The organism is Vibrio sp. R12-SG2-ISO1 (assembly GCF_059834045.1).
In genome coordinates, this window is record NZ_JCBDGO010000025.1 from 1 (window position 1) to 57671 (window position 57671).

30 protein-coding genes (1 of these 30 running past the window's edge) are annotated in these 57671 nt (G+C 47.9%); 16 read left to right on the forward strand and 14 right to left on the reverse strand.

Features of this window, described 5'->3' with window-relative positions:
* The first annotated feature begins 16 nt into the window (after nt 1–16).
* A complete protein-coding gene (locus tag AC6R10_RS17010; RefSeq protein WP_500673011.1) occupies nt 17–19504 on the forward strand; it encodes a cadherin-like domain-containing protein in 19488 nt (6495 codons plus the stop codon).
* A gap of 56 nt (nt 19505–19560) precedes the next feature.
* Here AC6R10_RS17010 and AC6R10_RS17015 read toward each other — a convergent pair whose 3' ends face one another.
* On the reverse strand, nt 19561–20754 hold the full coding sequence (locus tag AC6R10_RS17015) for a class I SAM-dependent methyltransferase (protein ID WP_500657321.1): 1194 nt from the start codon (nt 20752–20754) through the stop codon (nt 19561–19563).
* A 168-nt stretch (nt 20755–20922) separates the two neighbouring features.
* Between AC6R10_RS17015 and yccX the strand changes: the two genes are divergently transcribed.
* Nucleotides 20923–21195 carry an acylphosphatase gene (gene yccX / locus AC6R10_RS17020; RefSeq protein WP_500673012.1) on the forward strand — a complete coding sequence of 91 codons (273 nt, stop codon included), beginning with the start codon at nt 20923–20925 and terminating at the stop codon, nt 21193–21195.
* A gap of 31 nt (nt 21196–21226) precedes the next feature.
* On the opposite strand, the gene AC6R10_RS17025 is transcribed toward yccX, so the two are convergent.
* From AC6R10_RS17025 to AC6R10_RS17050, 6 genes are all read right to left on the reverse strand, one after another.
* Nucleotides 21227–21556 (reverse strand): TusE/DsrC/DsvC family sulfur relay protein, encoded by a 330-nt coding sequence (locus AC6R10_RS17025; RefSeq protein WP_500628153.1) that lies wholly within the window; start codon nt 21554–21556, stop codon nt 21227–21229.
* Nucleotides 21557–21698: 142 nt separating this feature from the next.
* Entirely contained in the window at nt 21699–22361 is a 663-nt protein-coding gene (locus AC6R10_RS17030) for a Bax inhibitor-1/YccA family protein (protein ID WP_334555402.1), read from the reverse strand.
* 204 nt (nt 22362–22565) lie between these two features.
* Nucleotides 22566–23315 (reverse strand): amino acid ABC transporter ATP-binding protein, encoded by a 750-nt coding sequence (locus AC6R10_RS17035; RefSeq protein WP_500626443.1) that lies wholly within the window; start codon nt 23313–23315, stop codon nt 22566–22568.
* A gap of 22 nt (nt 23316–23337) precedes the next feature.
* The gene (locus AC6R10_RS17040; protein WP_334555400.1) at nt 23338–24435 is read right to left on the reverse strand and encodes an amino acid ABC transporter permease; all 1098 of its coding nucleotides are present in this window, start codon (nt 24433–24435) and stop codon (nt 23338–23340) included.
* Between the two features lies 1 nt (nt 24436).
* Nucleotides 24437–25642, reverse strand: coding sequence for an amino acid ABC transporter permease (locus AC6R10_RS17045; protein WP_500673013.1), 1206 nt, complete (start codon nt 25640–25642; stop codon nt 24437–24439).
* Nucleotides 25643–25720: 78 nt separating this feature from the next.
* Nucleotides 25721–26749, reverse strand: coding sequence for an amino acid ABC transporter substrate-binding protein (locus tag AC6R10_RS17050; RefSeq protein WP_334555398.1), 1029 nt, complete (start codon nt 26747–26749; stop codon nt 25721–25723).
* Nucleotides 26750–27204: 455 nt separating this feature from the next.
* On the opposite strand from AC6R10_RS17050, the gene AC6R10_RS17055 reads away from it, so the two are divergent.
* Nucleotides 27205–28152 (forward strand): precorrin-2 dehydrogenase/sirohydrochlorin ferrochelatase family protein, encoded by a 948-nt coding sequence (locus tag AC6R10_RS17055; protein ID WP_500673014.1) that lies wholly within the window; start codon nt 27205–27207, stop codon nt 28150–28152.
* Between the two features lie 96 nt (nt 28153–28248).
* Here AC6R10_RS17055 and AC6R10_RS17060 read toward each other — a convergent pair whose 3' ends face one another.
* Both AC6R10_RS17060 and AC6R10_RS17065 read right to left on the reverse strand, forming a co-directional pair.
* Complete coding sequence (locus AC6R10_RS17060; protein ID WP_500673015.1) at nt 28249–28734, reverse strand: YajQ family cyclic di-GMP-binding protein; 486 nt, start codon at nt 28732–28734, stop codon at nt 28249–28251.
* Between the two features lie 24 nt (nt 28735–28758).
* On the reverse strand, nt 28759–29811 hold the full coding sequence (locus tag AC6R10_RS17065) for a 3-deoxy-7-phosphoheptulonate synthase (protein WP_500673016.1): 1053 nt from the start codon (nt 29809–29811) through the stop codon (nt 28759–28761).
* Nucleotides 29812–30022: 211 nt separating this feature from the next.
* On the opposite strand from AC6R10_RS17065, the gene AC6R10_RS17070 reads away from it, so the two are divergent.
* Nucleotides 30023–30910 (forward strand): putative PEP-binding protein, encoded by an 888-nt coding sequence (locus tag AC6R10_RS17070; protein WP_500673017.1) that lies wholly within the window; start codon nt 30023–30025, stop codon nt 30908–30910.
* A 113-nt stretch (nt 30911–31023) separates the two neighbouring features.
* Nucleotides 31024–31503 (forward strand): PaaI family thioesterase, encoded by a 480-nt coding sequence (locus AC6R10_RS17075; RefSeq protein ID WP_500673018.1) that lies wholly within the window; start codon nt 31024–31026, stop codon nt 31501–31503.
* Here the strand turns inward: AC6R10_RS17075 and AC6R10_RS17080 are convergent.
* A complete protein-coding gene (locus AC6R10_RS17080; RefSeq protein WP_500673034.1) occupies nt 31472–32857 on the reverse strand; it encodes a hypothetical protein in 1386 nt (461 codons plus the stop codon). The two genes, AC6R10_RS17075 and AC6R10_RS17080, sit on opposite strands and share 32 nt — an antisense overlap.
* 87 nt (nt 32858–32944) lie before the next feature.
* Here AC6R10_RS17080 and AC6R10_RS17085 point away from each other — a divergent pair, with 87 nt between their 5' ends.
* Nucleotides 32945–33781 carry a CvfB family protein gene (locus AC6R10_RS17085; RefSeq protein ID WP_334555391.1) on the forward strand — a complete coding sequence of 279 codons (837 nt, stop codon included), beginning with the start codon at nt 32945–32947 and terminating at the stop codon, nt 33779–33781.
* 173 nt (nt 33782–33954) lie between these two features.
* On the opposite strand, the gene rsmF is transcribed toward AC6R10_RS17085, so the two are convergent.
* The 4 genes from rsmF to AC6R10_RS17105 all read right to left on the reverse strand — a co-directional run bounded on the left by rsmF (nt 33955) and on the right by AC6R10_RS17105 (nt 41204).
* Entirely contained in the window at nt 33955–35373 is a 1419-nt protein-coding gene (gene rsmF, locus AC6R10_RS17090) for a 16S rRNA (cytosine(1407)-C(5))-methyltransferase RsmF (RefSeq protein WP_500673019.1), read from the reverse strand.
* Between the two features lie 91 nt (nt 35374–35464).
* A complete protein-coding gene (locus AC6R10_RS17095) occupies nt 35465–38113 on the reverse strand; it encodes a PqiB family protein (protein WP_500673020.1) in 2649 nt (882 codons plus the stop codon).
* The gene (locus tag AC6R10_RS17100; RefSeq protein ID WP_500673021.1) at nt 38106–39365 is read right to left on the reverse strand and encodes a PqiA/YebS family transporter subunit; all 1260 of its coding nucleotides are present in this window, start codon (nt 39363–39365) and stop codon (nt 38106–38108) included. The genes AC6R10_RS17095 and AC6R10_RS17100 overlap by 8 nt, the downstream gene beginning before the upstream one ends.
* Nucleotides 39366–39407: 42 nt before the next feature.
* Nucleotides 39408–41204, reverse strand: coding sequence for an ABC transporter ATP-binding protein (locus tag AC6R10_RS17105; RefSeq protein ID WP_500673022.1), 1797 nt, complete (start codon nt 41202–41204; stop codon nt 39408–39410).
* Between the two features lie 88 nt (nt 41205–41292).
* On the opposite strand from AC6R10_RS17105, the gene AC6R10_RS17110 reads away from it, so the two are divergent.
* The 10 genes from AC6R10_RS17110 to rlmKL form a co-directional block, all read left to right on the forward strand.
* Nucleotides 41293–41766 (forward strand): GAF domain-containing protein, encoded by a 474-nt coding sequence (locus AC6R10_RS17110; RefSeq protein ID WP_500673023.1) that lies wholly within the window; start codon nt 41293–41295, stop codon nt 41764–41766.
* Between the two features lie 98 nt (nt 41767–41864).
* Nucleotides 41865–42494 (forward strand): RNA chaperone ProQ, encoded by a 630-nt coding sequence (proQ, locus tag AC6R10_RS17115; RefSeq protein ID WP_334555385.1) that lies wholly within the window; start codon nt 41865–41867, stop codon nt 42492–42494.
* Between the two features lie 17 nt (nt 42495–42511).
* The gene (prc, locus tag AC6R10_RS17120) at nt 42512–44512 is read left to right on the forward strand and encodes a carboxy terminal-processing peptidase (RefSeq protein ID WP_500673024.1); all 2001 of its coding nucleotides are present in this window, start codon (nt 42512–42514) and stop codon (nt 44510–44512) included.
* A 161-nt stretch (nt 44513–44673) separates the two neighbouring features.
* On the forward strand, nt 44674–45348 hold the full coding sequence (locus AC6R10_RS17125) for a hypothetical protein (RefSeq protein ID WP_420378241.1): 675 nt from the start codon (nt 44674–44676) through the stop codon (nt 45346–45348).
* Between the two features lie 180 nt (nt 45349–45528).
* Complete coding sequence (gene pepN / locus AC6R10_RS17130; protein ID WP_500673025.1) at nt 45529–48138, forward strand: aminopeptidase N; 2610 nt, start codon at nt 45529–45531, stop codon at nt 48136–48138.
* A 70-nt stretch (nt 48139–48208) separates the two neighbouring features.
* A complete protein-coding gene (locus tag AC6R10_RS17135; protein WP_334555382.1) occupies nt 48209–48427 on the forward strand; it encodes a DUF2835 domain-containing protein in 219 nt (72 codons plus the stop codon).
* Between the two features lie 206 nt (nt 48428–48633).
* Nucleotides 48634–53475: an NAD-glutamate dehydrogenase gene (locus AC6R10_RS17140; RefSeq protein WP_500673026.1), complete on the forward strand. Its 4842-nt coding sequence runs from the start codon at nt 48634–48636 to the stop codon at nt 53473–53475.
* 86 nt (nt 53476–53561) lie between these two features.
* Nucleotides 53562–54572, forward strand: coding sequence for a quinone-dependent dihydroorotate dehydrogenase (pyrD, locus tag AC6R10_RS17145; protein ID WP_500673027.1), 1011 nt, complete (start codon nt 53562–53564; stop codon nt 54570–54572).
* 190 nt (nt 54573–54762) lie between these two features.
* A complete protein-coding gene (locus AC6R10_RS17150) occupies nt 54763–55308 on the forward strand; it encodes a cell division protein ZapC (protein ID WP_500673028.1) in 546 nt (181 codons plus the stop codon).
* Nucleotides 55309–55805: 497 nt separating this feature from the next.
* A protein-coding gene (gene rlmKL, locus AC6R10_RS17155) for a bifunctional 23S rRNA (guanine(2069)-N(7))-methyltransferase RlmK/23S rRNA (guanine(2445)-N(2))-methyltransferase RlmL (RefSeq protein ID WP_500673029.1) crosses the window boundary here: on the forward strand, nt 55806–57671 show its 5' portion. Its footprint extends 270 nt past the window's final position; only the first 1866 of its 2136 coding nucleotides appear in the window; the start codon lies at nt 55806–55808; its stop codon lies beyond the right edge, outside the window.

The window sequence follows — 57671 nt, forward strand, 5'->3', positions numbered from 1 at the left end:
GTTGACGGTTGCTGATTTGTCGGCAAGCGAAGATGGCGCCAGTGTAACTGGAACGCCAAGCTTTGAGGATTTGGATGTCAATGACACGCACACATTCACGGTGTCGGACATGGCAGCGGGTCAGGGTACAGTGTCGATTAATGAAACGACAGGCCAGTACACGTACAGCCCAGGCACTGACTTCCAGTCTCTAGCCGAGGGTGAAACGACCCAAGTCAGTTTCGATGTGACCGTGACCGATAACCATGGCGGCTCAGATACTAAGACCGTTACAGTCACCATCACGGGGACCAATGACGATCCTGTGTTGACGGTTGCTGATTTGTCGGCAAGCGAAGATGGCGCCAGTGTAACTGGAACGCCAAGCTTTGAGGATTTGGATGTCAATGACACGCACACATTCACGGTGTCGGACATGGCAGCGGGTCAGGGTACAGTGTCGATTAATGAAACGACAGGCCAGTACACGTACAGCCCAGGCACTGACTTCCAGTCTCTAGCCGAGGGTGAAACGACTCAAGTCAGTTTCGATGTGACCGTGACCGATAACCATGGCGGCTCAGATACTAAGACCGTTACAGTCACCATCACGGGGACCAATGACGATCCTGTGTTGACGGTTGCTGATTTGTCGGCAAGCGAAGATGGCGCCAGTGTAACTGGAACGCCAAGCTTTGAGGATTTGGATGTCAATGACACGCACACATTCACGGTGTCGGACATGGCAGCGGGTCAGGGTACAGTGTCGATTAATGAAACGACAGGCCAGTACACGTACAGCCCAGGCACTGACTTCCAGTCTCTAGCCGAGGGTGAAACGACCCAAGTCAGTTTCGATGTGACCGTGACCGATAACCATGGCGGCTCAGATACTAAGACCGTTACAGTCACCATCACGGGGACCAATGACGATCCTGTGTTGACGGTTGCTGATTTGTCGGCAAGCGAAGATGGCGCCAGTGTAACTGGAACGCCAAGCTTTGAGGATTTGGATGTCAATGACACGCACACATTCACGGTGTCGGACATGGCAGCGGGTCAGGGTACAGTGTCGATTAATGAAACGACAGGCCAGTACACGTACAGCCCAGGCACTGACTTCCAGTCTCTAGCCGAGGGTGAAACGACCCAAGTCAGTTTCGATGTGACCGTGACCGATAACCATGGCGGCTCAGATACTAAGACCGTTACAGTCACCATCACGGGGACCAATGACGATCCTGTGTTGACGGTTGCTGATTTGTCGGCAAGCGAAGATGGCGCCAGTGTAACTGGAACGCCAAGCTTTGAGGATTTGGATGTCAATGACACGCACACATTCACGGTGTCGGACATGGCAGCGGGTCAGGGTACAGTGTCGATTAATGAAACGACAGGCCAGTACACGTACAACCCAGGCACTGACTTCCAGTCTCTAGCCGAGGGTGAAACGACTCAAGTCAGTTTCGATGTGACCGTGACCGATAACCATGGCGGCTCAGATACTAAGACCGTTACAGTCACCATCACGGGGACCAATGACGATCCTGTGTTGACGGTTGCTGATTTGTCGGCAAGCGAAGATGGCGCCAGTGTAACTGGAACGCCAAGCTTTGAGGATTTGGATGTCAATGACACGCACACATTCACGGTGTCGGACATGGCAGCGGGTCAGGGTACAGTGTCGATTAATGAAACGACAGGCCAGTACACGTACAACCCAGGCACTGACTTCCAGTCTCTAGCCGAGGGTGAAACGACTCAAGTCAGTTTCGATGTGACCGTGACCGATAACCATGGCGGCTCAGATACTAAGACCGTTACAGTCACCATCACGGGGACCAATGACGATCCTGTGTTGACGGTTGCTGATTTGTCGGCAAGCGAAGATGGCGCCAGTGTAACTGGAACGCCAAGCTTTGAGGATTTGGATGTCAATGACACGCACACATTCACGGTGTCGGACATGGCAGCGGGTCAGGGTACAGTGTCGATTAATGAAACGACAGGCCAGTACACGTACAACCCAGGCACTGACTTCCAGTCTCTAGCCGAGGGTGAAACGACCCAAGTCAGTTTCGATGTGACCGTGACCGATAACCATGGCGGCTCAGATACTAAGACCGTTACAGTCACCATCACGGGGACCAATGACGATCCTGTGTTGACGGTTGCTGATTTGTCGGCAAGCGAAGATGGCGCCAGTGTAACTGGAACGCCAAGCTTTGAGGATTTGGATGTCAATGACACGCACACATTCACGGTGTCGGACATGGCAGCGGGTCAGGGTACAGTGTCGATTAATGAAACGACAGGCCAGTACACGTACAACCCAGGCACTGACTTCCAGTCTCTAGCCGAGGGTGAAACGACTCAAGTCAGTTTCGATGTGACCGTGACCGATAACCATGGCGGCTCAGATACTAAGACCGTTACAGTCACCATCACGGGGACCAATGACGATCCTGTGTTGACGGTTGCTGATTTGTCGGCAAGCGAAGATGGCGCCAGTGTAACTGGAACGCCAAGCTTTGAGGATTTGGATGTCAATGACACGCACACATTCACGGTGTCGGACATGGCAGCGGGTCAGGGTACAGTGTCGATTAATGAAACGACAGGCCAGTACACGTACAACCCAGGCACTGACTTCCAGTCTCTAGCCGAGGGTGAAACGACTCAAGTCAGTTTCGATGTGACCGTGACCGATAACCATGGCGGCTCAGATACTAAGACCGTTACAGTCACCATCACGGGGACCAATGACGATCCTGTGTTGACGGTTGCTGATTTGTCGGCAAGCGAAGATGGCGCCAGTGTAACTGGAACGCCAAGCTTTGAGGATTTGGATGTCAATGACACGCACACATTCACGGTGTCGGACATGGCAGCGGGTCAGGGTACAGTGTCGATTAATGAAACGACAGGCCAGTACACGTACAGCCCAGGCACTGACTTCCAGTCTCTAGCCGAGGGTGAAACGACTCAAGTCAGTTTCGATGTGACCGTGACCGATAACCATGGCGGCTCAGATACTAAGACCGTTACAGTCACCATCACGGGGACCAATGACGATCCTGTGTTGACGGTTGCTGATTTGTCGGCAAGCGAAGATGGCGCCAGTGTAACTGGAACGCCAAGCTTTGAGGATTTGGATGTCAATGACACGCACACATTCACGGTGTCGGACATGGCAGCGGGTCAGGGTACAGTGTCGATTAATGAAACGACAGGCCAGTACACGTACAGCCCAGGCACTGACTTCCAGTCTCTAGCCGAGGGTGAAACGACCCAAGTCAGTTTCGATGTGACCGTGACCGATAACCATGGCGGCTCAGATACTAAGACCGTTACAGTCACCATCACGGGGACCAATGACGATCCTGTGTTGACGGTTGCTGATTTGTCGGCAAGCGAAGATGGCGCCAGTGTAACTGGAACGCCAAGCTTTGAGGATTTGGATGTCAATGACACGCACACATTCACGGTGTCGGACATGGCAGCGGGTCAGGGTACAGTGTCGATTAATGAAACGACAGGCCAGTACACGTACAGCCCAGGCACTGACTTCCAGTCTCTAGCCGAGGGTGAAACGACTCAAGTCAGTTTCGATGTGACCGTGACCGATAACCATGGCGGCTCAGATACTAAGACCGTTACAGTCACCATCACGGGGACCAATGACGATCCTGTGTTGACGGTTGCTGATTTGTCGGCAAGCGAAGATGGCGCCAGTGTAACTGGAACGCCAAGCTTTGAGGATTTGGATGTCAATGACACGCACACATTCACGGTGTCGGACATGGCAGCGGGTCAGGGTACAGTGTCGATTAATGAAACGACAGGCCAGTACACGTACAGCCCAGGCACTGACTTCCAGTCTCTAGCCGAGGGTGAAACGACTCAAGTCAGTTTCGATGTGACCGTGACCGATAACCATGGCGGCTCAGATACTAAGACCGTTACAGTCACCATCACGGGGACCAATGACGATCCTGTGTTGACGGTTGCTGATTTGTCGGCAAGCGAAGATGGCGCCAGTGTAACTGGAACGCCAAGCTTTGAGGATTTGGATGTCAATGACACGCACACATTCACGGTGTCGGACATGGCAGCGGGTCAGGGTACAGTGTCGATTAATGAAACGACAGGCCAGTACACGTACAGCCCAGGCACTGACTTCCAGTCTCTAGCCGAGGGTGAAACGACCCAAGTCAGTTTCGATGTGACCGTGACCGATAACCATGGCGGCTCAGATACTAAGACCGTTACAGTCACCATCACGGGGACCAATGACGATCCTGTGTTGACGGTTGCTGATTTGTCGGCAAGCGAAGATGGCGCCAGTGTAACTGGAACGCCAAGCTTTGAGGATTTGGATGTCAATGACACGCACACATTCACGGTGTCGGACATGGCAGCGGGTCAGGGTACAGTGTCGATTAATGAAACGACAGGCCAGTACACGTACAGCCCAGGCACTGACTTCCAGTCTCTAGCCGAGGGTGAAACGACCCAAGTCAGTTTCGATGTGACCGTGACCGATAACCATGGCGGCTCAGATACTAAGACCGTTACAGTCACCATCACGGGGACCAATGACGATCCTGTGTTGACGGTTGCTGATTTGTCGGCAAGCGAAGATGGCGCCAGTGTAACTGGAACGCCAAGCTTTGAGGATTTGGATGTCAATGACACGCACACATTCACGGTGTCGGACATGGCAGCGGGTCAGGGTACAGTGTCGATTAATGAAACGACAGGCCAGTACACGTACAACCCAGGCACTGACTTCCAGTCTCTAGCCGAGGGTGAAACGACCCAAGTCAGTTTCGATGTGACCGTGACCGATAACCATGGCGGCTCAGATACTAAGACCGTTACAGTCACCATCACGGGGACCAATGACGATCCTGTGTTGACGGTTGCTGATTTGTCGGCAAGCGAAGATGGCGCCAGTGTAACTGGAACGCCAAGCTTTGAGGATTTGGATGTCAATGACACGCACACATTCACGGTGTCGGACATGGCAGCGGGTCAGGGTACAGTGTCGATTAATGAAACGACAGGCCAGTACACGTACAGCCCAGGCACTGATTTCCAGTCTCTAGCCGAGGGTGAAACGACCCAAGTCAGTTTCGATGTGACCGTGACCGATAACCATGGCGGCTCAGATACTAAGACCGTTACAGTCACCATCACGGGGACCAATGACGATCCTGTGTTGACGGTTGCTGATTTGTCGGCAAGCGAAGATGGCGCCAGTGTAACTGGAACGCCAAGCTTTGAGGATTTGGATGTCAATGACACGCACACATTCACGGTGTCGGACATGGCAGCGGGTCAGGGTACAGTGTCGATTAATGAAACGACAGGCCAGTACACGTACAGCCCAGGCACTGACTTCCAGTCTCTAGCCGAGGGTGAAACGACTCAAGTCAGTTTCGATGTGACCGTGACCGATAACCATGGCGGCTCAGATACTAAGACCGTTACAGTCACCATCACGGGGACCAATGACGATCCTGTGTTGACGGTTGCTGATTTGTCGGCAAGCGAAGATGGCGCCAGTGTAACTGGAACGCCAAGCTTTGAGGATTTGGATGTCAATGACACGCACATATTCACGGTGTCGGACATGGCAGCGGGTCAGGGTACAGTGTCGATTAATGAAACGACAGGCCAGTACACGTACAACCCAGGCACTGACTTCCAGTCTCTAGCCGAGGGTGAAACGACCCAAGTCAGTTTCGATGTGACCGTGACCGATAACCATGGCGGCTCAGATACTAAGACCGTTACAGTCACCATCACGGGGACCAATGACGATCCTGTGTTGACGGTTGCTGATTTGTCGGCAAGCGAAGATGGCGCCAGTGTAACTGGAACGCCAAGCTTTGAGGATTTGGATGTCAATGACACGCACATATTCACGGTGTCGGACATGGCAGCGGGTCAGGGTACAGTGTCGATTAATGAAACGACAGGCCAGTACACGTACAACCCAGGCACTGACTTCCAGTCTCTAGCCGAGGGTGAAACGACTCAAGTCAGTTTCGATGTGACCGTGACCGATAACCATGGCGGCTCAGATACTAAGACCGTTACAGTCACCATCACGGGGACCAATGACGATCCTGTGTTGACGGTTGCTGATTTGTCGGCAAGCGAAGATGGCGCCAGTGTAACTGGAACGCCAAGCTTTGAGGATTTGGATGTCAATGACACGCACACATTCACGGTGTCGGACATGGCAGCGGGTCAGGGTACAGTGTCGATTAATGAAACGACAGGCCAGTACACGTACAGCCCAGGCACTGACTTCCAGTCTCTAGCCGAGGGTGAAACGACCCAAGTCAGTTTCGATGTGACCGTGACCGATAACCATGGCGGCTCAGATACTAAGACCGTTACAGTCACCATCACGGGGACCAATGACGATCCTGTGTTGACGGTTGCTGATTTGTCGGCAAGCGAAGATGGCGCCAGTGTAACTGGAACGCCAAGCTTTGAGGATTTGGATGTCAATGACACGCACACATTCACGGTGTCGGACATGGCAGCGGGTCAGGGTACAGTGTCGATTAATGAAACGACAGGCCAGTACACGTACAACCCAGGCACTGACTTCCAGTCTCTAGCCGAGGGTGAAACGACTCAAGTCAGTTTCGATGTGACCGTGACCGATAACCATGGCGGCTCAGATACTAAGACCGTTACAGTCACCATCACGGGGACCAATGACGATCCTGTGTTGACGGTTGCTGATTTGTCGGCAAGCGAAGATGGCGCCAGTGTAACTGGAACGCCAAGCTTTGAGGATTTGGATGTCAATGACACGCACACATTCACGGTGTCGGACATGGCAGCGGGTCAGGGTACAGTGTCGATTAATGAAACGACAGGCCAGTACACGTACAGCCCAGGCACTGACTTCCAGTCTCTAGCCGAGGGTGAAACGACTCAAGTCAGTTTCGATGTGACCGTGACCGATAACCATGGCGGCTCAGATACTAAGACCGTTACAGTCACCATCACGGGGACCAATGACGATCCTGTGTTGACGGTTGCTGATTTGTCGGCAAGCGAAGATGGCGCCAGTGTAACTGGAACGCCAAGCTTTGAGGATTTGGATGTCAATGACACGCACACATTCACGGTGTCGGACATGGCAGCGGGTCAGGGTACAGTGTCGATTAATGAAACGACAGGCCAGTACACGTACAACCCAGGCACTGACTTCCAGTCTCTAGCCGAGGGTGAAACGACCCAAGTCAGTTTCGATGTGACCGTGACCGATAACCATGGCGGCTCAGATACTAAGACCGTTACAGTCACCATCACGGGGACCAATGACGATCCTGTGTTGACGGTTGCTGATTTGTCGGCAAGCGAAGATGGCGCCAGTGTAACTGGAACGCCAAGCTTTGAGGATTTGGATGTCAATGACACGCACACATTCACGGTGTCGGACATGGCAGCGGGTCAGGGTACAGTGTCGATTAATGAAACGACAGGCCAGTACACGTACAGCCCAGGCACTGACTTCCAGTCTCTAGCCGAGGGTGAAACGACTCAAGTCAGTTTCGATGTGACCGTGACCGATAACCATGGCGGCTCAGATACTAAGACCGTTACAGTCACCATCACGGGGACCAATGACGATCCTGTGTTGACGGTTGCTGATTTGTCGGCAAGCGAAGATGGCGCCAGTGTAACTGGAACGCCAAGCTTTGAGGATTTGGATGTCAATGACACGCACACATTCACGGTGTCGGACATGGCAGCGGGTCAGGGTACAGTGTCGATTAATGAAACGACAGGCCAGTACACGTACAGCCCAGGCACTGACTTCCAGTCTCTAGCCGAGGGTGAAACGACTCAAGTCAGTTTCGATGTGACCGTGACCGATAACCATGGCGGCTCAGATACTAAGACCGTTACAGTCACCATCACGGGGACCAATGACGATCCTGTGTTGACGGTTGCTGATTTGTCGGCAAGCGAAGATGGCGCCAGTGTAACTGGAACGCCAAGCTTTGAGGATTTGGATGTCAATGACACGCACACATTCACGGTGTCGGACATGGCAGCGGGTCAGGGTACAGTGTCGATTAATGAAACGACAGGCCAGTACACGTACAGCCCAGGCACTGACTTCCAGTCTCTAGCCGAGGGTGAAACGACTCAAGTCAGTTTCGATGTGACCGTGACCGATAACCATGGCGGCTCAGATACTAAGACCGTTACAGTCACCATCACGGGGACCAATGACGATCCTGTGTTGACGGTTGCTGATTTGTCGGCAAGCGAAGATGGCGCCAGTGTAACTGGAACGCCAAGCTTTGAGGATTTGGATGTCAATGACACGCACACATTCACGGTGTCGGACATGGCAGCGGGTCAGGGTACAGTGTCGATTAATGAAACGACAGGCCAGTACACGTACAGCCCAGGCACTGACTTCCAGTCTCTAGCCGAGGGTGAAACGACCCAAGTCAGTTTCGATGTGACCGTGACCGATAACCATGGCGGCTCAGATACTAAGACCGTTACAGTCACCATCACGGGGACCAATGACGATCCTGTGTTGACGGTTGCTGATTTGTCGGCAAGCGAAGATGGCGCCAGTGTAACTGGAACGCCAAGCTTTGAGGATTTGGATGTCAATGACACGCACACATTCACGGTGTCGGACATGGCAGCGGGTCAGGGTACAGTGTCGATTAATGAAACGACAGGCCAGTACACGTACAGCCCAGGCACTGACTTCCAGTCTCTAGCCGAGGGTGAAACGACTCAAGTCAGTTTCGATGTGACCGTGACCGATAACCATGGCGGCTCAGATACTAAGACCGTTACAGTCACCATCACGGGGACCAATGACGATCCTGTGTTGACGGTTGCTGATTTGTCGGCAAGCGAAGATGGCGCCAGTGTAACTGGAACGCCAAGCTTTGAGGATTTGGATGTCAATGACACGCACACATTCACGGTGTCGGACATGGCAGCGGGTCAGGGTACAGTGTCGATTAATGAAACGACAGGCCAGTACACGTACAACCCAGGCACTGACTTCCAGTCTCTAGCCGAGGGTGAAACGACCCAAGTCAGTTTCGATGTGACCGTGACCGATAACCATGGCGGCTCAGATACTAAGACCGTTACAGTCACCATCACGGGGACCAATGACGATCCTGTGTTGACGGTTGCTGATTTGTCGGCAAGCGAAGATGGCGCCAGTGTAACTGGAACGCCAAGCTTTGAGGATTTGGATGTCAATGACACGCACACATTCACGGTGTCGGACATGGCAGCGGGTCAGGGTACAGTGTCGATTAATGAAACGACAGGCCAGTACACGTACAACCCAGGCACTGACTTCCAGTCTCTAGCCGAGGGTGAAACGACCCAAGTCAGTTTCGATGTGACCGTGACCGATAACCATGGCGGCTCAGATACTAAGACCGTTACAGTCACCATCACGGGGACCAATGACGATCCTGTGTTGACGGTTGCTGATTTGTCGGCAAGCGAAGATGGCGCCAGTGTAACTGGAACGCCAAGCTTTGAGGATTTGGATGTCAATGACACGCACACATTCACGGTGTCGGACATGGCAGCGGGTCAGGGTACAGTGTCGATTAATGAAACGACAGGCCAGTACACGTACAGCCCAGGCACTGACTTCCAGTCTCTAGCCGAGGGTGAAACGACCCAAGTCAGTTTCGATGTGACCGTGACCGATAACCATGGCGGCTCAGATACTAAGACCGTTACAGTCACCATCACGGGGACCAATGACGATCCTGTGTTGACGGTTGCTGATTTGTCGGCAAGCGAAGATGGCGCCAGTGTAACTGGAACGCCAAGCTTTGAGGATTTGGATGTCAATGACACGCACACATTCACGGTGTCGGACATGGCAGCGGGTCAGGGTACAGTGTCGATTAATGAAACGACAGGCCAGTACACGTACAGCCCAGGCACTGACTTCCAGTCTCTAGCCGAGGGTGAAACGACCCAAGTCAGTTTCGATGTGACCGTGACCGATAACCATGGCGGCTCAGATACTAAGACCGTTACAGTCACCATCACGGGGACCAATGACGATCCTGTGTTGACGGTTGCTGATTTGTCGGCAAGCGAAGATGGCGCCAGTGTAACTGGAACGCCAAGCTTTGAGGATTTGGATGTCAATGACACGCACACATTCACGGTGTCGGACATGGCAGCGGGTCAGGGTACAGTGTCGATTAATGAAACGACAGGCCAGTACACGTACAGCCCAGGCACTGACTTCCAGTCTCTAGCCGAGGGTGAAACGACCCAAGTCAGTTTCGATGTGACCGTGACCGATAACCATGGCGGCTCAGATACTAAGACCGTTACAGTCACCATCACGGGGACCAATGACGATCCTGTGTTGACGGTTGCTGATTTGTCGGCAAGCGAAGATGGCGCCAGTGTAACTGGAACGCCAAGCTTTGAGGATTTGGATGTCAATGACACGCACACATTCACGGTGTCGGACATGGCAGCGGGTCAGGGTACAGTGTCGATTAATGAAACGACAGGTCAGTACACGTACAGCCCAGGCACTGACTTCCAGTCTCTAGCCGAGGGTGAAACGACTCAAGTCAGTTTCGATGTGACCGTGACCGATAACCATGGCGGCTCAGATACTAAGACCGTTACAGTCACCATCACGGGGACCAATGACGTACCAATAGCTGTCGATGACTATGGCAAAGGCCTCATATTCCATGAATCGTTCGAAGAAAGTGGTTTAGTAAACGGTAAATGGGATACGTTTGCTGATTACAACGGATGGACAATTACTAACTCAGATGGCGATAAAGCAGAGTTAGAGATCCAAACTGGCAACGTTGGCGGCTCTTCCGCGTCGGATGGTAATGCTCATGCGGAGCTTGATGGTCATGAGCTAGTGAGTATTTCAAGAGATTTAGACACTAAAGAAGGCTCTACACATACGGTCACATTTGATTATAAACCGCGACCAAACTATGAAGGAGACAGTGGCCTTACCGCGACGTTTGGTGATACCACTGTCGTTGTTGTCTCGGATCCAAACGGGAATATTGTTGTTACTTCTGGTAATGGCGTTCAAGTCGAGGGTCTCATTGTTACACAAGATCCAAGTAATGGTTGGTATACCATAGCCTTTGATGAAACTGTGTCTGACTCTACTACCACTCTGTCTTTTACTGGCACGGGTAGTGACAATACCTTCGGTGCATACATCGATAATATCTCGGTAGAAAACACCTCTGGTTACCAAACTCAAGAAGACACAGAAATTCGCTTTACGCCATCAGAGCTGCTCGCTAATGATACCGATCCAGATGGTGATGAGCTGTCTATTGTAGATGTCGTAAGTAGAGTCGATGGAAACGGTACAGTTGATCTCATTGATGGCGAGATAGTTTTCACTCCAAATAAAGACTTTAATGGGGTGGCAAGTTACGACTATGTTATCGCGGATCCTAGTGGCGAAAGATCTACAGCAACGGTATTTATCAATGTCACTCCTGTTAACGATCCACCAGTTGCTAATAACGACGGCCATACTCTTGGCGATAACCTCATTGTTAATGGCAGCTTTGAAGACTTTACCAGCAGCAACAGCGCACCTAGTTGGGGCGATAGAGCAAGTAGCCTAGACGGTTGGGTTTTTAATACCAACTCAGGTAGCTTAGACTTGGTTGACGATAGTTATAATCGAGTAGAGACCGACCTTGACCACTTCATCGATATGGAAGGTGAAGGAAGTAGAGGTGACAATGTTACATTGTCTCAGACCGTTGAAGGTGTTGAAGAAGGTAAACCTTACCAAATCTCACTCGACATTGCGGCTAAAGGGAACAACCACACTGCGCAATTGCAAGTAGTCTGGAATGGCGTTGTTATTGCAACTATCACGCCTGACGGTAATTCGATGGAAACGCATACCTTTGAGGTGACTGGTGCGTTAGGTGACAACACGATAAGCTTCGTCGAAGTTGGTGGTAAAGGCGATAACAGTGGCACTTACCTTGATAATATCAAGCTTCAGGAAATTCTTGTCGATCTAACAACAGACGAGGATACAACTCTTGAGATTCCACATTCTCAACTTCTTGTTAACGATTTTGATATCGATGGTGATGATATAGCAATTACATCGGTTTCGATTACGGATCCTAGTCACGGTAAGGTTGAAATTGTTGACGGCAAGGTGGTTTTTGAACCCGCTGAAAACTTTAATGGTGTAACGACATTTGAATACGAAATTTCTGATCGCAAAGGTGGCACAGATACTGCCATCGTTGCCATTAATGTAAAACCAATTAATGATGCACCTGAGTTCGTTGATGATAAAGAACTACCATTGGGTGACGATGAAACGATCAGCACTTCTACCAAAGAAGATGCCTCCGTATCGGGCAAAGTAAAAGCGACTGATGCTGATGGGGATGACCTTACCTACACCGCTGACAAACCAAGCAACGGTGAAGTGGACATTGATGCTGATGGCAATTGGACTTACACACCAGATCCAGAGTTTGATGGTAAAGACTCATTTGTGATTACCGTCTCAGATGGCAATGGTGGTACAGACACTATCACTGTAAATGTAGATGTTTTACCTGTTGCTGAGCTGACAGTGTCGGCAGGCCAACCAGTGACTGAAGGTGATGAGTCCTACTTATCATTCGAAATTAATCTAGATGAGCTTGTTTCTGAGAATGTCGGTCTTGATCTTACCCTTGGCGCCACAGGCGATACGGCGACAAAAGGTATTGATTACGAAGATAAGATTTATGTAAAAGACGGAAATGATTATAAAGCTCTAACAGCCGATGAGCTTGCTGCTCTTGTTATCGAACAAGGAAAAGATAGTATCGAAGTGTTCGTCAAAGTGATTGACGATAGTCTTCTAGAAGGAGAAGAGACCGTTACCCTTAAAGTGTCTTCTAGCAGTGAGTACGTTGAAGTACCAGGAAATGATTCAGCTGAAGCGAAGATTATTGATGAGACAGTCACCACACAAAAAGATACAGTTACGGTTACCTTAGAAGGCCCAAGTACGGTAACGGAAGGTGACATTACGACACCATTTACCATTACTCTAAGTGAAGCGGTACCTGAGAAGAGTGTGATTACTCTTGAATACTCTTACACCAATGCCGATAACCAGGATATTGTTGAAGTCATTGAAGTTGAAATCGCTGCTGGTTCGAAAACTGCCAACTTTACTATTGAGACAGTACAAGATAACGAGTACGAACAAGGCCAACAGTTCAATGTTAGTGTCGTATCGGTAAAACATGATGATAAAGATGTTTTTGAGCAGCTAGACACTGCATCTGCGAACAGAGATGTCGTAATTGATGATAGCAAAGACAACCCACCTGAGTCGGAAGACTTCTCTATCAACGTGGGTGAGTCCGGCACGGCTAGAGTTATTTTCAATGATGGCAATGGCAGCATTGAAGGCGATGGTTCAGACCATATCTCTGACAATGAAGACGACAATGATAACAATGCGGCTACAAGCGTTGGTGTTGTTATTACTGAGCTACCCGATCACGGTGTATTAAAATACGGTGATGATGTCATTACCAAGGATGACCTAGCCGTTTTTGACGAAAACGGTAACTTAGTCAAAGAAGGTAAGGTGTTTGAAGATCCTAACTTGATTGAGTACATCCGCAGCGAAAACAGTGAGGGGTTCCTACTTGGCGTTAAAGACGAGCAAGATGTCGATAGTCATTCGCCTTCTACAAACAACTTCCACAATTGGGGTGAAGCAACAGATGATCCTTCGGTTCGTAAGCTCACGCTTGCCGATGGTGATGTGATAACCGTTACAGGAAGTAAACAAGGGAACGGTGATAACAACCTTGTACAATACAACCAAAACGCAAACCATGTCGGTTACGGAATCGGTGTTGGTCAAGGTAATGGCATTCAGAAAGGTGAGACTGTTTCGATTAACTTTGATAGCCGCCCTGCCGACCGCATTACTCTTGGCTTAGATGGCCTTGGTAGCTACTTCGATAAGGACCTAAATAACGGCAATGAATCGAAAGTGACGATTCTGGTGACTTGGGTGGATGCTGATAACAACGTCCACAATTCCCCATTTGAGTACCAAAAAGACACCAGTGGCAATACAGACTTGTTCCACGAAGTGACTATACCTTCAGACTCTTTCATGCTGCCAGATGGAGCGATGATCCAATCTGTTGATTTGTCTACCGAGGGCAAAGGAAACTGGGAACTTCGTTATATTGATACTCGCTCTGATGATTCGTTTGATTATCGAGCAATAGACTCCGACAAAAACTACAGTGAAGAGTCAACGGTTACGATCAACAATGTCCCAGATGCGAATGATGATCCGCAAACATACACTGTTCAGTTAGGGACATTCGCAGAAGATCGCGCCACCTGGAATTTGGAGGGGGTTACTGTTTCTGGTTATGTTGGCAAGTCTGGTGACTTCAGCCAGAATGCAAACACAAGTAAAGAACTGACCGTAACCGATGGTTATGAGTTAGGAGTAGAAGGCAGTATTAACGGTGGTCCAGCTGCTCAGTTGCAGTACAACCGTGCAACTGGCGAGTCTGAGAAGATAGCTATTAGTCTTCCTAAACCAGCCACAAGCTTCTCCTTTGCAGTATCACACCTTGTCTCAGGTGAAGGTGCCGCTGGTGAGCAAGGTATGTGGACTGCCTACCTAGACGGTAAGCCCGTTCAAAGTGGTGTGTTCAGTCTTGAGTCCGGGCATGAAGGCACCTTCAACGTTGACTTAGGTGATGTTGCGTTTGATACAGTAGTCTTTGAAGCGACTGACTTTGTCGAGGGCGAAGCAAAACAAACTGATTCATCGGACTACTTCCTAGTCGGTTTCGAAGCAACTGGCACAGGCGCTTACGCTGTTAATCAAAGCGAGGGCGAAATTCGTATTCCAATTTCAGAGATTCTATCTAACGATATAGACTTGGATGGTGATGAGCTCAAAATCACTGGATTTGGAGACCAGAAAGCCTATATCGATGGTGATTATGTTGTCTTTGACTTTGATGATACTTTCAGTGGTAAAGAGACATTTGAATACACCATTTCTGATGGTAATGGCGGCACAGATACGGCAAACATTACGATAATCGTTAATCCAGACGTACCAGCCGTAAGTGTTGGATCTATCGATGTTGATGCTAACCAAGTCAACGAGGGTGAGTCACTTAGCTTCACCGTGAACTTATCTAACAGCTCTACTATTTCTCAGTTGTTAGCAGTTAAGTTTGGTGTTGATCCTACCCAAGAAGGCAATGCGGGCAATCAAGATGTTGATTTAAGCAAAGCAACTTTTACTAACGGTGTCACTTACAACGCCTACACTGGTGAACTGTTTGTACCACCGAATGTAGACTCTTTTAAGATTGTTATACCAACTGTACTAGATGGTGATCTTGAGCCGACAGAAATCTATAACATAGAGGTTGGCGGAGTACCAGTATCTGGGACTATTTTGAATGATAATCCTCCGGAAGTAGACCTAAACGGTATTCAATACCAGATAGACATGGTTTCTGAAAGTGCTAGCCATAGTAACGTTTTTGGTTACTACATCTGGGACAGCAACACCGGAACAGCTGAGCTCAACGTTCTTATTGGCAATACCAACAGTGTTGCAGATAAGCAGGCACTAGCGCTACTTAACTCTCTAGATAATGTAGAGTTTTTCCTACTGTCCGACGGAGCTGGCGCCATTGAACCAAGTGATGTGTTGACGGTTGATGCAGACGGTAAGCTGTTTATCAACGGCAGTGAAAGTGGCCAAACGGCGTACTTTAGCCATGTTGATGCACATAAATTACAGTTCCAGATTTCTGAGGATAAGTCGGAAATTAAGATTGAAGATTTGCCAGTTAACAGTGGTGATAAAGACTACAACGACTTAGTTATCGCTATCCGTCCAATCAATGATGGTATTGATTACTCAACCACCTACATTGAAGGAAAAAGTGCGGTCACTGTTGCCGATGTTGATGCTGACATTTTTGATGACCACAATCTTATCTCTTCAATATCAATTCGGCTCACTAACGGCAAAGCTGGAGACCAACTCGATGATTCGTTAGTAGATAGAAGTAAGTTCTCTGTCACTAATGACCCTATGAGTGGCTTACTCCTCATTACTGAGCTAAACGGCGGCTCTTTAGCAGCAGATGAGTTTGAAGCGGCACTTAAAGCCATTACATTCAGCAATACCAGTGATGACCCAGACAACACAGATCGCGTTATTGAAGTAACAGTAACGGATGATAAAGGTCAGTTGTCAGCAGTCGCAGAAACGACAATCAAAGTCATTGATTACAATCCTGATGGTACCTTGGACAATCAAGTAGAGGGAGCAGAGGACGCAGTATTACTATTGTCACTAAATGACTTTGGTATCCAGTCGGGCGATGGACTAAAAATTACGTCTTCACCGAATAATGTCTTCTTTAAGAATGTAGGTACTAGTTACGAGCCTGACTGGCAACCAATCAGCAGTAGCCAAGTAACCAGCGCGCTTATTGAATCCGGCATCATCGGTTTCAAAGCGCTTGAGCACGAGTCTGGCTTTAATGGCTTTAATGACACTCTAGTTGGCAACACGCATGGTGATTACGCTCGCGTTGGGTTTGAAGTGACGATAGATGGTCAAACGAGTAGCCATACGCTTACGGTTGAAATCACTCCAGTGGCAGATGCTCCGATAGTCACCATCACGTTGGATGATATCAGACAATCTAATGCCTTATTTCCTTACCCCACAGATAAAGACTCTATATTGGAGTTACATGCGAGCGGCAAGCTACTGAATGTTAATGGAGATATATTCCAAGGCACGCATGACCAAGATAACGGTTTCCTCGAAGCAAGTAATAGGGACAGTAACTTGTTTATTGCGCAGGACAAGTACCCTGGCGCTCCTGGAACTCCAGAACAACCTCTCGCTGTACATTATACCGGCAATTACAAAGGCTCGGATGTCTTCATCGGTGGTAGTTTAGACGATACGTTTAAAGGAGCCAACTCTGACTCAGACCACACATTTAATGATCACCTAGGTTATGACGATAATGGTGAGGAAATCAGAGCTATTGATACTGTTATTTACGAAGGCTCAATTTCTGATTTCACAATTACATATGAGCAAGTGGAAGGGGGCAATCGATTTAGAGTTATCAACACTAATGGTACTGAGACAAGCTTACCTAGTGAAACTGGGGCTGGAGATACGCTTTACTTTATTGAACAAGTAATTTTTAGCGATGGCATTGTTAAGTTAGATAATGAGAATGGTACAGCAACTGTTGTTAAGAGTAGTATGATGCCTTTAACAATTGACGTTGAATTGCAGGACAAAGATGGTTCTGAGCACCTAGTTGATAACCGAGTCGAAATCGCAGGTATACCAGTCGGTGTGGAATTGTATGTTGGAGGCGTTAAAGTTGACCCAGTGTTAGAAAACAATGGTTTACAGACGTTCAACATTACCGTCGACCTTAACAAGGACAATAACTTCAGTACAACCATCGATACTACTCAATTAAAAGTTACTCCTAACTATACGGGTAGCTTGGACTTTACGGTGACAGCTTGTGCCGTAGCTCAAGATCACAATGGCAGCCAAGCTACTGGGTCCGACTCTGAGTTTGCTACTTTTGCCACGGATAAATTCATTGTAGACAACTCGTCAGAACAACAGTTACTCGGCTATAGTGCTGATGATGTAATCATTGGTGATGTTGGTGGGATAGATATAACTATTACGCCAGCGAAGAATTACAACATTGCGATCTTGGCTGATGTTTCAGGCAGCATGAAGGAAGGCTTTGATGGCAGTACTCGACTTGGTGTTATGAAAGCGGCGTTGATGAGCTTTGTTGAAGGGTTGGATACGCATTCAGGCGCGATTAACATTGCCCTTATCGGCTTTTCTTCTTCAGCAAGTGCCGCTGTTAGTATTTCTGACATTCAAGATAACAATTGGAGTGCGTTAGAGGCGGCAATAAATCTTTTGTCTGCTGATGGCGCGACTAACTACGAAGCGGCATTTGATTCAGCGAAAAACTGGTTTGATAGTTTGGGTGATTCGAGTACTGATGCAGACAATCTAACCTTGTTTGTCACCGACGGTAAGCCGACTACCTATACCGGTGATTCAAGCATCTCTGGTGGAAGAACTGACGACGAAGATCTAAGTAAAGCGATCACTGCCTACAACGAACTTACAGCGATCAGTAAAGTAAAGGCGATTGGTATCGCGACTGATAGTAGTGAAACACATATTCTTCGTATGTTTGACAACACTAATATCGTTGACTCGGATTATGCTGACATCCGTCAAGTTTCTTCTATAGTGGAACAAACTATAGATATCGTTGTGAGTGGAAAAGATGACCCTAAAACTGTCACAGGAAATGAATTTAATATCGGTATCAATCAGTCTGCCTCTTTGGTGCTTGATTTTTCTATTACAGAGCAATTAGGAAAGAATGACACCTTCCTATGGAATATTGAAAAGCTAGCTGGAGATCAATGGGAAACAAGCGTTGAACCATTTAGTAGTACAAGTGATATGTCGATTGAGATAATTGACGCTGGAACATACAGACTAGCTTTATATCTGGACAACGGAAGCAGCGGGCGCGGTGAGTTGGATGGCGTTAAGTTGGATGCGACCATTTCTATTTTTGAAAGCACTCAAGTACCACTAGGTCAAGTAGAAGTAGTAACCTCCGGAGATCAACTCGTAGCAGTGCTAGAAGGAGAAATCTCGTACATCACTTATAGAGAGATGGATAGTGATCATATTCTTGGTGGTCGGGGTGATGACATCATCTCTGGCGATGCGATTAACACTGATTACTTACCTTGGGAGGATGTCGGCAGTCCAGCTGAGAAAAGTCTAGGTTTAGATGGACTGAAACAATTCTTGACGCTGAGAAATGGTTTTGAGCCAAGCGATGAAGAGTTACATCAATTTGTCGTTGAAAACCATGACACGTTTAAGCTATTTGAAGAAACACTTGATGATACCAATAGTGTACTTGGACAAAGCGATACGCTTGACGGTGGGATGGGTAGCGATATTCTATATGGACAAGGTGGAGACGACACTCTCATTGGCAGATTAGGTGACGACATCCTTACAGGGGGGGAAGGAGCTGATATCTTCAAGTGGGTTGACGGCGACCTAGACGGTTCAGTCGATGTGATTAAAGACTTCAGCAAAGATGAAGGTGACAAGATTGATCTTTCCGAGTTGTTTGAAGGTGATGATAGATCTGTCGACGATATTATTAGCCAGTATGTAAAAGTGGAAGACACCGATGCGGATGACAATCATGCAGAGATAGTCGTTACGAAAGGCGATGATAGAGTGACGATAGAGCTTGAAGGATGGAATAGTGCAGACTTGACCGATCAGCTTAAAGACATTCTGATTATCAAGGACTAAAGGTAAAAGAGCCGACCTCAATGGTCGGCTCTGCTTTTAGAAACAATGTTAAATCTTCAAAGCACCTTACACGCAAACCCTTTCAGGTAGAAACCTTCTGGATAAGCGCTATCAGTAGGGTGGTCCGCCGCTTGCTCAAAACGTTCAACAAACTTCACTTGGCGGCCGGAATCGATAGCGGCGTCAGCAATGACTTTCTGAAATAACTCACCACTCATAAGGCCTGAACAGGAGTAGGTGAGCAGTGTGCCGCCAGGCTTTAAAATTTGCATCGCGAGCATGTTGATGTCTTTGTAGCCATTCGCGCCGGAGGTTAAATTGTTCTTGCTTGAGACAAACTTTGGCGGGTCCATGATGATGACATCAAATTGAGTGCCTTGATCTCGGTATTCACGCAATAGCTTGAACACGTCTGCATTAAGAAATACCGCGCGCTTTTTTGAAATATCAAATTCGTTCAGCTCGGCGTTGTACTTCGCCGTGTCTAATGCCAGTTGAGAAACATCTGCATTGATTACGCGTTTTGCGCCACCTTTGAGTGCATAGAGGCCAAAGCCACCAGTGTAGGAGAAACAGTTAAGGACTTCTTTGTCTTTAACGTATTTGGTGGCTTGCTGTCGGCTGTCACGCTGGTCGAGGTAGAAACCGGTTTTGTGGCCGTTAACAATGTCTACGCTGATTTTGACGCCGTTTTCTTCAATGACAACTGATGGTGGGGGTAACTCACCGTGAAGAACTCCGGTTGTTTCCTCTAATCCTTCTTTTTTACGCACCGCAACATCTGATCGCTCGTAGATATGGCAATCAGGAAAGACTTTAGTGAGCGCAGAGACAAGCACCGATTTCTGATATTCGGCACCGGCACTTAATAGCTGACAGACCAAATAGTTCTGGTACTTATCGATAGTAATGCCGGGTAAGCCATCAGATTCAGCCGCGATAAGGCGGTAACCCGTTAACCCGTCGCGTTCGATGGTATCTTGGCGAAGCAATTGTGCATCTTGAATACGCTTGACAAAAAAAGCGTGGTCAATGGGCTGTTGTTCAAAAGACCAAACTCGAGCACGAATTTGAGAATTTGGAGAATAGGCGGCTTTCGCCAACCATTGGCCATTTTGGGCATAGACATCCACCGTTTCACCGAGCTGGGGTTTGCCTTCGACTCTCTCAATACCGCGCGAGAAAATCCAAGGGTGCTTACGTTTTAGTGATTTATCACGGCCTTTCACAAGGTAAATCGCTGCTGTCATTACTGTGCTCATTAGTTTTGAAACAAAGGTCGGGTATTTTCGAGGATGTCACCGGGAAAATCAAATAAAACCCCTTCTATTGGATGTTTGCTGTTGGGAGCGAGCTCAATCCCAAATGGTTGACTTTGGTTCATACTGACGAGTAAGAGGCATTAAGAGGATGATATTATGGCGGTGCAATGCAAGCGGTTTATCGTATCGGGGACAGTTCAAGGGGTAGGTTTTCGCTATCACACCTCTTATCAAGGAATGACTCTAGGGCTAGCCGGCTACGCGAAGAATTTGAACAACGGTGATGTTGAAGTGGTCGTGTGTGGTGAGGAAGAGGCCATTGAACAGATGGCCTCTTGGCTATCGCACGGTCCCAAAACGTCACATGTGGAGTCACTGATTTCGGAACCGTTAACCTATCGAGACTTTAAAGGATTTGAAATTCTCTGATGCCATCCATGACTAAGTACTAAGCAGGTGGCTACAGGCATTTCGCAGGCTTAGGTAATCCGGCTAGTTTTGTCGCTTGTTTGGCTGGGCCTTGTTTAAACAGCTTAAACAGGTACTTACTGTTTCCTTTTTCTGGGCCATGTGCTTTTTCCATCGCTTTGACGAGCATTCTGACCGCAGGCGACGTATTAAACTCTTCATAGAAGTGACGTACAAATAAGATCACTTCAAGGTGAGCATCGGTCAGTTCTATTCCTTCCATTTCAGCCAAGGTGGGAATCATCGCTTCCTCCCACTCCGTATGGTCTTTGAGGTAACCTTGTGCGTCGGTCTCAATCGTTTTGCCCTTGTATTCGAACATCTTATTACCTTGCTGGATTCAAAACGGCTATAGGTTAGCGTAGCTTTGTGAAGGACACAATCCTAACGCTTAACGTGGCGGTCATAACAAAAAGCCCCAACATAATGTCGGGGCTCTAAACAATGTTGCTATTGCGAGACGATTAATCGTCGTTCATCACACCTAGAATGCTCAAAAGGCTGATGAAGAGGTTGTAGATAGAAACGTATAAGCTCACTGTCGCTGAGATGTAGTTTGTCTCACCACCACGAACGATTTGCTGAGTGGTTAGCAAAATCACACCAGTAGAGAAGAGGACAAACATACCGCTCATTGCGAGGTACAACATCGGCATTTGCAGGAAGATGTTCGCCACCATGCCGATAAGCAAGACAACAAAGCCAGCCATAAGCACGCCACCTAGGAAAGAAAGGTCGCGTTTAGTAGTCAGTGCGTAAGCAGAAGCGCCAAGAAACGCCAGTGCAGTACCACCTAATGCGGTGACGATAACATCACCCATGCCTGCGCCAACATACGCGTTGAGAATCGGACCGAGTGTGTAACCTAGGAAGCCAGTGAATAGGAACGTAAATACCAAGCCCATGCTGTTGTTGCGGTTTTTCTCCGTTAGGAATAGTAGACCGTAGAAGCCGACCAGCATGATGATAAGACCAGGGCGAGGTAGATTCATCGCCATAGACACACCAGCCACGACCGCAGACCAAAGCAGGGTCATAGAAAGGAGTGCGTAGGTATTACGCAACACCTTGTTGGTTTGTAGAGCACTTTCTTGTGTTGAAGTGCGGGTAAACATAGGACTGTTCATAATCTTCCTCGTGAGGGTTTATGTTATATCTACATTTATGAGGTTGAATGAAGAAAAGATCAAGTGCAACCCAGAGTTGTAGTGAAATAAATAATATAAGAAATAAAAACTTAAGTGTTTTGAAAGATGTAACACAATATAACAAATAGAAGAAGAGGCGGACAGTGCCGCCTCTTGGTATTGCTTGGGTAAATGTTCAAGCTGTTAGTGGTGCAATATCTGCGCAAGGAAGTTCTGAGTTCGATCCGATTGCGGATTTTCAAAGAAATCAACAGGATTATTTTCTTCGATGATTTCACCGGCGTCCATAAAGATAACGCGATCGGCGACCTCTTTCGCGAAACCCATTTCGTGGGTGACACAAAGCATGGTCATCCCTTCACCTGCCAGTTCAACCATCACATCCAACACTTCTCGCACCATTTCTGGGTCGAGTGCCGACGTCGGTTCGTCAAACAGCATCACTTGCGGGCTCATACACAACGAGCGAGCAATCGCAACGCGCTGCTGCTGACCACCAGATAGCTGACCTGGGTATTTGTCCGCTTGATCAGGGATCTTCACGCGTTCAAGGTACTTCATCGCGACGGCTTCCGCTTCTTCTTTTGGCATCTTCTTAACCCAAATTGGTGCTAGTGTACAGTTTTCTAGCACAGTGAGGTGAGGGAAGAGGTTGAAGTGTTGAAAACACATGCCGACTTCGCGTCTAACTGCCTCAATGTTCTTGAGGTCTTCTGTCAGCTCGTTACCAGAAACGATGATTTGTCCTTTCTGGTGCTCTTCTAAGCGGTTAATACAGCGAATCATTGTGGACTTGCCAGAACCTGACGGGCCACAAATAACGATTTTCTCGCCTTTTTTGACATTAAGGTTGATGTTTTTCAGTACATGAAACTCACCATACCACTTGTTCATATCCTTAAGTTGGATCATGTAATCTTGTTGTTGCGTCATAATACGTCCTTGAGCTTATAAATTATCGTTTGTGACCGGTATGGAGTTTGTTCTCTAGCCAAATCGAATATCTCGACATGCCGAAACAAAATACCCAGAACACTAACGCGACAAAAACATAACTTTCCGTAGCAAAACCTAACCACTCAGGGTCGGTGTTTGCGGCTTGGCCAATACCGAGTACGTCAAACATACCGATAATCAAAACAAGACTGGTGTCTTTGAAGAGGCCAATAAAGGTGTTCACGATAGAAGGAATGGTGATCTTCAATGCCTGAGGCAAAATGATCAGTCCCATTTTCTTCCAGTAGCTTAAGCCAAGCGCATCCGCCGCTTCATACTGGCCTTTTGGAATGGCTTGCAAACCACCACGGATAACCTCGGCCATGTAGGCAGCACTAAACATCACTACACCAATCAAAGCGCGAAGCAGTTTGTCTGTCTCTGAGCCTTCCGACAGGAACAGTGGCAGCATTACCGACGCCATAAATAGAACAGTGATGAGTGGCACACCACGCCATACTTCGATGTAAACGGTACAGATGCTGCGAATAATCGGCATCTCTGAGCGTCTTCCGAGCGCAAGAGCAACACCAATCGGCAGCGAAACGACAATACCCACCAAAGCGATGATCAATGTGACCAGTAGTCCGCCCCATTTGTGTGTCTCAACGACTTCTAGGCCGAAGAATCCACCATACAGTAGACCTGCGATTAAAAACGGGTAGACGTTAACAAAGAACAGCCACAGCCAAGTACGTTTAGGTGTCTTCTCGTAGGCAAGCAATGCCGTAAACACCGCTAGCGTGAAGTAGAATAGGCGAGGACGCCAAAGCTCTTCTTGCGGGTAGAAACCATACATAAACTGTTCCCAGCGTACGCTGATAAATACCCAACACGCACCGTCTCGACTACAAGCGTCACGAGTTGTGCCAACCCAATCAGCGTTAATCAGTGCCCAATCGACGATGTTCCAGATCAAACTGAAGGCGACATAGGCAAGTATGACGGTAACCACGGAGTTGACCGGGCCGTTAAATAAGTTCTTACGCAGCCATCCCATCACACCCACAGTATTTGCCGGTGGCGGTAGGCTAGGTTGAAATTGATGTACTTTCATTCTATCTCTCCACCAAAGCGACTTTTTTGTTGTACAAGTTCATCAGTGCTGACGTGAGCAAGCTGAGAGTCAGGTATACGCCCATGGTCATCGCAATAATCTCAATCGCCTGACCAGTCTGGTTAAGTGTTGTGCCTGCAAATACCGAAACCAAATCAGGGTAACCAATCGCCATTGCGAGCGATGAGTTTTTAGTCAGGTTCAAGTATTGGCTTGTGAGCGGAGGAATAATGATACGCAGCGCCTGTGGAATGACGACGAGCTTCAATGTACGTGAGCGAGGTAAACCTAGCGACATGGCCGCTTCCGTCTGACCGTGGTTCACCGCGTTGATACCGGAACGTACGATTTCTGCAATAAAGGACGCGGTATAAATACTTAACGCAAGCAGAAGTGCTGCAAGTTCAGGGATGATGCTGATGCCACCACGGAAGTTAAAGCCCTTCAGTTCAGGGTATTCCGCGTGAATAGGAGAACCCATCACAAAGTAGGCCACAACGGGTAACGCAACGATTAACCCTAACGCGATTCGCCCAACTGGGGTTTGCTGTCCGGTGAGCTTTTGTTTGTTTTTTGCCCAGATGGCAACAAGTAGCGTCGCGACTACGCCGAACACAAAGGCAGCGACCACGACAGATGACCCTTCACCAAAAATAGGTGCAGGGAAATACAGGCCGCGAACGTTGAGGAAAATGGCTTCCCCTAAACTGAGACTCTGGCGCGCTGAAGGCAGTGCTTGCAGAACGGCGAAATACCAAAAGAAAATTTGCAGTAACAGGGGAACGTTACGGAAGATTTCGATATAGACCGCGGCAAGACGACTGACCAACCAGTTGTTGGAAAGACGCGCAACACCCATGACAAAGCCAATCACAGTCGCAAGAATGATCCCTAAGAAAGAGACCAATGCCGTGTTCAGTAAGCCGACCAAAAAGGTCCTTCCATAAGAGAAGGTTTCATCATATTCAACAAGGGTGAGGCCAATCCCAAAGCCCGCTTCTTGTCCGAGGAAGTCAAAACCAGTGGCAATGCCCCTAGCTTCGAGGTTCGTTAAGGCATTATTGACTATTGTGTAAAAGAAAAAGACCAGAGCGGCTATCGCAATGATTTGGAAGACGACCGATCGAAAAGTGGGATTGTAGAGAAGGTTTGCGTTGGAAGCAGGCGCACTACCTGCATTACCGGCAACAGTATTAGTAGGTTTCATACAGCTATAACCTCAAATCCATTTTTAATAAAAGGGCGGGGAGACCGCCCTTTCTTTGTTTGTTGTTATGTACTGCGATTAACGGATTGGTGGAGCGTACATAAAGCCGCCTGCATTCCACAGAGCGTTGACACCACGAGAGATCTGTAGTGGAGAGCCTGTACCTACGGTACGTTCAAAACTCTCACCGTAGTTACCCACTTGCTTGATGACTTGGTAACCCCAATCATCACGGATACCTAGGCCTTTACCTTTAGGACCGTCAACACCAAGAATACGTTTGATGTTTGGATCTTCAGACTTCAGCATTTCATCTGCGTTCTTAGATGTAATGCCGTACTCTTCTGCGTTGACCATTGCAGACAGTGTCCATTTCGCAATGTTAAACCACTGATCATCACCTTGACGAACCACAGGGCCTAGAGGCTCTTTAGAAATGATTTCTGGTAGAACCTGCGCTGAGCTTGGGTCTTGTAGGTTTAGACGAAGTGCGTACAGACCAGATTGGTCAGTTGTTAGCACGTCACAACGGCCTGCATCGAAACCTTTTGAGGTCTGAGCTGCGGTATCAAATACCACTGGCTTGTATGACATGCCATTGTTGCGGAAGTAGTCCGCTAGGTTAAGTTCGGTAGTTGTTCCTGACTGAACACATACTGATGCGCCGTCAAGCTCTTTAGCACTCGTAAGACCTAGGTCTTTTTTGACCATAAAGCCTTGGCCGTCGTAGTAGTTTACGCCAACAAAGTTAAGACCAAGTGCGGTATCACGGTGCAATGTCCACGTTGTATTACGTGACAGTACATCGATTTCACCGGATTGAAGTGCAGTGAAACGCTCTTTAGCAGTAAGCGGAACGTATTTAACTTTTGTTTTGTCACCCAGTACAGCTGCAGCAAGTGCTTGACAGTATTCCACGTCGATACCTTCCCATTCGCCCTTCGAGTTAGGGTTTGAGAAGCCCGGTAGACCAGTACTTACACCACAAGTAATAAAATCTTGTTTAGTCACTTTATCCAACGTGCTATCAGCTGCAGATGCGCTTGTAGACATCAAAGCAGTAGATGCAGCTACGACAGAAGCAAGAACTGTTAGTTTATGTGCCATTTGTATCCTTCCTGTATGATCCATGTTAAGTCAGGTGGAACCTGAAAAAACGAGTGAAATATGTTGTGTCTTAGTATTTATTGACTGAGCTGATTGCACCACTGGTAACCAAATCAATCGTTTATAAGCGTAGGTAAGGATCTCGAAATTCTCAACTTCATAATTTAAAAGAATTTTTGAATGAAATCACAAACCTCAACAATGATTAGAATGGCGAAATGTTATCTGAATGTAAATAGTGCAACTGGGGATCAGATTGGTGCGTCAGAATGTGATAGTTAATAATTCTAAATGATCAGACTATCAATTGTTGCCAAGATGCTAAATTGGTATGAATGACTGCGATCGAAGTTAAATTCAGAGTAATATTATTTTAATTGTTAGGGTGGGGTGAACACGATGCCCCATTTTTGGTAGTATCGTGAGCTAGTACAAATGGTTTACCAAGGATTGAAATGCAGTATTTTCCGCTGTTTATAAACCTCAATCACCAGCCAGTTCTTGTGGTGGGAGGGGGCGAGGTCGCCAGTCGAAAAGTGGACAGCTTAGTGAGAGCTGGCGCCGATGTGACCATTGTGTCACCCAAGATTGAGCCCTATTTAGCACGCTTGGTGGAGCAGGAACGTTGTCGCTGGATACAAAGTTTCTATTCGAGTGGTCTGTTAGATCAACATTACGTTCAAGTATGGGCAACCACAGACAATCCTGAGTTAAATCACCAGGTTCACTTCGATGCGAAAAAGAAACGCCTGCTCGTCAATGTCGTGGATGACCAACCTTATTGCGATTTCATTACCCCCTCGATTGTGAATCGTGGTCGAATTCAGATCGCCATCTCTAGTGGTGGCGCTTCCCCAGTTTTGGTGAGAAATATCCGCGAAAAACTCGAGTCGATATTACCTCACAACTTATCACTGCAAGCTGACTTTGCAGCCTCAAAGCGCAATGATATTAAGCAACATCTCGCCAGCGTTGATGAAAGGCGAACTTTTTGGGAAGCGTTCTTTGCCAACTCAAATGTGCAAGAGATGACCAGTCTTGATGAGCTCGAAACGCACTATCAAGCCTTACTCAGTGAAGGCATCACCAAACCCGCTTCGACTGTCTGGATTGAATGTGGTGAAGATGTCGAGTTGTTGTCGCTAAAAGCGCTGAAAATCATGCAAGAAGCGGAACTCGTACTTCATAGTGAGAACTGTCCTTTCGCGTTTGTCGATTTGGTTCGCCGCGATGCTGAGCGCACGCCTTTTGAAAGTAGCGCCGACCTTGCTCAGTACTTGATGTCTGCCAAACAGGAAGGGCTTAAAGTGGTTGTCTTGGTTGAGGCCGGGGCAAGTGACACCAAGTTGTTACAGGGTAATGATTTAACGATTAAACAAGCCACGATCGCAGCAAAGCGCTAACCCTTGCGTTTTGTCTGTTTAGAAAAAAACAAACCCGCTGTTCAGCGGGTTTGTGCTAATTACTCACTGCTATGTGAGCATGGCTTCGTTAATCGGTTAGTCACGAAAGTTTTCAAACTGGAAAGGTTGGCCGAGTTCTGCTTCGCGGATCAGTGCCATCGTCGCTTGTAAATCATCGCGTTTTTTACCAGTCACGCGCACTTTTTCACCTTGAATAGAGGCTTGGACTTTGATCTTAGAGTCCTTGATGTGCTTGACAATTTTCTTCGCAACTGGCGTTTCAATGCCTTGCTTAAAAATGACGACTTGGTGCCAGTTGCGACCGGAGGCCTCCTCGGGCTTCGCTTCCATTGCATTGACGTCTACGCCACGCTTAGTGAGGTTAGAGCGTAAAATGTCACGCATTTGCTTGAGCTGGAATTCACCTTCGGCATTCAGTTTCACGGATTCGTCTTTTTGCAGTTCAAACGTCGCCTCAACGCCACGAAAGTCGAAGCGAGTCGATAGTTCACGTGATGCGTTGTCGACGGCGTTGCGCAATTCAACCGCGTCGATTTCTGAGATAATGTCAAAAGAGGGCATAATGTACTCCGAAATAGTCGTTGATTAAGGTCGCGCTTTCACAGCGTCAGCAAGCATGTCCAGCATCTGCACAGTGTCCTCCCAGCCTAAACATGGGTCGGTGATGGATTGACCATAAGTGAGATTGTTAAGGTCACACATGGATTGGTTGCCTTCGACAATAAAACTTTCGGCCATAATACCGGCAATCTGATGCTTTCCTGAACGGATCTGCTCACAGATGTCCTTTGCCACATCCAGCTGTTTGCGATGCTGCTTTTCACAGTTGGCATGGCTGAAGTCGACCACAAGACGCTGCGGTAAATCAAATTGAGCGAGCTGCTCACAAGCTGCCGCGACCGATGCCGCATCAAAGTTCGGCCCAGTGTCACCACCGCGAAGAATGATATGGCCGTATGGGTTACCGCTCGTGCGATAGACCGTCATGCGTCCATTTTTGTCTGGCGAGTAGAAGTAGTGCGAGGCCATAGAGGCACGGATCGCGTCGATGGCGATTTTAACATTGCCGTTAGTGCCGTTTTTGAAACCGACAGGGCAAGAAAGAGCAGACGCCATTTCACGGTGGATTTGTGACTCTGTCGTGCGTGCGCCAATTGCACCCCAAGTGATTAAGTCAGCGATGTACTGGCCGGTGATCATATCTAAGAACTCAGTGGCGGTTGCCAAGCCAAGCTTATTGATATCGAGCAGGAGTTTACGTGCTTTGTTAAGACCAGTTTCCAGCGCGTACGAACCGTCTAGGTTTGGGTCTGTAATTAAGCCTTTCCAGCCTACGACCGTGCGTGGTTTCTCAAAATAGGTGCGCATGACGATAAAAAGCTCGTCTTTATATTGCGCTTGAATCGCAGAGAGACGCTGTGCGTAGTCGATCGCCGCCTCTGTATCGTGTACCGAGCACGGGCCAACAATTACGAGTAGGCGAGAGTCTTCACCAGTGAGAATTTGTTCAATTTGACGGCGCGAAACAGCAATACGCTCGGCGACATCATCAGTAATCGGGTGGGCGCTTCCAAGTTCTGCCGGAGTTGGCATAGGGCCTAAAGGCTGCGTTCTTAATTCATCGGTTTTTAATGGCATACCAGAGCCTGTTCTTTTTATTGCGAAGCGCTAAAGATAACGGAAACGAATCAAGTAATAAACTACTTATCCTGAAACTCTTAAAGTGCGAAGCGTAAATCTGAAAAACTATTCAAAAATGTTAGTTTTAAATTCTGTTTTGCCCTTGTCTTCACTGGCGCGAGTCGGTATGTTTCAAATATCACAATAATAATCTAAGTACGGAGCAGTAATGAGTTTATCCGGTTCAAGCAATTTGCATTCTGCATTGAGTAGTGGCGACGCCCTACCTAAGGTCGACGGTCAACAAGGTGGACAACACCTCTTTGTTTCCTTATCTGAGCTCATCCTAGAGCACATTTTTTACCATCCTAGCTTTGAGTCAGCCACATCGCGGCTCGATCCACTACAACGTAGTTCTATCGATGCGATGTTGGGTGAACAAGATCTCAAGACGCACTTTGTTTCTACCTTGGTCTCAATCATCTCTGACGCCATCTCCCCTGAGCACAAAGTAGTGCGTGTATCGCTAAGTAATGCGGACAGCCATGCAATGCGTTCGCTATTGGGTGGTGATGTGGAGCCTGAGGTGGTGAATCCAGCACTCGGTATGCGTGGCGTGTCTCGCTATGCCCAGCCAGAGTTTAGCGCCAGTTTTGTCCTAGAGTGCGATGTGATCAAAGCATTAAGAGCGCAAGGTCATCAGGTTGAGATTGTGGTGCCGTTTGTTCGTGCTTTATCTGATGCCGCGAAGATCATCGATTTGCTTGCCGAGCAAGGACTGCCGCGCGGCCTTGACGGGCTCAAGGTGCTTTATACTGTCGATGTACCGTCTTCTGCGCTGATGGCCGAGCGTCTATTGCACTATTTTGATGGCGTCGTGATTAATTTGGAAAACCTAACCCAATATACGCTGGGTATCGATCGTCTAGACGAGACACTACACTATTTGTTTGAACCACAAAGTGAAGCGGTGCTACAACTGATTGACATGACGACCAAAGCGGCAGAGAGCGTCAATAAGCCGGTAATCCTAACCAGCAGTGGCCTCTTGAACTACGCAAAAATCCAAGAGTATTTGGTCGAACGTGAACACGTCGAACTTGTTGTGACGGTGTAACTGACTAAGTAATCTGAGTTATCTCACTATCTGAAAGTGCAATGTTAACAAAATGTTGACATTGCACGCCTTCCATATTCAACTGGTTCTAAATCCACTAGTCGGACCAGTCTATGTTAAGCCCTCTTACTAAAGCGAACTTTTACCTCAATTACTTTGGCTTTCTCAAAGTCCCCCTAATTTGGCTCTGTCGACCTAAAATTCTCCAACTGGATGAGCAGCGCGTAGAGGTAAAAATTCCACTAAAAAGACGGACTAAAAATCATCTCGGCAGTATGTATTTTGGTGTCTTGGCTATTGGTGCAGACGTCGCAGGCGGTTTCATGGCGATGAGTAAAGCTCAGTCGCGAGGCAAGCAGGTGTCTCTGGCTTTTAAAGCAGTGGAAGCGCAATTCTTAAAGCGACCTGAGGCGGATGTCCACTTTGTCTGTGACGATGGGGAGCTGATTGACAAGATGCTTGATGAGACGTTCGCGACCGGAGAACGCGTCAATCAAGTGGTGAAAATCACCGCCCTCTGCCCAAGCCTACATGGCGATGAGCCGATGGCGGAATTTTTACTTACTCTGTCACTAAAGCGAAGGGGTGAGTGAAGTCATCCACCTCAATTTGCTCAATCGCAACGATTTTGCTGCGGTTGAGCACGATTTTCCAACGGTAATAGTTTGGGTTTCCGTCGTGATTGTCTTCTTTGACAATCAAGTTGATTAGGTGACGCTTTTCAACGGATTCGCGGCTCACCTGACTGTTGTTCAGAGTATAAATTTTGTTTGAGCCCTTATCCATCAAACGGGTAAACGGTCGCATACTGAGCAATAAGGTTTCGCGCGTTTCCTCATAACCGCTCATAAACTTCGATGTAGTCATCTCCGTCTCTGAACGATAGTGTAAAATTTGTTCTTCCCGTTGGACGACGCGCTTTTTGCGAATCGACTTGATGCGGTCGGGAAGTTTGTCTAGCCCCATGTAATCAAGCCATTCGAGTTTTTGACCCACGGTCTTTTTAGTTGTCGGATCCAGGTAGGTTTTACGCCACTTAGGTCGGCCGCGTCGAATCCAGCGCCACATGACGTCCCGCAGATCGTCTTTAAATATCTCGCGTAGCGCGTAGACAAATGACATCAAAATGATGAACGATGCGGTGATCTCACCCCAATAATCACGAGCCAGAATCGCGGTAATGGTGACAAACACCATCACAAACCCCGTTGCACTGCCTTTCACAATTCGCTTTAGATTGTTGCCCAATGATTGCGTTTTCTCTTGTAGAACGATGGGGTGCTCTATCAAGCGCCTCAATAAGCGCATTTTATTACTCAGGCGGGTCACATCGCCTCTCACGCTTTCTGAGTTGTAGTTGTTGAGCTTTCGATGCGCGGCTTCTTTCTCAACAATGGTAAGCAAGCGCTCTTTGAGCGTCTTGTATTCACTGTCACGTGGTATATGGGCAACCAATGACATCAGCCTTTGCCCGGTATACCAAGAGAGATAGTTATCGATGTTGGCGTAGTAGCGTTTCAGCCCCTCTTCATAAGGAATACTCCGACGCAGCTTTTTCAAAATATCGAGCGAGAGTTCGATGACTTCGTCTACTTCATCGGTGGTGACGGACTCGGAGTTGTGTTTGTTCAATTCGCTGACCGCTTTATCTAACGCAATCACATATTGGTAGGCGAACAAACTTAAACTGACGCGGTACTGAGTTGAAGAGAGTCGTCCTCGTTTGGCAAGTCGACTGTGCACGAGCGGAAGCAGAGTTTTGTCACTGAAATAAGCGCGTTTTTGCGCCAGAGACTCGTAATAGAATTCACTCTCTTTGACGATCTCAGCGTTTAAGCCAAGCTCACCGGGAATGAAAAAGTAGAGGTCGAGATCCGACTTCTTGGTCGAAGCCATTGCGTGAGAAATTTTGAGAGTGATGCCATCTTGTTTGTCTACCGTGACCAAGAAAATCTCCATAAAGTTCAAATTAGCTGGCGAAAGCATATCAGAGATTGGGTATAATCGCCGCAAATTTAGCAAGAGACCGTTGAAATGATTAACGTTGGTAAGGTAAACCACTTAGAAATTGTAAAAAAAGCCGACTTTGGACTATTTTTGGATGCTGGAGAGTACGGCACCTCTTTGCTGCCAAATCGCTTTGCGCCAAAAGACGCGGAAGTGGGCCAATTTATTGATGCGTTTCTCTACTTTGATTCCGACAACCAGTTGGTGGCGACGACTGAAACTCCGATTGCCGAAGTGGGCCAGTGGGGGCTGATGGAAATCCAAGGGGTCAACAGCACCGGTGCTTTCGCCAATTGGGGAATTAAAGGCAAGGATTTGTTGATCCCATTCAGTGAGCAGCGCGCCCGCTTTAAAGAAGGTCAAACTGTGTTGGTGTACGTCTACACTGACAAAGCATCTGGGCGCATAGTCGGAACCACCAAATTCAACAAGCTTCTGGATAAAACGCCGGCGCCTTATAGCAAAAATCAGCAAGTCGAGCTGTTGATTGCAGAGCGCAGTGACTTAGGCTTTAAAGCGATCGTTGAAGGCCAGCACTGGGGCATGATCTTTAAGTCTGACGTGTTTGGAAAACTCTTTATTGGTAAGCGTCTTAAAGGCTACATCAAAGCGATCCGTGAAGATGGCAAAATCGATCTCTCGCTGCAAAAAGTCGGTGTAGGCAAAATGGATGACTTGAGTGAGAAAGTGCTTGAGTTATTGGAGAAAAAGGGCGGTTTCCTCCCTCTTAATGATAAGTCATCGCCAGAAGCCATTTTCTCAACGTTTCGAACCAGTAAAGGGACGTACAAGAAAACCATTGGCGGTCTTTACAAGCAAGGTCGCATTCGTATCGAGCAAGATGGGATTTATCTCGCTGATTAATCGACTTGAGACAAAAAAAAGGCCCGAAGCGGATCATGCTTTGGGCCTAGGGGAAGGGCTCCTACAGAGCCTGCGCTAACTGTCTGATATTCATCACCAATCAATACTTCAATTGTAGTTCAAGATCAGTATAGCGCCAGGCAATGACGAAATTTCATACCTTAGTTTAGGGATTAAAACAGATTTTTGTCTCTTACCAACTCTCTGGGTAGGCCATTTTTGATTCGATTTCCGACCCATTTCCCGAGTCCAATCACATCGTTACCGTACTTGACCAGTACTTCACCTTTGCCTGTTTGTGCCGGTCTCACATCTCTTCCCATGAACCACTCTCTGGCGTCATCAATAGAAAGTTCGACACAGTTGGCCTCATTCCCCGTTGCCAGTGCGGTGGCGACTTGGTGTTGCCAGCGATAGCCTTTCTTATGCGCTTCGGCGATCTTTATTCCCATCCGTGAAAAGCGCAGTTCGCCGAGCATAGGCTCGAGTGCATCGGGGAACAGCCAGACATCGTTGTCACGCAGCCAAATCGTGGTGTGTTGAGGCAGAGAAACAGACAGCGCGTCTTGCAGTGCGCTAGCGATCGCTTGCTGCTCTTTTGCCGATGCTTTCTGAAACGGAAATTTACCGAGGCGTTTTTTTACATCAGGTGGTGTCGCAGTGCCAGTTTTACGTATTTTTGCCACAAAGAATCCTTCACAGTCATAGACTTGAGGGAATATGTGCAAAAAGCCTTCGGCGGTTAGCGCTTCGTCAGCACCCGGGAATAAGGATTCAAGGCTTTCAAATTCCACCAACTCGCCAAAGGTTGATTTTAAGTGCTGGCACACTTGCTGGTTCTCTTCCACGCTGAGCGTACAGGTCGAGTAGACCATGACACCGCCCGACTTCAGGGCGTGAAAAGCACTTTTGATCAGATCTTTTTGCGTCTCGGCGATGGATAGCACTGACGCTTTACTCCAGTTTTTCATCGCATCGGCATCTTTGCGAACCGTACCTTCGCCAGAGCAGGGCGCGTCGATGAGAACGGCATCGAACTGCTCTGGCAGCCAACCACCAAACACGCGGCCATCGAAGTTAGTAAGGGCGGCGTTACGAATACCGCAGCGCTCTATATTCGCGTGGAGTACTTTAACGCGGCTAGCGGAAAACTCGTTCGCCACCAATACGCCTTCATTATCCATCAGCGCAGCGATTTGTGTTGTTTTTGACCCTGGTGCAGCCGCCATATCGAGCACCGCCTGAAAGGTGTCATCACCAGAAAAGAGCGCAGAGACAGGCATCATGGAACTGGCTTCTTGGATGTAAAACAGCCCCGCCATGTGTTGAGCACGATTCCCCAGTGGCACCCGGGTTTCATCAGCATCAATCCAAAATCCTTCTTCACACCAAGGCACTGGGGTCAACACCCATCCTTGCTGCGCAGCCAGCGCTTTAAAATCGTCCACTGTGGTCTTGAGAGTGTTGACGCGGACACTTTTTCTAAGTGGTCGTTGGCAAGCGGCGATGAAGTCATCCATCGTCAAATGAGACGGAAGGATGGTTTGCATTTCAGCGAGAAAGTCGTCAGGGAGATAAACGTTTTGGTGCACTCTGCATCTCTAAGTAGAAAATTTGCCGAGAGTGTAGCAAAAACGCAGCCACTTGGCTGCGCTTTTACTGATGATAGGTGATAGGTCTTGGCTAAGGTTTAGGTATCACCGTTCGCCAGCTGCGCCAGCTCTCTTCTGCTTTCGGGTGTAGGTAGAAGGTATGGCCATCTTGAGCTATCGGCTCGAGCTGTGTTTGTTGTGGTGTAGCAAAGGTGATCCCGCCTCGCACTATGCTTTCAACCGTACCTGCTTTGATATTGGCACCGGTTAGTCCAATCGAGACATCCACACCAGAGGTGTTCCAAAATACGCTATTACGGCGCACTAGATAGGCATATTCCGGCAGAATATCAATTTCGATATCGACGCGATCGGCAAATTCACCTAACGATACTGCTCGCACTTGGCCCACCTCGATCTCACGATACAAAATCGGGGTGCCACTGGTGACTGAGCCTCGGCTTTCGGTTTGCAATCTAAATTGCACACCTTTATGAATTTGAGGCGCAGTGTTAAGTGCGAACTGATGTTGGGGCTGCCCATTACCGGGTTCAACATTAATACTTGGCGTGATTAGATTGTGGATGTTTTTTACTCCCGACAGGCCAATCTCTGCCTGTGATTTCCAAAAGTGCGACCCTGAAACCGCAATGGTTTGGGCGTATTCCGGCAAGATGCGAGCTTGAATTTCAACGCCGCCTTTGGAGAACTCTCCGTTGGAAAATATGGGGGTAACAAGCGTGACTTCGCCGACTTGGACACCGTTGTAGTGGATAGGCGTGCCTGATGTGATCGTTGTGCTGCCGTCAAAGTGCAAGGTGACACGTTGGCCGTATTTACGTGCGGTTTTGAAATCTTTGTATAGCAACCACTTGTCTTTTTGGCGGTTGTCGACCCCCGGCAAGGAATCAAAAGCAATCCCACCTTGGATGATGGTCTTCAGTGGCGCAGCGGTAATGTTGACTCCCGTTAAAGAGGCGTCCACCTCAACGCCAGAGCGATTCCAGAACACGGTTTGCTCACTCAACAGGTGTTTGTATTGATTTTCAATATTCGCATCGATGATTACACCACCGTCAACCAAGCGAAAATCCGAGACGCTGCCGACTTGCAAGTTGCGATAAAGCAGTGGGCTACCTTTGCTGATTGAGGGCAATTCGGGGGCAAACAGTGTAAGGGTTTGCCAGCCAGAGACATTGTATTTGGCAAGCTCAGCCAAAGACTGACTCGCATACAGCGGATAGCGCTCTTTGGCTTCACCACTGCCTTCACTGACAAAACTCACCGAGCCTGTCAACAGCTGTTTAGCCGGCGGAACAGAGATGTTGAGTCCAGATTCGGTGAGCTCAGCGCTGGCACTGCCGGTGACAAAAAATCGGTTTTGAGAACGGATTAATTCGGAATATTCCGCGTCAATCAGCAGGTCGAAAATGACTTGATCATTAATGAGTGATACCTGCGTGATGGAGCCAACCGTGATGCCTTTATAGAGGATGTTCGCCCCGGCATCTAACCCAAACGAGTTGTTGGATGTCAGTTGCAGCGCGATTGAACGTGCTTGCTGCTTGTTAAATTCAAATTTACGCACGGCGTTGAACTGCCTTGCGCGCTGACCATCTCCGGGGATCAAGGTGAGGTAATTGCCTTGGACTAAGTTAGCCAAGTTTTCCACACCCGATAGCGAGACTTTCGCCTCTTCGAGAACAAAACGACTGCCGGTGGTGAGCATATCGCTGAACGCCGGCTGAATAGCGGCGGAAGCGATGATTTTTTCACGCCCTTCACTGAGCTGCAATCCGGTAATCTGCCCGACCTCAATACCACGGTACATTATGGGGGCACCTGAGGCCTTGATATGGTTGTCGTCAGGTAGCGCAATTTGGATGGCGATACCACGTCCTGCCGTCTTTAGGTCGCGATACAAACGAAACTCTTCGTTGTCTTCGACGGGCTCTCCGCCATCGGGGGAGTCAACCGCAATAGAGCCGCTGAGCAGGGCGCTTAAACTTTCCAGTCGCACATCGACCCCTTCAAAACCAATATTGGCGCCAATGCCACTGACGTTCCAAAAGCGGCTCTGGTCGGTAATGATGTGGCGATATTGCTCGCGGATTGACGCTTTGATGAGGACGTTCTTCGCGTCGTCATCCAATTTGTAGCTGTAGACTTCGCCAATTGGGATTTTTCGATAGACGATCTGTGAGCCGATGGAAATCCCCCCCAAATCGCGTGATTTCAAGGTGATGTTTAACCCTTGACGCGCGAGAAGATCGGACGGGGCGCGATCCAGCGCGGTATAAACACTTTTAGGTTCAGACGCTTCATCACCGGGTTGAATCGCAATGTAGTTCCCTGAGACCAGAGCATCCAATCCGGAAATGCCGGAAAGGCTGGCGGTCGGTTTGACCATCCAAAAACGCGTATCTTGACCAAGTAGCTGAATCGCTTCGGGGTAGATGTCGGCATCCACGTAAATGTTGTCAAGATTGCTCGACAGGTTGATGTCGCGCACCATGCCCACTTCGAGCCCTTGGTAGCGAATGGTGGTGCGCCCGGCGACCAAACCTTGCGCATCAGAAAAATAGATCTGCACACGTTGGCCTGCATCCTGAATGGCTTTAAACACCAGCCAACCTGCCAGTGCCATGGTCAAAATTGGCAATATCCATAGCGGGGATAAGCCTTTATTGCGCTTAATATCTGGCGTGTAAGCATTCTGATTGGGCGAAGCATTACTCATGCGAAGGGGTGTCCTTGTAGGAGGTTTTAGGGTGGTTATCCCAAATGAGTCTTGGGTCGATACTGTCTGCGGCCAGCATGGTTAAGATGACCACGATACCAAAAAAGACGGCGCCGTACCCTGGGGTAAAATTCAAAATTTGGCCACGGTCAACCAAGGTCATCATGATGGAGATAACAAACAGATCCATCATTGACCAGCGGCCAATCCACTTGACGACAAAGTAGATTTTCATTCGATAAATATGATTGATCGAACGTTGAAAATGGATGGCGAGCAAGATGTACGCTAAGCCGAGAATCTTCGCGACCGGAACGACAATACTTGCGATAAAAATGATGGCCGCAATGCCCGCCATATCATTGTTCACCAATGAAGCAACACCCGAGAAGATGGTGTCTTCTAAACGTTGTCCGTTGGTGATTAATATCGAGATTGGGATCAGGTTGGCGGGAAAAATCGCTATCGTTGCCGCCACCAAGTAAGCCCAGGTTGTTTGGATTGAGCGCGGTTTACGATGATGGATAGGTTTTTCGCAGCGGCGGCAGTGCGTACCCTCTGGCTGTGACAGGTGGCAATGGTGGCAGTGGAGCGATTTTTCGCCCAGAGTTAATGTTTCTTCAGGAAGGTAGGCTTCCCAATAGCGTCGGATGCTAATGCGGGTTAAGAGCAGTACAGTCGCTAACTGCAATAGCACTAGGCCATAAAGCCCGACACCGACGAAGATGTCTGAATAGTCTTGCAACTTGAAGCAAGAGATCGCAACGCTAACCAGAAAGACATCAATCATCACCCAATGCTTGAGTGCCGCGATGGTTTGCAACGACCACTTGAGCAAAGAGAAGTGGCGCTTGGCGAGGGCAATGTGGGCAAGCAGAACGCTTGAGCACACCAAAAATGGCGCAATCGAACTGCAAAAAAAGACCAGCAGTGCTAACCATGTAAAGCCTTCATCAATGAGCGCGATAATACCGGCCGGGAGTGTCGCTGGGATCATGACACCAAACAACCGGATACTGATGAAGTCAAAAAAGTGCGAGGGAATAAACAGCATCAAACAGGTGATGGCGATGGCTAAGTTGCCAGAGAGAGAAGGGCTGCCACCCCGATAGAGCTGCGTTCCACAACGCGGACAAAATGCGCTTTTTCCTTGTTCTACCTCATAGGTGTCCACTGCGAGCTCGCAGCCATGACAAAGACGAACTTGGCGAATCTCGCTAGTGTGAGAGTGGAGCGGCGAGGCGCGTTTCATTGAGCGCCTCTTTGTGTGACGTTGTCACTATAAAGGCGCGGTTTAGGCGTGAGTTTGTACCGCGCCGTATAGCGTTTGATATAAACCTTGCTGTTCGACCAGTTCGCCATGTGTCCCTGCCTGAGTGACTTGTCCATCTTCTAAAACGTAAATCAGATCCGCCTGTTTTACGGCAGATAAGCGATGAGCAACGATCAGAGTTGTGCGTCCCTTCAAAAATTCCGTCAAAGCACGGTGGAGGGCAGCTTCCGTTGCGGTATCCAATGCTGACGTTGCTTCGTCTAAAATAACAAATTTTGGATTGCTCAGCACCATGCGCGCAATGGCCAACCGTTGGCGCTGTCCACCGGACAAACGAATCCCGTTGCGGCCCACTTGCGTCTCGAGCCCCTCACTGAGTTGACGAATGACATCGTGCATTTGTGCAATCTCTAGGGCTTGCCACAGTTGCTCATCCGGGTAGTCTGATCCAAGGGTCAGATTATGCCTCAGGCTATCGTTAAATAGTATAGGTTGTTGTAATACAACAGCAATTTGATCTCTAATGATATCGAAACTGATATCCTGGCATGGCTCACCATTGAAACGAATGATGCCAGAGTCCGGTTGATAAACACCGATTAACAATTGAATTAAGGTAGATTTCCCCCCGCCACTTGCTCCAACCAGTGCGACTTTCTTGCCTGCCGGAATGGTGAGCGATAAATCGCGTAACACCTTGTTTTCCTCACTATAAGCAAAGTTGACCTTTTCTATCGAGACGTCGACTTCTCGGTCTGGCGTGAATGGATTGACGGTTGACACTGGGCGCTGCTCTTCGCCAATACTCAATAGGCTATTGATGCGAGTCAATGCCGCTTTAGCGCTGTACCACGAAAACTGAATGCCCAACAACTCTTGCACAGGGCTGAGCATAAACCACAGATAGCCAAACACTGCGAAGATTTGACCAATCGTCAGGTCGCTAAACAGCACCATAAGCATAGCAACAGCGCGAAATAGCTCAAAACCAAGCAGGAACAGTAAAAAGGAGACTCGACCTGCCGCTTCCGATTGCCAGGCGTATTTGTCAGCATCGGATCGGATTTGATCGGCGTGTTCGGTTAACTGTTTGAGATACGCTTTTTCTTTATTTGCGGCGCGCAATTGATAGATGCCATCGAGTGTCTCAATCAACCGATTTTGAAAGCGCTCGAACGATTGGTTTTCGCGCTTTTTAAGATGTTTCACTTTGCCGCCCAGCAAGCGGGAGAAGTAAATGACCACCGGATTAACCAGTAAGATGAACAGCCCCAAGCGCCAATCTAACCAGAGCAAAACAACAGCGGTGCCGAGAACGGTCAGTAGGCTTATCAGGAACTTGCTTAACGTAGAGCCAATAAACTGGTCAATGGTTTCAACATCGGTAATCAAGTGGGCATTGATGCCGCCACTACCTCTTGTCTCGTATTCCTTCATGCTGATGCGACCCAATTTGTCGATCATCTTACGTCGCATTTCAAAAGTAATGGTTTTGGAGACCAGAGTGAACTGACGGCTCTGAACGATGTTCAGCGCCTGGCTTGCCGTGCGCATCACAATGACTAGTAGTAAGGTCAACACTATATAGCCGGTAGGGGTATGAAAGTTGCTCGGCAAGAGCCATTGCATGGCACGCAGCCCGGCACCGGGTTGGTCTAATAGCACTTCATCGACCATCAATGGCATCAAGAGTGGGATAGGGACACTGATTAAAGTCGCAGCAATCGCCACCAAATTCGCAGCGATTAACTTGGTCTTATGAAGTTTTACTTGAGTTATCAACCAAGAACGGCTAATAGTGTTGGGATTATTAATCATTATAATGAGAATGCTTACTATTTAGTTTGTGCGAATTGTACGCACAAACCGTGTGGAAGTCTCTAGTTTTCAATCGGATGTATATACAATGAACATAGAACAATACCAACGTTTAACCAAGCAAGCGGTTGCACTTATCGAATCAGAAACAGACCTTATCGCCAATCTCTCCAATGTCAGTGCGCTATTGAATATGGAGCTGGAGAACCTTAACTGGGTGGGCTTTTATCTGATGAAAGACGGTGAATTGGTATTGGGTCCATTCCAAGGCAAGCCTGCGTGTGTGCGTATTCCCGTCGGTAAAGGAGTGTGTGGTACTGCAGTCGCCACCAACAGCGTTCAACGTATCCATGACGTACACGAGTTCGAGGGCCACATTGCGTGTGACGCCGAGAGTAATTCAGAGATCGTGATTCCTTTTTCAATCAATGGTGAAATCCAAGGCGTGCTTGATATTGATAGCCCAAGTGTTGGGCGTTTCAGCGAAATTGATGAGCAGGGGCTAACATTTTTGATGACCGAAGTGGAAAAGCTGCTTAATTCGCGCGCTATCGCGGCATAATTTGCCTATTGGCTGTGGTTTTTCATTTGCAGGTCACTATAATACCTCAATTAAAACTCTTAATGCTCGCGGACAAGCCGCAATAACCAGGAATCCTCATGGAAAACACTGAAAAGTTAAAAAACAGCAAAGAAGTGATTGCATATATTGCTGAATGTTTCCCTAAGTGCTTTACTTTAGAAGGTGAAGCAAAGCCGCTTAAAATCGGTATTTTTCAAGATCTTGCGGACCGTCTCAATGACGACCCAAAAGTGAGTAAGACCCAGCTTCGTGCAGCGTTAAGACAGTACACTTCATCATGGCGTTACCTACATGGTGTTAAGCCAGGTGCAGTACGTGTAGATTTAGACGGTAACCCAGCGGGTGAACTGGAAGAAGAGCACGTTGAACATGCGAAAACTGCACTAGCAGAGAGCAAAGCAAAAGTTCAGGCTCGTCGTAAAGAACAAGCTCAAAAAGCGCGCGAAGAAGGGAAGGCTAAAGCGAAACCGGCAGCGAAAAAGCCGCAGAGCCGCCGCCCACAACAAAGTAAAGAACAGAAAGCCAAACAGCCTGTAGAAACGCGCGCATTGAATGCAGACGAAATGACCGTCGGCAACCAAGTGAACGTGAACATGGGCAAAGGAAATATGGCTGCGACTATCGTTGAAATCAATAAGGAAGATGTGCGCGTCCAACTGTCTAACGGCCTACAAATGGTTGTGAAAGCGGAGCACTTGCGCGCATAAAGGAGAATCTCCTACGCATGAAATGCCGTTCAAAACTCTCGCTGATTGCTGCTGGCCTCTGGCTGGCAGCGTCTTCAGCCCATGCTCTTGAAGCAAAATTGAGTCTAAAAGACTTACCCGTACTCGCTCCCGAGACTCAACACGAAACTGCCAGTAAGCGCGTGACTTCTCGATTCACACGTTCTCACTACAAACATTTCACTCTCGACGATACCTTCTCTCAAGCCATTTTCGATCGCTACATCGAAATGCTCGACTACAACAAAAATATCTTTACTCAAGCGGATATTGACTCGTTCAAAGAGTGGGCGGTAGGGATTGACGATCAGCTCAAATCCGGCAACAACCAAATTGCGTTTGATGTCTATAACTTGTCGATGAAGCGTCGTTATGAACGTTTTCAAACTGCTCTGGCGCTGCTTGATGACGAAATGACGTTTGATGTCGATGAAAGCATTGAGCTTGACCGCAGCAAAGCCGCTTGGCCAAAAGATAAAGCCGAGTTGGATGAGTTGTGGCGTAAACGTGTTAAGTATGATGCATTGAATCTTAAACTCACAGGTAAAGAGTGGGAAGAGATCAAAGAGGTGCTTGAGAAACGTTACAACAATGCGCTTAAGCGTCTCAGCCAAACGCACAATGAAGATGCCTTCCAGTTGTACATGAATGCCTTTGCACGTGAAGTTGACCCGCACACCAGTTACCTCTCTCCACGCAGTGCTGATCAATTTCAAACTGAGATGAATTTATCGCTCGAAGGAATTGGTGCAGTGTTGCAGATGACTGATGACTATACTGTCATTCGTTCATTAGTGGCTGGTGGACCGGCATCGAATAGCAAGCAGTTGTCCGAAGGGGATCGTATTATTGGTGTCGGCCAAGATGGTGAAGCGATCGTTGATGTTATCGGTTGGCGCCTTGATGATGTGGTTCAATTGATCAAAGGGCCGAAAGGCACTAAGGTGAATTTGCAAATCTTGCCTGAGGGTAAAGAGGCGAAATCGCAAGTCATTACTATCGTGCGCGACAAAATTCGTTTAGAAGATCGTGCGGTCAAATCAGAAGTGATTGAGCGTGATGGCAAGAAGATTGGTGTGCTCGAAGTGCCGAGTTTTTATGTCGGCCTATCTAAAGATACCGACGAGCAAATCTCCCAACTCAAAGCGAAAGGTGTCGATGGCATCATTGTCGATCTCCGTAACAACGGCGGCGGTGCGTTAACCGAAGCCACTGCGCTGTCTGGTCTCTTTATTACTAGCGGTCCGGTGGTGCAAGTTCGCGACAGCTATGGCCGCGTGAACGTGAATGCTGACACTGACGACAAAATCAGCTATGACGGCCCGATGACCGTATTGATTAACCGTTACAGTGCGTCCGCGTCTGAAATTTTTGCCGCTGCGATGCAAGATTACGGTCGAGCGATCATCCTCGGTGAGAACTCATTTGGTAAAGGCACAGTGCAGCAACACCGCTCTCTCAACCATATCTACGATTTGTTTGATAAAGAGTTGGGCTACGTGCAGTACACGATTCAAAAATTCTATCGAATCGATGGTGGTAGTACGCAAAACAAAGGTGTTGCTCCTGACATCCCTTTCCCAACCGCTGTAGATGCGGATGAAACCGGGGAGAGTGTCGAAGATAACGCTCTACCTTGGGATAGTATTGATCGCGCCAATTACACAGTGTTAGCACGTAACGATACCTTGATTTCGGCATTAGACGACAAGCACAAAGCGCGTATTGCCAACGATTTAGAGTTCGGCTTTATCGCACGAGATATTGAAAAGTATCGCGCTGAAAAAGATGACAACGCTTTGTCTCTCAATGAAAAAGTGCGTAAAGCGGAGAGTGAACAGGCAGACAAAGAACGCCTGGCTCGCATCAATTTACGTCAAAAAGCATTGGGTGAGGAGCCGTACGCCGATCTTGACGACTTACCCAAAGACTATGAAGCGCCTGACGCTTATTTGGATGAGTCGGTGGCGATCATGGTGGATATGTTGAAGTTGCAGTAAGTCGGCATCTTTCCTGCTACCTGTCTTGTAATCCGCAAATAACATCAAGCGAGCCTTAGTGCTCGCTTTTTTTGTGTAGCCAATTAATGTGATTTGGATCTAATTTTTCGCGTATTCGTAAAACCCTGCCTAAGCTTTAAGAAAAGAGTGAGGGATGCGTGATGAAATGGATCGGACTAATTCTTTTAATGGGTAGCGCGTGGGTCAGTGCAGAAAGGCTCTCGCCCGAAGTACACGACAACAGTGATCTAACTCAATTTGATCACCCTTTCTTGTTGGGGGACTGGTATCTCGTCAATCCGAGTCCTGATGAATCAGCAGAGAATTTTCTCGCCATCAAGCTATCGTTAAGCTCCAACTATCAGTTTCAAATCGACATCCAAAAGCGAGACTACTCGGTGGATCATTGGCAAGGTCTCTACACAGCCAACGATGATACCTTAATACTCGGACTCAACTCTTCTGAGCCACAAGCGTACCGCTATTCGGGTAATCACCATTTGCTTAATCTCAACGGTGTGACATTTACTAAGGCGCTCTCCAATTCACTGGCTGGCATTTGGTCGAGTCAGAGTTTAGGCGGACACGATATCTCAGCCAGTGATGTTGATAAGATGGATTTAGTGCTGCAACCCGACTTTGTGTTCATGTTCCGTGTCAGCAACGATGAAGGAGATGAAGCGGTGCATCGCGGCGTCTATTACACAGAAGGCGAACACCTTGTACTTCTCTACGAAAATGGCGAGCACGAAACACGTTACGTACTCGACAGTGATACCTTGACACTAGAAATGGAAGAAGGGGCACTTTATGCGGTGCTCGATCGCGTTCGCTAGTGATATCGGCGAATCGATGGATGATATATAGACAAAACGTGGTCTAGATGAATAAAAAGCGAGGTTATTGTCGTCAATACCTCGTTTTTTTGATTGGCTAGAGGTAAGCTAATTAAGTTTGCCCACGAGTGCTTGATGCCCGTGTTGGCTCATCTCACATTCAGTCAAAAGGATTCAGACATGGCTCAGACTCCACAAGCCAAATATCGCAAAGATTATCAATCGCCTTCTCATACGATTTCTACTATAGACCTCACCTTTGATTTGCATGATAACCAAACGGTGGTTACGGCTATCTCTAAAGTTCAGCAATGCAAAGAAAGCAGTACCTTACAGCTCGATGGTGAGAACTTAACTTTGGTTTCGCTGCAAGTGAATGGTGAGGTTTGGAGCGATTATCAGCAAACGGAGAGCACGCTGACCATCAACCAGTTGCCGCGCGAGTTTACACTGACCATAGTGACGCACATTGATCCTGAAGCCAATACCGCGCTTGAAGGCTTGTATAAATCAGGCGGTGCGTTTTGCACCCAATGTGAAGCGGAAGGTTTTCGTCGAATCACCTATTACTTGGACAGACCTGATGTGTTGGCCAAGTACACCACTAAAGTGATTGCAGACAAGGCGCAATACCCGTATTTATTGAGTAACGGGAACCGAGTGGCCGCTGGCGATTTAGATCATGGCCGTCATTGGGTTCAGTGGCAAGACCCACACCCTAAGCCGGCGTACCTGTTTGCTTTGGTCGCTGGGGATTTTGATGTTCTGCGCGATTCCTTCGTGACTCGCTCTGGACGCCCTGTCGATTTAGAGATTTTTGTCGACAAAGGCAACTTGGACAGAGCGCCTCACGCGATGACCTCCCTAATCAACTCAATGAAGTGGGACGAAGAGCGTTTCGGTCTTGAGTATGACCTTGATATTTACATGATCGTCGCAGTCGACTTCTTCAATATGGGCGCGATGGAGAATAAAGGACTCAACATCTTTAACTCCAAGTATGTGTTGGCCAATGAGAACACCGCGACCGATAGCGATTATCTTGGTATTGAAGCGGTCATTGGCCATGAGTACTTCCACAACTGGACGGGTAACCGCGTGACCTGTCGTGACTGGTTCCAACTCAGTCTCAAAGAAGGGTTGACCGTGTTCCGCGATCAAGAGTTTTCTTCTGATCTTGGTTCGCGCGCTGTCAATCGTATCAACAACGTACGCATTATTCGTGGACCGCAGTTTGCCGAAGATGCCAGCCCGATGTCTCACCCTATTCGTCCTGACAAAGTGATCGAGATGAATAACTTCTACACATTAACCGTGTACGAAAAAGGCAGCGAAGTTATTCGAATGATGCACACGTTATTGGGTGAAGAGGGCTTCCAAAAAGGGATGAAGCTCTACTTTGAACGCCACGACGGCACGGCGGCGACTTGCGAAGATTTTGTTTCCGCCATGGAAGATGCATCGGGTGTCGATCTCAAGCAATTCCGTCTCTGGTACAGCCAGTCAGGAACGCCGACGGTCAGTGTGACCAGTGATTACGACAGTGATGCCAAGACGTTTACCTTGCATGTCAAGCAATCGACTGAGCCGACGCAGGATCAGCAAGACAAACAAGCGTTGCACATTCCATTTGATGTCGAGTTATACGCCCCAACGGGAGAAGTTGTTGAGTTACGCCGTAACGGAAAGCCGGTTCATCACGTTCTCGATGTCACTCAAAGTGAGCAGAGTTTTGTATTCGAAGATGTCGCTGAGCGTCCGATCCCATCGTTATTGAGAGAGTTCTCCGCGCCAGTGAAGTTGGAGTACGATTACAGTGACGATGAATTAACATTCCTTATGGTTCATGCTCGCAATGACTTTGCGCGTTGGGATGCAGGCCAAATGTTATTAGCAAAATACATTCGCAGTAATGTTGAACGTATTCAGCAAGGTAATGTCGATGTCACGCTACCGGATGCGCTGATTGATGCGTTCCGCGGCGTGCTCTTGTCTGATGTTCTTGAACCTGCGTTTATTGCAGAGATGTTAGCGCTGCCAAGTCACAATGAAGTGTCAGGTTGGTACAAGCAGGTCGATGTGGATGCCATTGCTGTGGTACTTAAAGGCATTAAAGTTCAACTTGCACAGCAGTTAGAGGATGAGTTCAGTGCGCTGTACCATGCTCTAGTGCAAAGTGACTACCGAGTTGACCATCAAGCGATTGGCCAACGTGCACTGAGAAACACGGCGTTGGCGTATTTAGCGTATACAGAGCAGGGGAATCGTCTCGTTGAAGCGCAATATGATCAGGCCAACAACATGACGGACACCATGGCGGCTATGACCGCAGCAAACAGCGCGCAGTTACCGTGTCGCGAGCGTTTAATGAGTGACTACAGCGAGCAATGGAAACATGATGGATTGGTGATGGACAAGTGGTTCATATTGCAAGGGACCAACCCAGCGGGCAACGCACTTGATGTGATCAAGTCGACCATGAATCACAGTGCGTTTAGCTTGAAAAACCCTAACCGTACGCGCAGTTTGATTGGTTCTTTCTTAAACATGAACCCTGTCGCTTTCCATGACAAATCTGGTAAAGGTTATGAGTTTGCGGGCGAAATCTTAAGAGAGCTCAACAGCTCGAACCCTCAGGTGGCGTCACGTTTGATTGATCCTCTGCTTAAGCTGGGTAAATACGATGAGCAGAGACAAGCACTGATTCGCAAAGAGTTAGAAGCGCTGAAATCGATGGATAACCTGGCCAAAGACTTGTTCGAAAAAGTCAGCAAGGCGCTAGAAGCCTAAGTCATCCAATCGCCAACAGTAGCACGGATTCGTGCTACTGTTTATTTATACAGTAATGCATTAATAACTCATGAACCACTACTATTTCTCGCTCAATATCTCTTATCAATCGTTTCTTAACCACTACAATGGTGCGGCGAGCCAGATATTGGTGACCACGGACAATGGACTTCGTTTGCAACTGCCAGCGATGCGTTTTCGACCGTTTGTCAGTCAAATCGGCTTGAAAGGACGATTCAGATTAACAACTGACCAAAATAACAAGTTTATTAAGTTAGAAGTTCTGTGAGAGATTGATTTCATAGAAGTTTAAATAGAACCTTAATCACATTCTCAAACATTTCACCTCCTACCACTCCTAAAAGAATTAACCATTTATCAATAAAGCTTTTACAATAAAGCGGCATTACCCGTGTAAAGCACTATTCTTACAACTAAAGAACGATGCTTACGACATCCCCCTACTTAAAAAAATTCTAATAGTGGAGTGTGAATATGACCGCGCGTGAAACCCTAATGCCGGTTCTGCTTGAAAAAGTCTACAAGCTGATTCAAGACAAACTCGAGCTTGCTCATCAACCTTTAGTCACTCAACTTGCTCAACACCTGTTCAGTAATATTGCTCAAGACGACCTGATTGAACGAAACGAATCGGATCTCTACGGTGCGGTCGTCAGTTTGTGGCATCACATCAATGAAAAGAAACCCGATGAGATATCGGTTCGCGTCTTTAACCCGACGGTAAGCCGTCAAGGTTGGCAATCGACGCACACTATCGTTGAAATTGTTGTCCCGGACAGTCCATTTCTTGTCGACTCAATCAAAATGGCGCTGAGCCGTTTAGACATGGCGTCACATCTGATGTTACATGGCCCAACGCAAATCGAACGCGGTGCCAAAGGGGTGATTAAATCGATCAATGAGGGTGAGGGCGCGTTGCAATCGCTGTTTCATATCGAAGTGGATAGACTCAGTGACAAATCGGCGATGACGTCACTCAAAGATGAGCTGATCAAAATTCTCACCGATACCGGTATGGTGGTTAAAGATTGGCGTCAAATGGTTGAGAAACTCGAATTAGTGACCAACCAACTGGAAGCACAAAAAGATCATATTCCCGTCGAAGGGGATCGCTATGAAGATACACTGAACTTTTTGCGTTGGCTTGGCGATCACAACTTCACCTTCATGGGTTACAAAGAGTATGACCTCGTCTCTACAGACGGCGATACAGAACTGCGCCCAACCAAAGAACAAGGTCTGGGCTTGTTTGCCAATCCGGATCGTGTGCGCAGCGTGAAACTGTCTGATTTCCCTGATTCTGCGCGCCTCGAAGCGAAGAAACCCTTTTTATTGATTGTGACCAAAGGAAACGTCGCTTCTCGTATTCATCGTCCTGCGTATACCGATTACATCGGGATCAAAAAATTTGATGAGAATGGCAAAGTGATTGGCGAGCATCGTTTCACTGGGCTTTACACTTCTGCGGTGTACAACCAAAGTGTGGCGAGCATTCCACTGATTCGTGAAAAGGTTGAACGAATCCTTAAAGCCAGCGGGTATCGCGAAGGTTCCTACTCATACAAAGCGCTACACAATATCCTAGAAAACTATCCGCGTGATGAACTGCTCCAAGCCAAGGAAGAAGAGTTACTTGAAGTCGGTATGGGCGTGGTGCAGATGCAAGACCGTGACTTGTTGCGTCTGTTTGTGCGCAAAGACCCGTTCGGTCGTTTCTTTAGCTGCATGGTCTATGTGACGAAAGATCGTTACAACACCGAGCTGCGTCGTCAAACTCAACGTATCTTGAAGCAGTATTTTGGTTGCGAGCAAGAAGTGGAGTTCACCACTTACTTCTCTGAAAGCCCACTGGCAAGAACCCACTACATCGTTCGTGTTGACAACAACAACATGGACATTGATGTGAAAACTATAGAGCAAAACTTAATGGAAGCATCGTCGACTTGGGATGATCGTCTCTCTGATGCGATCGTTGCGAACTTTGGAGAGAGTAAAGGGTTGCCGTTGTCGAAAGAGTACAACCGCGCTTTCCCACGATCCTATAAAGAAGATGTGATGCCAGGCTCGGCCGTCGCCGATATTGAGCGCCTCGAAGCGCTCAGTGACGACAACAAACTGGGTATGTTGTTCTATCGTCCGCAAGAGCTGGCCAAAGATTCGAAATCGGTGAGACTCAAACTATACCACCGTGATGAGCCGATTCATCTTTCGGATGTCATGCCGATGTTGGAAAACTTGGGGCTGCGCGTCATTGGTGAATCTCCGTACGAAGTGCATAAAGCCAACGGACAAGTTTATTGGATCCTCGATTTTTCGATGCTGCATAAGAGTGAGAAAACCGTTGATCTTCGCGTCGCACGCGATCGTTTCCAACAAGCCTTTGCGTCAATCTGGGCGGGAGACTTAGAGAGCGATGGCTTTAACCGATTGGTTCTTGGCGCTTCGTTAACTGGTCGTGAAGTCTCGATTCTACGCGCTTACGCTCGATACATGCGTCAAGTCGGCTTCCCATTTAGCCAACAGTACATTGAAGAAACACTGAGCCATTACCCTGATCTTGCCAAAGGCCTAGTCACGCTGTTTGCTAAGCGCTTTGATCCTAAATTCAAAGGCAGCAAAAAAGGACAAGTGGACTTAGTCGAGAAAATGACTGAGCAGCTTGATCACGTTGAAAGCTTGGACGATGACCGCATCATCCGTCGTTACATGGAAATGATCACCGCGACGGTTCGCACCAACTACTATCAAGTGGATGACCAAAACCAGCCTAAACCTTGGCTCTCGTTAAAACTTCAGCCGCGTAAGATTCCAGATATTCCTCAGCCGGTTCCGGCTTTTGAAATTTTCGTTTATGCGCCGGACATTGAAGGTGTTCACTTGCGTGGCGGAAAAGTCGCGCGAGGTGGGTTACGTTGGTCTGATCGTCAAGAAGATTTCCGTACCGAGATTTTAGGTTTGGTAAAAGCGCAGCAAGTGAAAAACACCGTGATTGTGCCGGTGGGCGCGAAAGGAGGTTTCGTCTGTAAACGTCAACACACACTGAGCGGTCGTGACGAAATCTTTGCTGAAGGTCAGCGCTGTTACAAACGCTTTATTCGTGCACTGCTTGATGTGTCTGACAACATCATTGAAGGGGAAGTCATCGCGCCAAGTCATGTCGTGCGTCATGATGAGGATGACCCGTATCTTGTTGTTGCAGCGGATAAAGGCACCGCGACGTTCTCGGATTTGGCGAACTCAGTCTCCGCAGAATATAACTTCTGGCTAGGGGATGCGTTTGCCTCTGGTGGTTCGAACGGTTACGATCACAAAGCAATGGGCATTACGGCTAAGGGTGGTTGGGAATCGGTCAAACGACATTTCCGTGAAATGGGCATCAACTGTCAAACGACCGATTTTACCGCGATTGGTGTGGGTGATATGGCGGGGGATGTCTTTGGTAATGGCATGCTGCTATCGAAGCATATCCGCTTGCAGGCTGCCTTTAACCATTTGCATATTTTCATCGACCCTGATCCTGATTCTGCAAGCAGTTGGGAAGAGCGCCAACGTTTGTTTAATCTACCGCGTTCAAGTTGGGAAGATTACAATCCGGAACTTATCTCCAAAGGCGGCGGTGTGTTCTCTCGCAAGTCGAAGTCTATTCCACTTTCCCCTGAGATCCAAAAAATGCTAGGGGTGAAGAAAGCGTCCGCTGCACCGAATGAACTGATCAAACTGATCCTGCAAATGAAAGTCGATTTGTTGTGGAACGGCGGTATCGGTACTTATGTGAAATCGTCTAAGGAGACGCATTCGGATGTCGGTGACCGTGCGAACGATGTATTGCGTATTGATGGACGAGATCTACGCGCTAAAGTGGTCGGTGAAGGTGGCAACTTGGGCATGACTCAACTCGGTCGAGTGGAGTACGCGTTGAAAGGTGGCCGCGTCAATACTGACTTTGTTGATAACGTCGGCGGTGTTGATTGCTCGGACAATGAGGTCAACATTAAGATCTTCCTCAACGGATTGGTGGCGAATGGTGACTTAACGGTTAAGCAGCGCAATCAAATCCTAGAGTCGATGGAAGATGAGGTCGGTGAGATTGTCCTTGAAGATGCGTATTGCCAATCTGAATCGATCTCTGTCACCGAACACCAAGGTACATCACTGGTTAAGGAACAAATTCGCTTTATCCATACGTTAGAAAAAGCAGGTCAACTGGATCGAGCGTTAGAGTACATTCCTGACGATGAAACCTTGTTAGAGCGAGAAAAGCAGGGTAAAGCGCTGACTCGTCCTGAGCTCTCTGTGCTGGTGGCGTATGGCAAGATGGTTCTGAAAGAAGAATTGGTGCATGACGACATTGCCAATGATCAGGTACATGCGCAGCAACTGATCCAATACTTCCCAACAGAGTTACGCCGTAACTATGCTCAGCAGATGGACAACCATCCACTCAAAGCCGAAATCATTGCCACCATGCTCGCCAATCAAATGGTGAATGAGATGGGGTGCAACTTTGTGACTCGACTCCGTGAGGAGACGGGGGCGCATGTCGTCGACATTACCAATGCGTATGTCGCCGCGCGTGAGATCTTCGGTTTGGGTGATGTGTTCACTCAACTTCGTGCTCTTGATAACCATGCTTCGACCGACGCTCAGTATGACATGATGTTTTATGTCAGACGTACGCTGCGCCGTCTGTCACGTTGGTTGATCCGTAATCGTACTGGTCGCCAATGTGTCAAAGCCATGATTGATCTCTATAAAGCAGACGTAGAAACCATCAAACAGCAACTTGATACCATGTTGGTTCCGGCGGAAGTCGAAGAGCACAATCAGATGGCAACCCGTTGGATTGAGCAGGGCGTATCTGAAGCGTTGGCGAGTTATGTTGCACGTTTGTCGAGCCTCTACTCAGTACTGGATATATCCACAGTGGCTCGTGAAAAAGGCAAATCGGTTGAGCAAAGTGCAAAACTCTACTACAACTTGGGCGATCGTTTGTCTCTCCACTGGTTCTTGAAACAAATCAATACTCAAGCCGTGGACAACCACTGGCAAGCCTTGGCTCGCGCAGCATTTAGAGAAGATCTTGATTGGCAGCAACGTCAGTTAACTGGGCAAGTGTTGAGTTGCAACTGCGATCCGAAAGATCTTGATGTAATGAAAGCACTCGATGATTGGATTGAGAAAAACGAAGTGTCGCTGCATCGATGGGAAAATATTCTCAACGAGTTTAAAGTGGGGGCTGTGCATGAATTCGCCAAGTTCTCAGTCGCATTGCGTGAATTGATGCTCCTCAACCTAAACTGCTCTGCCAATGAGTAACCGTTTGCGTTAATCGTTGAATTATTCGGTAAAACGTTGAATAATACTGCCCCGTTTATACGGGGCTTTTTTCTTTCGGAGGCACAATGCTTTACCGTCTTGCCAGAGCTGGCTTTTTCCAACTTGATGCCGAGAAGGCACACGATCTCGCCATTGAAAACTTCAAACGTTTTACCGGCACACCATTGGATCTTTTCTACAGACAGCAACTCCCGCATCGCCCAGTCGAGTGCATGGGTCTGACTTTTCGCAACCCAGTAGGCCTTGCAGCGGGTCTGGACAAAAATGGCGAATGTATTGAAGCCTTTGATGCCATGGGTTTTGGTTTTGTCGAAGTAGGGACGGTAACACCACGTCCGCAACCGGGTAACGACAAGCCGCGTTTGTTCCGTCTTGTTGAAGCACAAGGGATCATCAACCGCATGGGTTTCAACAATCTCGGCGTCGATAATCTTGTCGAGAATGTTAAAAAAGCCAAGTATGACTGCTTACTTGGTATCAATATCGGCAAGAATAAAGACACACCGATCGAAAAAGGCGCCGATGACTACCTAATCTGTATGGAGAAGGTTTACCAATATGCGGGTTATATTGCCGTCAACATCTCCTCACCAAACACTCCGGGACTACGTTCGTTGCAATATGGTGAAGCGCTCGATGAATTATTGAGTGAACTCAAAGCCAAACAAGCGGAGCTTGCTGAAAAACACAGTAAGTACGTGCCATTAGCACTTAAGATCGCACCGGATCTGAGCGATGATGAGATCAGCCAGATCTGTCAGTCGCTCCTTAAGAACAACATCGATGGTGTCATTGCGACTAACACGACTCTCGACCGATCGATTGTGGAAGGAATGAAATACGCCAACGAAGCAGGGGGCCTAAGTGGTCGTCCAGTGCAATCTCGCAGCACCGAAGTCGTTCGACGTTTACATGAAGAGCTGGGGGATGCGATCCCTGTGATTGGTGTGGGTGGTATCGACTCATATGTCGCCGCCAAAGAAAAACTGATGGCAGGGGCAAAGCTAGTACAAGTTTATTCTGGTTTTATCTACCACGGCCCTGGCTTAGTGAAAGACATTGTTAAAAATCTATAATTAGTCGCTGTATTTCTGGATAGAGTGACGCCGTCACCTGATAAATATGTCACTATAAATCGAGCAATCTAAGAGGAAATGAGAATTCATTTCCTCTTTTTTTTTGCCAATGAGTGCATAAAATCAGCCTTAAGACTTGGAAAGGTAATTAAGCGTTTTACCTAAACCCATCAGGCGAAGAGACGGAACGATGCTTAAACCCAGTGACAAATGGACTTGGTACTATGATGACACCGAAGGGCACCTTATGCTCGATCTCGGTGACAACATGGTCTTCAAAACCAACCTTTCCCGCAAACTTATCGTAGACTGTGCCGTTGGCGTTAACGAATTTAGCGTTGATGATGCGTCTGCATTTCAAACGTACAAAGAGCAAATCTCTCTCCTTGGTCTTAGTGAACCGCGTCAAGCTGAGCTCGCACTCTACTGTGTAGCGGCTAAGCGTTTCCACAAACCGGTTCAGCCGAAGAGTTGGTTTTTCGACAATATTTCTGACGGTGAACAACCCCTTGAAGAGGGCGATTTTGTCTATCTGTCGAATCAGTTTAGCCAAGGTTATTTTATTGTTTTGGAAGTTGGGGATAGCGCCAGCTTGTGTGCCCAGGTCAGTCTCGAAGCATTTCACCTCAACCCTTCTAAATCACTCCAGTTTGGCCAAGCCATTAAGGTGATGCATGATCGCATGCGTGTGGCCAACCAACAGTTTCAAACGCAGCCTATGGCGCTGGTGGGGTAGCTGTTAGCCTCCTTGTTGTATTCATTCCTTTGATTCATTTTTCATTTCCATCGGCCAAGCGCCGATTTTTTTTGTCTTAATTTTGAACGTTTATCTGTCTCACAAGTGTGAGTTAGTTGCCAGTTTTGCTCAACAAGTGACCAGTTAAACCACGCGCTCTGAACCCTTACAATCATCAAATTCAACGAAAAATTCCTCTATTGAGGCATTTCTGAAATAAAATTACACTGAAAATGCTATCTGGTATATACCAATTTGAGTGTAAATAAGTATTCACTTCGCTTTAAAGGTACGTAGCGTCGTTGCTTGCAAAAAGTGAAGTTGGATTAGGTACGACAAATCATGGGTATGCCGTTCGGAGCACCATAAACAGGATGAGTGGTGAATGAATCATCGATTAACGTAGTAATTAAGTGAGATAAAGTGCGCAGGGAGTAACGCAATGTACGAATGTCGGTTATAATGCCGGGTCATTTTTTAAAGAAATAAACATCACTATGCATCAATATCTTGCGGTTACATCCAATGGTATGGAGAACCTGTTAGTTGAAGAGCTGACGAACTTGGGAATAGAGAACGCGAAACCTGTTCAGGCAGGGGTTCGCTTTAAAGCCACGAATGAGCAAGTGTATCGTGTGTGTCTATGGAGCCGTTTGGCCTCACGTTTTGTTCGCGTGCTTTCAGAGTTCACCTGTAATGATGATATGGATCTTTACCTTGCTGCCTCTGCGGTCAACTGGGTCAACCATTTCCACAGCTCAAAGAAGTTTGTCGTGGATTTTAACGGCACAAACCGCGAGATTCGTAACAGCCAGTATGGTGCGATGAAGGTCAAAGATGCGGTTGTCGATTGCTTTGAAAAGAAAAACTTACCGAGACCGTCGATCAGTAAAGATCATAGTGATCTTCGTATCCATGTCCGCTTACACAAAGATAAAGCCTTGTTAGGTATTGATATGGTCGGTAGCGGCTTACACCAACGGGGCTACCGAAGCGAATCTGGCCGAGCGCCATTGCGTGAGACACTCGCGGCAGCCATTATCGGCCGCAGTGGTTGGCAAGCAGGTAGTAACTTGCTTGATCCTATGTGTGGCTCTGGCACCTTGCTGATAGAAGCTGCGATGATGGCAGCCAACATGGCGCCAGGCGTCAAACGCGCAAAGTGGGGCTTTGAATCCTTAGAAGATTTCGAACCTGAAGTGTGGGCGGAAATTAAATCTGAAGCGGCGGTTCAAGCTCGTCGTGGTGTCAAGAAAGTTGACTCTAAGTTTTACGGATTTGATAACGATAGCCGCGTGATTCAGATTGCCAAAGATAATGCCCGGCGCGCGGGTGTTGATGGATTGATCCACTTTGAGATGGGTGACGCAGCAAAAGTGACACGCCCAGCGGATTTCGATTCTGGAGTCGTGATCTGTAACCCACCTTACGGTGAACGTCTAGGTACGCATCCTGGCTTAATTGCGCTTTATACGGCGTTCGGCGCCCAGTTGAAGGCGGAATTTGGTGGCTGTCACGCGTCAATATTCTCAAGCTCTGATGAGTTGCTTAGCTGTTTACGCATGCGTGCAGAGAAACAGTTTAAGTTAAATAATGGTGCATTACCCTGTCACCAAAAGAACTACTCGATTTCAGCTCGATCAGCAGAGTCACGTAAAGATGCAGAGTCGGGTGAGACTCGTCAAAGCAGTATTGCACCTGACTTTTCAAATCGACTCAAAAAGAATCTCGTGAAAATTGGTAAGTGGGCGCGTAAAGAAGAGCTTGATTGCTATCGCGTCTACGATGCAGATTTGCCGGATTACAACGTGGCGATTGACGTGTACTGTGATCACCTCGTGATTCAAGAGTATGCTGCGCCTAAAAGCATTCCAGAGGAAACGGCAAAGCGACGTCTAACCGACATTATTCGAGCGACGATTGAAGTGACGGGGACCGATGCGAATAAAGTCGTGCTCAAAGTGCGTGAGAAGCAGAAAGGGCGCGCTCAATATCAGAAGCTTTCGCAAGAGTCGCGAAAAATGGAGGTTTCCGAGTACGGCGTGAAGCTGTTTGTGAACCTGCATGATTATCTCGATACCGGCCTGTTTTTAGATCATAAAATCACACGTCGCAGACTGGGAGAGATGGCAAAGGGTAAGGACTTCCTGAACTTGTTTGCGTACACAGGTTCTGCGACCGTCCACGCCGCGTGTGGTGGTGCAAAGTCGACCACCACCGTCGACATGTCCAAAACCTATTTAGATTGGGCGAAAGAGAACATGGCGTTGAATGGTCAAGTGGGGCGTCAACACCGTTTTGAGCAAGCCGATTGTTTGCAATGGCTTGAGAAATCGACGGCTCAGTTTGATCTCATCTTCATT

What these genes read in the sequence shown, in the direction of transcription:
- AC6R10_RS17070 (WP_500673017.1), top strand. Translation starts at nt 30,023, where the DNA reads ATGAGTTTATCCGGTTCAAGCAATTTGCATTCTGCATTGAGTAGTGGC.
- AC6R10_RS17135 (WP_334555382.1), top strand. Translation starts at nt 48,209, where the DNA reads ATGAACCACTACTATTTCTCGCTCAATATCTCTTATCAATCGTTTCTT.
- AC6R10_RS17085 (WP_334555391.1), top strand. Translation starts at nt 32,945, where the DNA reads ATGATTAACGTTGGTAAGGTAAACCACTTAGAAATTGTAAAAAAAGCC.
- AC6R10_RS17140 (WP_500673026.1), top strand. Translation starts at nt 48,634, where the DNA reads ATGACCGCGCGTGAAACCCTAATGCCGGTTCTGCTTGAAAAAGTCTAC.
- AC6R10_RS17100 (WP_500673021.1), bottom strand. Translation starts at nt 39,365, where the DNA reads ATGAAACGCGCCTCGCCGCTCCACTCTCACACTAGCGAGATTCGCCAA.
- AC6R10_RS17045 (WP_500673013.1), bottom strand. Translation starts at nt 25,642, where the DNA reads ATGAAACCTACTAATACTGTTGCCGGTAATGCAGGTAGTGCGCCTGCT.
- AC6R10_RS17150 (WP_500673028.1), top strand. Translation starts at nt 54,763, where the DNA reads ATGCTTAAACCCAGTGACAAATGGACTTGGTACTATGATGACACCGAA.
- proQ (WP_334555385.1), top strand. Translation starts at nt 41,865, where the DNA reads ATGGAAAACACTGAAAAGTTAAAAAACAGCAAAGAAGTGATTGCATAT.
- pepN (WP_500673025.1), top strand. Translation starts at nt 45,529, where the DNA reads ATGGCTCAGACTCCACAAGCCAAATATCGCAAAGATTATCAATCGCCT.
- AC6R10_RS17040 (WP_334555400.1), bottom strand. Translation starts at nt 24,435, where the DNA reads ATGAAAGTACATCAATTTCAACCTAGCCTACCGCCACCGGCAAATACT.
- AC6R10_RS17030 (WP_334555402.1), bottom strand. Translation starts at nt 22,361, where the DNA reads ATGAACAGTCCTATGTTTACCCGCACTTCAACACAAGAAAGTGCTCTA.
- AC6R10_RS17050 (WP_334555398.1), bottom strand. Translation starts at nt 26,749, where the DNA reads ATGGCACATAAACTAACAGTTCTTGCTTCTGTCGTAGCTGCATCTACT.
- AC6R10_RS17060 (WP_500673015.1), bottom strand. Translation starts at nt 28,734, where the DNA reads ATGCCCTCTTTTGACATTATCTCAGAAATCGACGCGGTTGAATTGCGC.
- pyrD (WP_500673027.1), top strand. Translation starts at nt 53,562, where the DNA reads ATGCTTTACCGTCTTGCCAGAGCTGGCTTTTTCCAACTTGATGCCGAG.
- AC6R10_RS17095 (WP_500673020.1), bottom strand. Translation starts at nt 38,113, where the DNA reads ATGAGTAATGCTTCGCCCAATCAGAATGCTTACACGCCAGATATTAAG.
- AC6R10_RS17110 (WP_500673023.1), top strand. Translation starts at nt 41,293, where the DNA reads ATGAACATAGAACAATACCAACGTTTAACCAAGCAAGCGGTTGCACTT.
- AC6R10_RS17035 (WP_500626443.1), bottom strand. Translation starts at nt 23,315, where the DNA reads ATGACGCAACAACAAGATTACATGATCCAACTTAAGGATATGAACAAG.
- AC6R10_RS17015 (WP_500657321.1), bottom strand. Translation starts at nt 20,754, where the DNA reads ATGACAGCAGCGATTTACCTTGTGAAAGGCCGTGATAAATCACTAAAA.
- AC6R10_RS17075 (WP_500673018.1), top strand. Translation starts at nt 31,024, where the DNA reads ATGTTAAGCCCTCTTACTAAAGCGAACTTTTACCTCAATTACTTTGGC.
- AC6R10_RS17065 (WP_500673016.1), bottom strand. Translation starts at nt 29,811, where the DNA reads ATGCCATTAAAAACCGATGAATTAAGAACGCAGCCTTTAGGCCCTATG.
- yccX (WP_500673012.1), top strand. Translation starts at nt 20,923, where the DNA reads ATGGCGGTGCAATGCAAGCGGTTTATCGTATCGGGGACAGTTCAAGGG.
- AC6R10_RS17125 (WP_420378241.1), top strand. Translation starts at nt 44,674, where the DNA reads ATGAAATGGATCGGACTAATTCTTTTAATGGGTAGCGCGTGGGTCAGT.
- AC6R10_RS17105 (WP_500673022.1), bottom strand. Translation starts at nt 41,204, where the DNA reads ATGATTAATAATCCCAACACTATTAGCCGTTCTTGGTTGATAACTCAA.
- prc (WP_500673024.1), top strand. Translation starts at nt 42,512, where the DNA reads ATGAAATGCCGTTCAAAACTCTCGCTGATTGCTGCTGGCCTCTGGCTG.
- AC6R10_RS17055 (WP_500673014.1), top strand. Translation starts at nt 27,205, where the DNA reads ATGCAGTATTTTCCGCTGTTTATAAACCTCAATCACCAGCCAGTTCTT.
- AC6R10_RS17025 (WP_500628153.1), bottom strand. Translation starts at nt 21,556, where the DNA reads ATGTTCGAATACAAGGGCAAAACGATTGAGACCGACGCACAAGGTTAC.